The following is a 55590-nucleotide window of genomic DNA, read 5'->3' on the forward strand; positions in this document are numbered from 1 at the left end:
TATATATCGACGCGGTTTCTCCCCGGCTCGCGCCGCGCTTAGCCGGGCTACGGGGGTGTGCGGTCTGCGGGCTGTGTAGCCCGGCTAAGGCGTTTACGCCGCCAGCCGGGAATACTTCCCCCATCTTACGCTTCGTCGTGCTCTTCCCACGCCAGCGCGCGTTTTACCGCTTTCTTCCAGCCGCTGTAGCGATAGTTACGCTCGGTGGTTTCAATCCCCGGACGGAACTCGCGTTCGATGACCGCTTTCTCCTGCAATTCATCCAGGTTTTGCCAGAAACCGACCGCCAGACCGGCCAGATAGGCTGCGCCCAGCGCGGTGACTTCGCGGACTTCCGGGCGTTCCACGCGGGTGCCGAGAATATCGGACTGGAACTGCATCAGGAAGTTGTTGGCGACCGCGCCGCCGTCAACGCGCAGGGCGTGGAGACGGATCCCGGAGTCAGCCTGCATCGCTTCCAGCACGTCGCGGGTCTGATAGGCAATCGACTCCAGGGTGGCGCGAATAATATGGTTGGAGTTCACGCCGCGGGTCAGGCCGAAGATCGCGCCGCGGGCATACGGGTCCCAGTACGGGGCGCCGAGTCCGGTAAAAGCCGGAACCACGTACACGCCATTGGTATCCTTCACTTTGGTGGCGAAATATTCGGAATCGAACGCGTCGCTAATCAGCTTCATCTCATCGCGCAGCCACTGAATAGAGGCGCCAGCCATAAACACCGCGCCTTCCAGCGCATAGTTCACCTCACCGCGCGGGCCGCAGGCGATAGTCGTCAGCAGGCCGTGCGTTGACGTCACCGCTTTCTCGCCGGTATTCATCAGCATAAAGCAGCCGGTACCGTAGGTGTTTTTCGCCATCCCCTCTTTCACGCACAGCTGGCCGAACAGCGCCGCCTGCTGGTCGCCCGCGATGCCGGCGATCGGAATACGCGTCCCGCCCTTACCGCCGATGTTGGTCTGGCCGTACACTTCGGAAGATTTGCGCACTTCCGGCAGCATGGCGCGCGGGATATCCAGCGCGTCGAGCATTTTGTCGTCCCAGTCCAGCTCGTGGATATTAAACAGCATGGTACGCGAGGCGTTAGTGTAGTCGGTTACGTGAACGCGTCCCTGGGTCATTTTCCAGATAAGCCAGGTGTCTACGGTACCGAACAGCAGCTCGCCGCGTTTAGCGCGTTCGCGCGCGCCTTCGACGTGGTCGAGGATCCACTTCACTTTGGTGCCGGAGAAGTAGGGGTCAACCACCAGGCCGGTGGCCTTGCGGATGTACTCTTCCATGCCGTCGCGCTTGAGCTGTTCGCAGATCTCGGCGGTACGGCGGCACTGCCAGACGATGGCGTTATAAATCGGCTTCCCGGTTTCGCGCTCCCACACGATGGCGGTTTCACGCTGGTTGGTGATGCCGATCGCCGCGATTTCATCGGAGCTGATATCGGCTTTTGCCAGCACTTCGACCAGCGTAGAGCTTTGCGATGCCCAGATCTCCATCGGGTCGTGTTCAACCCAGCCTGGACGCGGATAAATTTGTTCGAATTCTCGCTGAGAAACGCTGACGATATTGGCATCGTGATCCATTACCACGGCGCGGGAGCTGGTGGTGCCCTGGTCGAGCGCTACGATATATTTTTTGTCGGTCATAGTATGAGTCCCGTAGTCAGATTACAGCGAAGCTTTGTGTTGCGTCGTAGAGGGGGATGCGGCTTCTTTCTCTTCGACGACGCAGGTGTCGCAAGGCAGGTGGCGGCCAATCAGCTTGCGGTAGCAGAATGCGCCCAGCGCAGCACCGACGATTGGCGCACACAGCGGCACCAGGAAATAAGGAATATCTTTGCCGCCGGTGAAGGCGACGTTGCCCCAGCCTGCCAGCCAGGCGAAGGCTTTCGGTCCGATATCACGCGCCGGGTTCATGGCGAAGCCGGTCAGCGGGCCCATGGATGCGCCGATGACGGCGATCAGCAGACCAATCAGCAGCGGCGCCAGCGGGCCACGCGGCACGCCGTTACCATCGTCGGTCAGCGCCAGAATGACGCCCATCAGGATAGCGGTAATCACCATTTCTACCGCGAAGGCCTGCACAAAATTGATATGCGGATTCGGATAGGTGGAGAAAATGCCTGCCAGCTCGAGACTTTCGACGCTACCGCGCACCATATTGTGGGTATGTTCGAAATCGAAGAAAAGATTGTAATAAAGCCCGTAAACTAAAGCCGCAGCGCAAAAGGCGCCAGCGAATTGCGCAACGATAAATGGAACAACTTTACGACCGTCAAAGCAGGCGAACAGCCACAGCGCGATGGTGACCGCCGGGTTAAGGTGCGCACCGGAAACCCCTGCGGTCAGGTAAATCGCCATGGCGACGCCCAGACCCCAGATGATGCTGATTTCCCACTGACCGAAGCTGGCTCCCGCGACCTTAAGCGCAGCGACGCACCCAACGCCGAAAAAGATCAACAACCCGGTACCGAGGAACTCTGCGATGCACTGGCCTTTTAGTGTTGATGTTTGGCTCATAATCGAATCCTGAAGCGTAGTGATGATTATTGTATGTGTGAAGGTCGCAGGCGACCACGCTGCCATGTAGGCATAGTGTTAATTTATCGTTAACGAACAAAAACGAGAAATATCGAAATTCAAATGTGTGTACCACGTCAAGAAAATGAGCGTTTTCGCGCCATAAACGCGTGTTCGGCCTTTTGCGGGAGCGTTTCACCGCACATTTTTTTACGTGTTGATTAACAATTACGAAAAAGTACCGGGTAAAAGCGGCGAACGGACCAGGTAAAGGCTGAAAAGTGTTGCAAACCGCAATCTACGCGGGTTGTCGCTGGACAGGGGAGGCGGGGCTTCATACAATCGACTACATCACCACTGTAGTGCGCTAATTTTCGTTAAGGCGTCAACGCGTATACGAAACGGACGGTTTCTATCAACGCCTTGCAAGTTCAGGAGAGGTATGACGATGTCATTAGAAGTGTTTGAGAAATTAGAATCTAAAGTTCAGCAGGCGATTGATACCATCACTCTGTTACAGATGGAAATCGAAGAGCTGAAAGAGAAGAACAACACGCTGGCGCAGGAAGTACAGAGCGCGCAGCACAGCCGTGAAGAGCTTGAGCGTGAAAACGGTCAGCTGAAAGAACAGCAGCAGGGCTGGCAGGATCGTCTGCAGGCGCTGCTGGGCCGCATGGAAGAAGTCTGATGCTTCCCGCCCCCTCCCGTTCGGGAGGGGGCAAACTCTCCCCCGCTCTATATACTCACAAGTTATAGCCAATCTTTTTTTATTCTTTAATCATCAGTCCGCTTTCTGGCACGCTTAATCCATCACAACACTACATAAAGAGAGCGGTGCGATGAATAAGTGGGGCGTGGGGTTAACTCTGTTGCTGGCATCCGCCAGCGTTCTGGCAAAAGACATTCAACTATTAAACGTTTCTTACGATCCAACGCGCGAGCTGTACGAACAGTACAACAAAGCCTTTAGCGCGCACTGGAAACAAGAAACCGGCGACAACGTGGTGATTCGTCAGTCCCACGGCGGCTCCGGCAAACAGGCGACCTCGGTGATCAACGGCATTGAAGCCGACGTGGTGACCCTTGCGCTGGCCTATGACGTCGATGCGATTGCCGAGCGTGGCCGAATCGACAAAAACTGGCTGAAGCGTCTGCCGGATAACTCCGCGCCTTATACCTCAACCATCGTGTTCCTCGTACGCAAAGGCAACCCGAAGCAGATTCACGACTGGAACGACCTGATTAAACCGGGCGTGTCGGTGATTACCCCGAACCCGAAAAGCTCCGGCGGCGCGCGCTGGAACTATCTGGCGGCATGGGGCTATGCCCTGCACCAGAACAATGGCGATCAGGCGAAGGCGCAAGAGTTCGTAAAAGCGCTGTTTAAGAACGTCGAAGTACTGGATTCCGGCGCCCGTGGCGCGACCAACACCTTCGTGGAACGTGGGATCGGCGATGTGCTGATTGCCTGGGAAAACGAAGCCCTGCTGGCGACCAACGAACTGGGTAAAGACAAATTTGAGATCGTGACCCCGAGCGAATCGATTCTCGCCGAGCCGACGGTTTCCGTGGTGGATAAAGTGGTCGACAAGAAGGGCACTCGCCAGGTGGCGGAAGCGTATCTGAAGTACCTCTACTCGCCGGAAGGCCAGGAGATTGCGGCGAAGAACTTCTATCGTCCGCGCGATCCTGAGATAGCGAAAAAATACGCGAATGAGTTCCCGAAACTGAAGCTGTTCACCATCGATGACGTGTTTGGCGGCTGGACGAAAGCGCAGAAAGAGCACTTTTCCAACGGCGGCACCTTCGACCAGATAAACCAGCGTTAAATAGCCTCTCCTTATCCCCGCTTGCGCTGCGCTTAGCGGGGATACAACTCTTGTCGCCCGGACAGGCGTAAGCCGCGACCCGGGGCTGAGAAGTCTGGTAGCGCCGCCTCCGGGAAAACACACCGAACCTCTTCCTGTTTTCATTTGGTCATCAAACTGCGTTACTCTTCCGTTTCTGGCTGAGACAGGAAAAAATAATGCGAAGAGTACGATACCTTTTATTAGCGCTGCTGGTGGTCGTTGTGGCGGCGATAGCCGGCGGCTACTACTGGCTTCATTCCGGCAACCCTGATGCGTTGCGCAAAATTGTTCTGCAACAGTGCGTCCCCAATCAACAGCAGCACCAGAATCCCGCGCCCTGTGCGGAAGTGAACCTCAAGGGCGGCTATGTGCTGTTTAAAGACCGCAATGGCCCGCTGCAGTATCTGCTGATGCCGACTTACCGTATTAACGGCACCGAAAGTCCGCTGCTGCTTAATCCCCTGACGCCGAACTTCTTCTGGCAGGCCTGGCAGGGGCGCGAAATCATGAGCCAGCATCGTGGTTCCGCCGTATCGGATGACGCGGTCTCCTTGACCATCAACTCGCGCAGCGGACGCACGCAAAATCATTTCCATATCCATATCTCCTGCCTGCGTCCCGATGTCCGTACCCAGCTGGACAAGGACGCACCCGCTATCAGCAGCCGCTGGTTGCCGCTGCCCGGTGGACTACTGGGCCACGAATATCTGGCGCGTCGGGTCACCGAAACGGAGCTGGCGCAGCGCAGCCCGTTCCTGATGCTGGCCGAAGAGGTGCCGGAAGCGCGTGAACATATGGGCCGTTTTGCGCTGGCGATGGCAAAGCAGAGCGATGGCTCGCTGGTGCTGCTGGCCACCGAGCGTAACCTGCTAACGCTTAATCGCGCATCGGCGGAAGAGATTCAGGATCACAGCTGCGCAATCCTGCAATAGCCCCACCATATCTGGCGTTTACCTGTCTTATCGTCCGTCGTATTCTTGCTGAAAAAATCGACAGGAGACAGGTATGTCGCTCTGGTTGTCCCACCCTCTGTTCCTTCCTTCTATCATCGTCGGCATCACTATTCTCCTCTGGGCGACTTCGCTACTGCCGGAGTTTATGACCGCGCTGCTGTTTTTTGCCGCGGCGATGATCGCCAAAATCGCGCCGCCGGAGGTCATTTTCGGCGGCTTTGCCTCATCGGCGTTCTGGCTGGTGTTCAGCGGATTTGTGCTGGGGATCGCGATACGCAAAACCGGGCTGGCGGACAGGGCGGCCCGGTCGCTCTCGTCGCGGCTGACCGACTCCTGGCCGCTGATGGTCGGCAGCGTGGTGCTGCTCAGCTATGCGCTGGCGTTTGTGATGCCGTCCAATATGGGGCGTATCGCGCTGCTGATGCCGATTGTGGCGGCAATGGCCAGGCGTGCCGGCATTGAAGAGGGGACGCGCCCGTGGTTTGGCCTGGCACTGGCAGTGGGGTTCGGGACCTTCCAGCTGTCTGCCACCATCCTGCCCGCCAACGTCCCGAATCTGGTGATGAGCGGCGCGGCGGAGGGATCGTATGGTATCCATTTGAATTATCTTCCCTATTTACTGCTGCATACGCCTGTGCTCGGCTGGCTCAAAGGGGCTGTGCTGATCGCCCTGATATGCTGGCTGTTTCCCGGAAAACCGTACCCGCCGCGCGACATGACGCCGCTGCCGCCGATGAGCCGCGATGAGAAGCGCCTGGCGTGGCTGCTGGTGGTAGTGCTGACGCTCTGGGTGACGGAGAGCTGGCACGGCGTGGGGCCGGCCTGGACGGGGCTGGCGGCGGCGGTGATAACGCTGCTGCCGCGGGTCGGTTTTATCAGCGGCGAGGAGTTTTCCAGCGGCGTGAATATCCGCACCTGTATTTACGTCGCCGGGATTTTGGGGCTGGCTATCACCGTGACGCAAACCGGTATCGGCGGCGTGGTGGGGAATGCCCTGCTGCAGATTATGCCGCTGGATAAAGAGAGCCCGTTTACCAGCTTTCTCGCGTTGACCGGCATTACCAGCGCGCTGAACTTTATCATGACCGCTAACGGCGTACCGGCGCTGTATACCACCTTCGCGCAGAGCTTCTCCGATGCGACCGGCTTCCCGCTGCTGAGCGTGATTATGATTCAGGTGCTGGGGTACTCCACGCCGCTGCTGCCGTATCAGGCGTCACCGATTGTCGTGGCGATGGGGCTAGGGAAAGTGCCTGCGCGGGCGGGAATGCTGCTGTGTATCGCGCTGGCGGCGGTAAGCTATTTGATTCTGCTGCCGCTGGACTACCTGTGGTATCAGGCGTTGGGGAAACTGTAGGCTGCACCGCTCGGGGATTTTTCCGGAACCTGGCCGGGCAACCGGGCGATAACCCCGGTTGCAAAGCGCGACCGGGGAAAGGCCTTAAAGCGAATTACGCTTTTTTCGCGGCTTCTGCTGCTTTAACGATCACCGCGAAAGCGTCAGCTTTCAGGGATGCGCCGCCAACCAGCGCGCCGTCGATGTCCGGCTGGGTGAACAGCTCTGCTGCGTTGCCCGCGTTAACGGAACCGCCGTACTGGATGATCACTTGTTCAGCCACTTTCGCATCGGCTTTAGCGATGTGGTCGCGAATGAATTTGTGTACAGCCTGAGCCTGAGCCGGGGTAGCGGATTTGCCGGTACCGATCGCCCATACGGGTTCATAAGCGATAACCGCGCCTTCGAACGCCGCCGCGCCCTGGGTTTTCAGAACGGCGTCGATCTGACGCGCGCACACTTCTTCCGTTTTGCCCGCTTCGTTTTCCGCTTCGGTTTCACCGATGCACAGAACCGGGATCAGACCCTGCTCTTTCAGTACCGCGAATTTCCTGGCGATAAACTCGTCGGACTCTTTGTGGTAGGTACGGCGCTCGGAGTGGCCGATGATGATGTATTCAGCGCCGATGTCTTTCAGCATTTCGGCAGAGGTTTCGCCAGTGAACGCGCCGGACAGGTTCAGGTCAACGTTTTGCGCGCCCAGGTGAATGTGGCTGCCCGCAGCGGCTTGTTTAGCCAGGTCGATGTACATCTCAGGCGGAGCAATGGCAACTGCACAGCCGGTTACGCCAGCCAGTTCGGTACGCAGGTTCGCGACCAGTTCGTTTACCATGTGGCGGCTGCCGTTCAGTTTCCAGTTACCCATCACTAAAGGATGTCGCATTTTTATTCTCCACGCTTTAAAGCGAATTAAGGAATATAGCCGCCCCCGCGGGCAGCATGGTCTGTGAAACAGTATAGAGATTCATCACTGGAAAGGCTTTGCTTTTTGTCATTTATTGTTGTTTTCCAGCGTTTCAGATAGCGCCAGCTTAATCGGTTCAACAGCGAAGGTCAGCCCCTTTTCGCCGTTGTCCGCCACTACATAGCGCACAGCACCTTCCGTTTCGGAGAAGTAACGTTTGCCTTTTCCGGCGGTCAGCAGTTTCTGCAGCTTCTGCTGGCTTTGCGTCAGGCTGAGCGTGGGTACGAACGCGCGCATCACGGCGCTCATATACTCCTGGGCTCTCGCTTTCGCCGCTTTCTGCTGCGGCCCCTGAATCGGTAGCCAGGTGATCTGCATCGATTTAATTTTGAGCGTGCCGCGTTCAAGCGCGGTCGACGCGTAAAGGTTCTCATTGATCTTCGTGGCGGCGCGGGTCAGGTTTGCCTGGTCTTTGCTGGCGGCGACGGCGCGAAATTCATTGAGCGATAGCTTCGGGTTATCGTTGTTGAATTTTTCCCGAAACTCGCTGATGGAAATATCAAAGGCCGGCGCGCCGGAGAGAAGATAGGGCGCCGTAGCGCTGGCGTCTGACTCGGCGGACAACGCTTTTTGGCCGACGGATAATGCCGCCAGCCCAATTAAACATAAGGTTGCCCACTTCTTCATGCCCATCTTCCCTTTTTTTATCTGCTGACGATTAAAACGAGAACCGTCACGCTTGTCAAAAAGTCACGCCTTCAGGGTAAACTACGTCGGTGATGATGATAAGGAATAAAACATGACCCTACAGCAGTGGCTATTCTCAATTAAAGGGCGGATTGGACGTCGCGACTTCTGGATCTGGATCGCTATCTGGATAATGACCATGAGCGCGCTGTTCACGCTGGCCGGTAGTAACCTTCTCAATTTACAGACGGCGGCTTTTATTCTGGTGTGCCTGCTGTGGCCGACGGCGGCGGTGACCATTAAACGCCTGCACGATCGGGGTAAATCCGGGCTCTGGGCGCTGCTGATGATTCTGGCGTGGATGCTGCTGGCGGGCAACTGGTCGATGCTGCCTGGGGTCTGGCAGTGGGGCGTCGGGCGGTTTATACCGACGTTGATTATCGTCATGATGCTGATCGACCTGGGCGCGTTTGTCGGTACCCAGGGCGCGAATAAGTTTGGTAAAGAGACGCTGGACGTGCGCTGGAAAGCGGAATCCTGATTACCAGTAGTGTTCGGCGGTCATATGACCCGGCCGGCGACGCAGGTGCTTGCTCATCTGCCGGGTCTCTTTCAGCAGCTGCTGGGTGTCGCGCACCATCTGCGGGTTACCGCACAGCATGACGTGGCTGCTCTCGGCGTTCATCGGCAGGCCGACGGCCTCTTCCAGCGCGCCGGTTTCAATCAGGAACGGGATACGTCCCGTGAGCATGCCCGGCGCGGTTTCCCGGCTCACGACCGACTGGATGCGCAGTTTGCCCGCATAGCGCGCTTCCAGCGCCTGCATCTGCGGCAGATAGCTGAGGTCGGCGGCATAGCGCGCGGCGTGCACCAGTACCAGGTTTTTAAAGCGATCCAGGTCCTTCCCTTCTTCCAGAATTGACAGGTACGGGCCAATCGCCGTGCCGGTGGCGAGCATCCATAGGGTGTCGCAATCCGGCACCTCTTCCAGCACGAAGAAACCGGCGGCTTCGCTGACCACCTGGACTTCATCGCCCGGCTTCAGAGCCGCCAGCCGCGGGCTGAGCTTGCCCTCCGGAACCGTCACCAGATAGAACTCAAGATCGGGGTTGCTGGGGGCGTTGACGTAGGAATAGGCGCGCTGCACGCGTTCTCCGTCTACGTCCAGCCCCAGTTTGGCAAACTGCCCAGCGGTGAAGGGCGCAACCGGCGCGTGAACGGTGAGGCTAAACAGTGCATCAGTCCAGTTCTGTACTTTTACCACTTTGCCCGTAACCCAGTTTGCCATAGCGACTCTCCTCTCAATCCTGTTAACGTATCTTCACCGCGACGAGAGCAGATTTCCAGCCCGAAAAGGCTGGAAAGCTCTATTGATCAAATGTTTTTACAGGATGTGCAGCTGAATATCCGGGTCTTTGCGATCGAGATAATGAATCGATTGAATACGGCGGATGGTGCGGGATTTACCGCGGATCAGCAGGGTTTCGGTGGTGGCCATATTGCCTTTACGGGTGATACCGTCCAGCAGATCGCCCTTGGTGATGCCGGTTGCCGAGAAAACCACGTTGTCGCTGCGCGCCATATCGTCCAGGCGCAGCACTTTGCCTGCTTCAATGCCCATCGCCTGACAGCGTGCCAGCTCGTTTTCGCCGATGCGGCGGTTCTCTTCGCTGTCGCCCTTCACGTGGTGACGCGCCAGCAGACGGCCGTTCATATCGCCGTCCAGCGCGCGGATCACCGCAGCGGAAACGACGCCTTCCGGCGCGCCGCCGATACCGTACATGACGTCAACTTCGCTGTCCGGCATGCAGGTCAGAATAGAGGCGGCAACGTCGCCGTCGGGGATGGCGAACACGCGCACGCCCAGCTTTTGCAGCTCAACAATGACGTCGTCATGGCGCGGCTTGGCTAAGATGGTGACCGTTAATTCACTCAGCGGCTTATTCAGCACGCGGGCGATGTTATGCAGGTTCTCCGCCAGCGGCAGGTTCAGATCGATGGTGCCCTTCGCTCCCGGGCCGACAATCAGCTTTTCCATGTACATATCTGGCGCATTCAGGAAACAGCCCTTATCGCCTACCGCCATGACCGCCAGCGCGTTCGCCTGGCCCATCGCCGTCATGCGGGTGCCTTCAATGGGATCGACGGCGATATCTACCGCATCGCCGTGGCCGGTACCGACGCGCTCGCCAATGTACAGCATCGGCGCTTCGTCGATTTCGCCTTCGCCAATCACGATAGTGCCGTCGATGTTGATCAGGTTGAGCATAATGCGCATGGCGTTGACGGCGGCGCCGTCGGCGGTATTTTTATCACCGCGGCCTAACCATTTGTAGCCTGCCAGCGCGGCGGCTTCGGTGACGCGCGAAAATTCGATGGCCAGTTCTCGTTTCATAATCCACTCATCTGAATAAAAATTATGCGCAGCGTGGCGAGATGACGTTCGCGCTACGCGTTGGAATAGCGTTCGGTTTCCGGCATCCAGCGCTCTATCAGCGCCTGTGCCTGCTGGGGATAGCGTTCGTGAATATGGCGGGCGATGCGCTGAACTTCCGGGATCATAGCCTGATCGCGCAATAAGTCCGCGACTTTAAATTCAGCGTTGCCGGTCTGACGGGTGCCGAGCAGCTCGCCGGGGCCGCGAATTTCAAGGTCTTTTTGGGCGATGACGAAACCGTCATTGCTATCGCGCAGAACCTGCAGGCGCTTCTGGGCGGTTTTTGACAGCGGCGATTTATAGAGCAGCACGCAGTGGGAGGCTACCGCACCGCGCCCGACGCGCCCTCGGAGCTGGTGCAGCTGCGCCAGCCCCAGACGCTCCGGGTTTTCGATGATCATCAGGCTGGAGTTGGGCACGTCCACGCCGACTTCAATCACCGTGGTGGCGACCAGCAGATGCAGCTCGCCCTGCTTGAACGCGCTCATTACCGCCTGCTTCTCGGCGGATTTCATACGCCCGTGCACCAGGCCGATATTCAGCTCCGGCAGCGCGAGCTTCAGCTCTTCCCAGGTGGCTTCCGCCGCCTGAGCTTCCAGCAGATCCGACTCTTCAATCAGCGTACAAACCCAGTAGGCCTGGCGACCTTCGTGAGTGCAGGCGTGACGTACGCGGTCAATAATATCGCTGCGTCGCGTATCCGGAATGGCCACCGTCGTAACCGGCGTTCGGCCCGGCGGCAGTTCATCGATGACCGAGGTGTCGAGGTCGGCATACGCAGTCATCGCCAGGGTGCGCGGAATCGGCGTGGCGGTCATAATCAGCTGGTGCGGGTGAAATCCCTGCTGTTGCCCTTTCTCCCACAGCGCCAGCCGCTGATGGACGCCAAAACGGTGCTGCTCGTCGATAATCACCAACGCGAGGCCGTTAAACTGGACCTGCTCCTGAAAGATGGCGTGGGTGCCGACAATCATCTGTACCTGTCCGCTGGCGATAGCCTCCTGCTGCGCCAGGCGCGCTTTGCCTTTTTGTTTGCCAGCCAGCCAGCCCACCTCAACGCCCAGCGGTTCGAACCAGCTGCGGAAGTTATTGGCGTGCTGTTCAGCCAGCAGCTCGGTCGGCGCCATCAGCGCTACCTGTTTGCCGTGGGCGATGGCGCGCAGGGCGGCAAGCGCGGCGACCAGGGTTTTACCGGAGCCCACGTCCCCCTGCACCAGACGCATCATCGGCACGTCCAGCGCCATATCGCGTTCGATTTCAGCCGTGACGCGCGCCTGCGCGCCGGTCGGCGTAAAGGGGAGGGAGGCCAGCAGCTTATCTTTTAGCGTGTCGTTAGCGCTGAGCGCGAGGGCGTGGTAGCGCTGGGCGCCTGCCCGCAGCGCCAGCATGCTGAGGTTATGCGCCAGCAGCTCTTCCAGGATTAAGCGCCGCTGAGCCGGATGTTTGCCGCTTTCCAGCTCGCTAAGCTGTAACGTGGGCGGCGGGCGATGCAGCGTGCGCAAGGCGTCCGGCAGGCTCATCATCCCCTGCGCCAGCTCAGGCGGCAGTAGCTCGGCGATCGCGCAGGTTTCAAGCAGCTCCAGCGCCTGGTCGGTGAGCTTACGCAGCGTAGCCTGCTTGATGCCTTCAGTGGTGGGATATACCGGGGTCAGCGTTTCCTGTAAATCAGGGGTACTCATGTCGCCCTGAACCCGATATTCCGGATGGATCATCTCCGCCCCGTGCTTACCGCGCTTCGCCTCACCGTAGGCCAGCACGCGGCGCCCGGTTGCCAGGCTATTTTTCATCGCCGCGCTGAAGTTAAAAAAGCGCATGGTGAGGATGCCGGAGCCGTCGCTTATCTGGCAGGTCATCATCCGGCGGCCGCCGAAAGTGATGTTGCAGTTGAGGACTTCGCCTTCAACGGTGGCGTAAACGCCGGGCAGCAGTTCGCCGATGTGATACAGATGGGTGCGGTCTTCGTAGCGTAGCGGCAGGTGCAGAAGCAGATCCTGTACCGTATGCAGGCCGATTTTTGCCAGCTTACTGCTCTGGGCCGCGCCAACGCCCGTCAGGGAATTGAGCGGCACCGCATCCAGCAGACGGCCCTGCATGATTACTTCGCCGCCTGCATGGTGGCCCACCACGCGGCATCGGCTTCGACTTCGCCCTGCTCGTTGACGTGGGGGTAGGGAAGTCCCTTGCGTTTAGCGACCTTCGCCAGCACCGGATAGCCGCCTTCAAACAGCAGGCGCTGCTGGTCTTCTTCCGGCAGCATACTGTTCTCGCGCCGGTACATGCCGGCGTTCTGCCGCTGGCGCTGGGCTTCGTAGAGGATAAGCGCTGAGGCGACGGAAACGTTCAGCGACTGCACCATGCCAATCATCGGAATGATGATGTCCTGGTCCGCCAGGTCTAACGCTTCCTGCGTAATGCCGGTTTTCTCCTGCCCCATCAGGATACAGGTGGGACGGGTATAGTCGATTTCACGGAAATCGACCGCGTTATCAGAGAGATGGGTCGCCAGGATCTGCATGCCCTGGCCTTTTAAATGGGTGACGGCCTCGCCAATAGTACGGTGGGTTTTGACCTGCACCCAGCTATTGCTGCCGGCGGCCGCGGAGGCCATGGTACGCATACGGCTACCGGGCCAGATGGCGTGCACTTCATGCACGCCAACGGCGTCTGCGGTACGAATGACCGCAGAGACGTTATGAGGCTTATGGACCTGCTCCATGCAGACTGTCAGGTCAGGCTGGCGCCTGGCGAGCATCTCGCAGATACGCGCATAACGCTGTAAATTCATGATACTTCCATCCTTCGAATGACTCTTTAATCGCTGCGGATTACGCGGCCCATTCCTGGGCCTTGCCCTTTACGGGGCCGCTGTAAGCAGCGTTCAAATCTGCTCCCGGCAGATTTGTCATTCGCTTGCCGCCTTGACGCAATTTCGAATGATTTTGTGGAAGAGCTAGTTTCGGTTACGGGTGACTTTTATTACATCCGGCATGACGCGAATTTTGCGCATGATATTCGCCAGATGCACGCGGTCGCGCGCGGTAAGGCGAATAAAGGCGCTGTAAACGCGGCCATCTTTCTCTTCCGTATTCAGGCTTTGAATATTGGAAGAAGCGGTGTTGATCGCCGCGGTAAGATTCGCCAGGGCACCCTGATGGTTGAACATATCCACCTTGATTTCGGTGATAAATTCCTGCGCCGTCTCTTTGTCCCACTCGACCGCCATAAATTTCTCCGGCTCTTTCTGATAGCCGCGAATGTTACGACAGGACTCATGGTGAATAACCAGGCCTTTGCCCGGGCTGACGTGCGCGATAATCGGGTCGCCGGGGATCGGACGGCAGCATTTGGCGAAGGTGATCAGCACGCCATCCGCGCCTTTAATCGGCAGATGATTATGGCCGACAGGCGCTGGCTGTACAGGCACGGCGGTGGTTTCACCCTGCTGCAGGTTTTTTGCTACCACGACGCTCATGGCGTTGCCGAGGCCGATTTCGGCCAGCAGATCGTCAAGCGTGGTCAGCTTCATGCGCTCAAGTTCACGCTGAATGTTCTCGGGCGGGATCTCGGCCAGCTTGCGGCTACCGCCGAGGGCGTGATTGAGCAGGCGGCGCCCGAGGCTTACGGAGTCGTCGCGCTTAAGATTTTTCAGCAGCTGGCGAATTTTGGCGCGCGCTTTCGAGCTGACGACAAAGTTCAGCCATGCGGCGTTCGGACGTGCGCCCGGCGCGGTGATGATTTCCACCGTCTGGCCGCTGGAGAGCGACTGCGACAGCGGATACGGCTGGCGGTCGACGCGGGCGCCGACGCAGGCATGGCCGATGTCGGTATGCACCGCGTAGGCGAAATCCACCGGCGTCGCGCCGGCGGGCAGTTCGACAATGCGCCCTTCCGGGGTGAAAACGTAAATTTCATCCGGGAACAGATCGGATTTCACGCTCTCAATAAATTCAAATGAACTACCGGCGCTCTGCTGGAGCTCCAGCAGGCTCTGCATCCAGCGCTGGGCGCGGATTTGCGCCGTGGTGCTGCTCTCGCCGCCGTGCTCTTTATAAGCCCAGTGCGCCGCCACCCCCATTTCCGCCATCTGGTCCATGTCTTCGGTACGAATTTGTACCTCAACCGGGACGCCGTGCGGGCCGATCATCGAGGTGTGCAAAGATTGATAGCCGTTCGCCTTTGGAATGGCAATATAGTCTTTGACGCGACCCGGGCGCGGCTTATAAAGGCTGTGCATCTGGCCAAGCACGCGGTAGCAGGTGTCGGAATCATGGACAATCACGCGGAAAGCGTAGATATCCATAATCGAGTGAAAGCGCTGCTCTTTGAGCACCATCTTGCAGTAGATGGAGTACAAATGCTTTTCGCGACCGCTAACGCGACAGGGAATTCCCGCTTCCTGCAGGCGCCCTTCGATTTCGGAGAGGATCTTTTGAATCATCTCCTTACGGTTGCCGCGCGCCGCTTTAACCACCTCTTTAATGACGCGGTAGCGGTTAGGATACAGCGCCTCAAAGCCCAGCTCTTCGAGCTCGGTTTTGATGTGATGGATACCTAAACGGTGCGCCAGAGGGCTGTAGATTTCCAGCGTTTCGCGGGCGATGCGGCGGCGCTTGTCCGGGCGCAATGAGCCCAGCGTGCGCATATTATGGGTGCGGTCAGCGAGCTTGATAAGGATGACGCGGATATCCTGCACCATCGCCATAATCATTTTGCGAAAGTTTTCAGCCTGGGCCTCTTTCTTGTCGCGAAACTTAAGCTTATCAAGTTTTGACACCCCCTCTACCAGTTCAGCAACGCTTTTACCGAAAAGCTGCTCCATGTCCTGGTAGGTGGCGGGGGTATCTTCTATCACGTCGTGCAGCAGAGCGGCCATCAGCGTTTCATGGTCGAGTTTCATCTCGGCCAGGATACAGGCTACCGCTACCGGGTGCGTGATATAGGGTTCACCGCTTGAACGTGTCTGGCCCTCGTGAGCGTCACGTGCAACGAGATAAGCCTGCCGAAGACGTTTAATTTGCTCTTCGGGCAGGTAGTTTTGAATCAGCTGATTCAGGCTTTCAAACAGATACAAGGGCGACCCGCAGTGTGATTAACGACGACCTTCAGCAATAGCGGTAACGGCTTGTAATTCAGCGGCTTCCTGCTCTTGCTGTTCCTGGCGCTCACGAACGTCGAGGATCTTGTTGTTGATCAGACCTTCTTCGATTTCGCGCAGTGCGATAACGGTAGTTTTATCGTTTTCTTCCGGTACCAGCGGATCCTTTCCGCCTACCTGCATCTGACGAGCGCGACGCGCGGCGACCAGTACCAGGTCAAAACGGTTACCAATTTTCTCTACAGCGTCCTGAACAGTTACGCGTGCCATACTTAAAATGCTCCACAGGTGAAGAAATGACTGGGCATGATACTGAATGTGGGTTCAGTCTGCCAACAGTTTGGTGATTAAAGCGCCATGTCGCTGCTTTTGGCGGCTCATGCGCAGACGTTCGGCGCGAATAATAATTTTCAGATCGCTCAGCGCGGTATCAAAATCATCATTCACAATCAGGTAATCATACTCCGCGTAATGGCTCATTTCTGCAACTGCCTGCGCCATACGTTTTGCGATAACCTCTTCGCTGTCCTGACCGCGGCCGCGCAGGCGACGATCAAGCTCATCTTTTGACGGCGGCAGGATAAAAATGCTGCGCGCGCCGGGCATTCTGTTGCGGATTTGCTGCGCGCCCTGCCAGTCGATATCGAGGAAGACGTCGACGCCGGTCGCCAGTACCTGCTCGATAGCTTCGCGCGAGGTGCCGTAATAGTTGCCAAAGACTTCTGCATGTTCAAGAAAAGCGTCTCTGCCAATCATCGTCCTGAATTCGTCGTGATTCACAAAGAAATAGTGTTCACCGTGCACTTCACCCGGGCGCGGAGCGCGCGTGGTATGCGAAACAGAAACCTGAGAGTCGTACAGCGGTTGGGTTTTTAATAAAGCCTGAATCAGGCTGGATTTACCCGCGCCGCTAGGGGCGGAAACAATATAAAGCGTGCCTTGAGCCATGAGTGTCTTTTGTATGTGGTGGTCGAAATAGAGCTTACATACGAGCCTATTATACACGGCGGCACCGCGTGACGCAGTCCCTGTCACACTTTTTGCGTTCTTTCTTTCATTTTGCTTGCCGTTTCCCTGATTTCTCCGGGCGTTGCAGAAACAACGCAGAAAACCTGGATGCCTGCTCGCAGCGTTAAAAATCCCTCCTCGCGGACGAAAATACGCCTGCGGCACAATTGGTGACGAGAAAACAGGAGGGCATCGCGATGCAAAATGGAGTCTGGGCGCTGGTGCTGTGGATGCTGGTGGGAGACGGGCAGGCAGCCTGCCCCGCATGGCCGCAGGCCAGGGCCGATCGGGAGATTGAACGTCTCAGCCAGCAGATAACGGAATGGAAAAACGCCTACTGGCAGCAGGGGAGCAGTACGGTAAGCGATGAGGTCTATGACCAGCTTGCGGAGCGGCTGGCGTACTGGCGGCGCTGCTTCACCGGCGAGGCTCCCGCTCACGACGCGTCTCCTCCCCTAAAAGGGGAGGCCAGACATCCGGTGGCGCACACCGGCGTGCGTAAACTGGCAAATCAAGCCGACGTGGCGCGCTGGATGCGCGGTCAATCCGGCCTGTGGGTGCAGCCTAAAGTTGATGGCGTCGCGGTCACGCTCGTGTATCGGCAGGGGCGTCTGACCCAGGCGATAAGCCGGGGTAATGGCCTGGCCGGGGAAGACTGGACGGCCAGGGTCTTGCAGATCCCCTCCGTGCCTAAAGTCTCTGACGGCGTACTGGCGAATAGCGTTCTACAGGGTGAGCTGTTCCTGCTCCGCGAGGGGCACGTGCAAAAGCAGATGGGCGGCATGAACGCGCGGGCAAAAGTTGCCGGCATGATGATGCGCCAGCAGGCTGCGGCGGATCTTAATCAGCTGGGTCTCTTTATCTGGGCATGGCCCGATGGGCCGCAGGATATGAAACAGCGGCTGGCGCTGCTGCGGCAGGGCGGCTTTATTTACAGCGCGCTTTTTTCGCACCCTGTCGCGGATGCGCAGCAGGTGGAACAGTGGCGCCAGCGCTGGTTCACTTCACCGCTGCCTTTTGTCAGCGATGGCGTCGTAGTGCGGCGGGAAAAAGCATCTCCCGGGCGCTTCTGGGTTCCGGGTCAGGGCGATTGGGTCATCGCCTGGAAATACCCGCCCGCCTCGCGCGTCATGGAGGTTCGCCGTATCAGCTTTAGCGTCGGGCGCAGCGGTAAAATAGCCGTGGTGGCGCATCTGGAACCGCAGATGCTGGACGATAAGCGCGTGCAGCGAGTGAGCGTCGGTTCGGTATCCCGCTGGTACAATCTGGATATCGGTATTGGCGACCAGCTGCAAATCAGCCTTGCCGGGCAGGGGATACCGCGCATCGATTCGGTCGTCTGGCGCACGGCTCAGCGTAATAAACCCCAGCCACCGGCGGCGCGTTTCAATGCTTTAACCTGCTATTTTGCCACGCCCGAGTGTGCGGAACAGTTTCTTTCGCGGCTGGTCTGGCTCTCATCCCGATCGGTTCTCGATATTGACGGCGTGGGAGAAGCGCTATGGCGGTCCCTGCATGACGCGCGCAGCATGGAGCATCTCTTTTCATGGCTGGCGTTTACGCCGGAGCGGCTGCAAGCCATACCGGGGGTCTCGACGCTGCGCGGGCAGAGGCTGTGGCACCAGTTCAATCTTGCGCGCGAACGGCCTTTTCTGCGCTGGATCCAGGCGATGGGAGTCCCTATACCGAAGACGGCGTTTGCCCGGCTGAAGGAGGATGACTGGCGACGGATGCAGGAGCGAAACGAAGAGCAGTGGCGGCGCCTGCCGGGGATCGGGGCGGAAAGAGCGCGGCAGCTGGTGACGTTCTTACATCACCCGGATGTTGCCGCACTGGCGAAGTGGCTAAGCGGGCAACGCGTTCCGGGATTCTGAAAGCATTAATGTGCGCTATGGTTGTAGTTAAATACCGGCAGGCCCAGCTTCCAGCGCAGCGCCAGCATGCGGGCGGTAAAGCCGAACAGCAGGGTGGAGATCACCACCACATCGTGGTTGCTGACGTAATGCTGAAGCGCGATGTATAAAATCGCGGCGGCGAATGACACTCCGGCGTAAAGCTCTTTCTGGAACACCAGCGGGATACGCTTGCAGAACATATCGCGCAGCACGCCGCCAAAAACGCCGGTGATGACGGCGGCAATGGAGGCGATGACCGGGCCCTGGCCCATATCCAGCGCGATCTGGGCGCCAATAATAGAGAACACGATCAGGCCGAGCGCATCAAGCACCAGAAACAGGCGGCGCAGATGCGGCATCACCGGCGCGGCAATCGTAGTCAGGACCGCAGCAATGGCGACAATAATGACGTACTCGGGGTGCTGCACCCAGCCCAGAGGATAGTGGCCGAGCAGAATATCGCGCACTGAACCGCCTCCGAGGGCCGTCGCGGTGGCAATGATAATGACGCCAAACGTATCCATACGGCGGCGCCCGGCAGCCAGCGCGCCGGTCATGGCTTCCGCCGTAATCCCAATCAGATAAAGAATATGAAGCAGCATAAATCCCCCACGGTGATGGCGGAAGGTTAACGATTTGTGCGCAAGATCACGATTGAGATTTTCTAAAGTGAATGAATTTAACCTGATTAAACTAATGCACGATCGGTTTAAATCGGCTGAATTTAACGGTTCATTTGTCATTTATTCATTTCTAGTGATTATAAAAAGTAATGTGAAAGCCGTCGATGCGTATCGATATTGAAAACGCGATGAATACCTGTTGTTTAACTCTCGACCTTTATCCTTTTATTTTCCTCCTTCAGGGCCTGAGAAAATGACTGCAGCAGCTGGCAATAAAAACTATCTCACCCGCCTGATTGCCGTTGTGCTGACGGGGCTGCTTGCCGGCATCTCAGGCATGGTTCTGGCGCTGATTTTACACGCGATTCAGCACCTGGCCTTTGGCTACAGCCCCGGGCAGATCGTGAGCGCGGAGTCATTTCTACAGGGCGTCACGGATTCATCCTGGCCTCGTCGCCTCTCGGCAATCGTCGCGGGGGGAGCCATCGCAGGATTCGGCTGGTGGCTCCTTGGGCGCTATGGGCAGAAGCGAGTCTCAATAGCGTCAGCGGTGGCAAATCCTTCGGTGGCAATGCCTGCGGGTACTACAACGATTCATGCCCTGTTGCAGATCGTCACCGTGGCGCTGGGCTCTCCGCTTGGCCGCGAAGTCGCTCCGCGGGAAATGGGCGCGCTGGGGGCAGGGATGGTGGCGCGTAAGCTGGGACTGCTGGCGGATGAAACCCGAACGCTGGTTGCCTGCGGCGCCGGTGCGGGCCTGGCGGCGGTGTATAACGTTCCGCTGGCCGGTGCGTTATTCAGCCTTGAGGTAATGCTGCTGTCGTTTAGCTGGGAGAAAACGCTGGCGGCGATTATCACCTCGGCGATTGCCGCGTGGACGGCAACGCTCGGGTTAGGCGAGGAATCGCAATACCATTTTACTTCCGACATCCTGCCGCATTCATTTCTCTGGTGGGCGATTATCGCTGGCCCCATTCTTGGCGCCGGGGCCTGGCTCTTTCGCAAAGCGACCAGCACGGCTCGCTCGCACGTTCGAAGCAACTGGCAGATGCCGGTTTTCTGTCTGCTGGCGTTTTCCCTGCTTGCCGCCCTCAGCCTCTATTTCCCCCAGCTTCCGGGAAACGGTAAAGGGCCTATGCAGCTGGCTCTCAGCGATGAACTGGGCTTCCCCGGGGCGGCGATGCTGCTGGCGCTGAAAATGGTGGTGATTCTGGCGGTGCTGCGCGGCGGCGCGGAGGGCGGGCTGCTGACGCCGGGGCTGGCGGTCGGCGGCCTGACCAGCCTGCTGCTGTGTATGCTCTGGCAACAGCTGCTTCCCGGCGGAGATTACGGCAGTTTTGCTCTCGTCGGCGCGGCGGCGTTTCTCGCTGCATCCATGCAGATGCCGCTCACAGCGGTCGCGCTGGTGATGGAGTTCACCCACATGGATCACAACTATCTGGCCCCCACGCTGCTGTGCGCCGCAGGGGCATTTTTAACCTGCCGGATATTGGATAAGAACTACGCCTTCTGAAACGCAGCGAAAATAAAAGGCCATGATTTACCATGGCCTTTTGTCCGTGCGTGGGTTGGCGAGCGAAAAACCGTTACTCGATGTTCTGAATCTGCTCGCGCATTTGTTCGATCAGCACCTTCAGCTCAATGGCGGAGTTCGTCACTTCGGCATTGATTGATTTAGACGCCAGGGTGTTCGACTCGCGGTTGAACTCCTGCATCATAAAGTCGAGGCGGCGACCGACCGCTTCTTTCTTCTTCAGGATATTCCACGTCTCTTTCACGTGCGCTTCCAGACGATCCAGCTCTTCGGCGACGTCTATACGCTGCGCCATCAGCACCAGCTCCTGCTCGAGGCGGTTGTTTTCCAGCTGCACTTCCGCATCTTCCAGCTTGGCAACCAGACGCTCGCGCTGCCACTGCAAAATTTCCGGCATATGGGCACGTACTTTAGCCACCTCGGCCGTCACGCCGTCGAGACGCTGTTCGATCAGCGCTTTCAGCGCCTGGCCTTCGGTTTCGCGGGCGACGATAAAGTCATCCAGCGCACCGTTTAACGCGCCCAGAATTTCGGCGGCAATGGCGTCCAGATCCTGTTCATGGGCCGACATCACGCCAGGCCAGCGCAGAATATCTACCGGATTGATTTCGCCTTCGTCGCTCTGCATTTTGACCCAGTTGGCGGCGTTAACCAGCTGCTTTGCCAGTTTTTCGTTAAGGATCAGCTCACCCTGCGCGCTCGGGTCCTGCTCAAAACGCAGGGTACATTCGACTTTACCGCGGGTCAGACGGGAGCGAATACGTTCACGCACCACGGGCTCCAGGCTACGGAACTGCTCCGGCAGGCGGAAGTAGGTTTCCAGATATCGTTGGTTTACCGAGCGCAGTTCCCACGCGGCGCTACCCCATTCACCCTTGATTTCACGCCGGGCGTAGGCGGTCATACTGCGGATCATAGACGTTCCTGTTTTTAAAGGAGAGTGGGGTGGATTATAGCTTTCGAGGCCTTATCAGGATAGGAATAAGCGCGCATTATCCGTATAATGCGCAGCCACATTCGTTTCAAGCCGGAGAACATCATGCGTCCAGCAGGCCGTAGCGCTAATCAAGTGCGCCCAGTAACCCTGACCCGTAACTACACAAAACACGCAGAAGGCTCCGTGCTGGTCGAATTTGGTGACACGAAAGTATTGTGCACCGCTTCTATTGATGAAGGCGTGCCGCGCTTTCTGAAAGGCCAGGGCCAGGGGTGGATCACCGCCGAATACGGCATGCTGCCGCGTTCTACCCACACGCGTAACGCGCGTGAAGCCGCAAAAGGTAAGCAGGGCGGACGCACCATGGAAATCCAGCGCCTGATCGCGCGTGCGCTGCGCGCTGCGGTTGACCTGAAAGCGCTGGGTGAGTTCACCATCACTCTGGACTGCGATGTGCTGCAGGCAGACGGCGGCACCCGTACCGCGTCTATCACCGGAGCCTGCGTGGCGCTGGCCGATGCGCTGAATAAGCTGGTCGCGGCCGGTAAGCTGAAAACCAACCCGATGAAAGGAATGGTGGCGGCGGTCTCCGTAGGCATCGTGAATGGCGAAGCGATTTGCGATCTGGAATACGTTGAAGATTCCGCGGCGGAAACCGATATGAACGTGGTGATGACCGAAGATGGCCGCATCATTGAGGTGCAGGGTACGGCGGAAGGCGAGCCGTTCACCCATGAAGAACTCCTCACCCTGCTGGCATTGGCCCGGGGGGGTATCGAATCCATTGTCACGACGCAGAAGGCGGCGTTGCAAAACTAGTTTTTAAGGCGACTGAGAAGTCGCCTTTTTTTTGTCCGTAGAAAAGTAAGATGAGGAGCGAATCCATGAAACCGTATCAGCGCCAGTTTATTGAGTTTGCGCTTAACAAGCAGGTACTTAAGTTTGGCGAGTTTACGCTGAAATCCGGGCGCAAGAGCCCCTATTTCTTCAACGCCGGCCTGTTTAATACCGGGCGCGATCTGGCACTGTTAGGCCGTTTTTACGCCGAAGCGCTGGTGGATTCCGGGATTGATTTTGACCTGCTGTTCGGCCCGGCCTATAAAGGCATCCCTATCGCCACGACCACGGCGGTCGCGCTGGCGGAACACCATGACCGCGATCTGCCTTACTGCTTTAACCGCAAAGAGGCGAAGACTCACGGCGAGGGCGGAAACCTGGTGGGGAGCGCGCTGCAGGGCCGCGTCATGCTGGTGGATGATGTGATTACCGCAGGCACCGCGATTCGGGAATCGATGGAAATTATTCAGGCCAACGGCGCTGAGCTGGCCGGCGTACTGATCTCTCTGGATCGTCAGGAACGCGGACGCGGCGAAATCTCCGCGATTCAGGAAGTTGAGCGCGACTACGGCTGTAAAGTAATTTCCATCGTGACGCTGAAAGACCTGATTAGCTATCTGGAAGAGAAGCCGGAAATGGCTGAACACCTGACTGCCGTTCGCGCCTATCGCGAAGCGTACGGCGTATAAACATCTGCCCGGCAGGCAACGGTCTGTCGGGTCGATTGCTGGCAAAACGGCCAGCCGAGGCGAGAAGAGCGCCTGGGTATCAATGCGGATAATGCCGGGCATTCCTGCGGGAAGAGATGCAGCCCTTCGGGCTGCACAGAGACCGGCGAGAATTATTTCAGCTGGGCGGCGACCAGCGGCCAGCGGGCGTCAAAATCGTCCGTCGGGCGATATTTAAACTCGCTGCGCACAAAGCGCGATAGCATCCCTTCGCAGAATGCCAATAGCTGGCTGGCCAGCAGGGCTTCATCGACGGTATAGCCTTCGCCTTCGCGCATTTTCTTTTCACGCAACACCTGACGCAGCTGAACTTCAATGCGCTCGAACAGCTGATTGATGCGGTCCTGAAGCCGGTCCTGTTCAAACATCAGCGCATGGCCGGTCAGAATTCTTGTCAGCCCAGGATTACGCTCGCCAAACCCAAGAATCAACAGCACAATCAGACGCAGGCGCGCTGAGGTGTCTTTTTCATCTTTTAAAATCAAATTGATGCGCGTAATCAGGCTGTCTTCGATAAATTCAATCAGGCTGTCAAACATGCGGGTCTTGCTCGGGAAGTGCCGATACAGAGCCGCTTCGGATACGCCAACGGACGCCGCCAGTTTCGCTGTGGTAATGCGCTGACTTCCATCGCTGGATTCAAGCATTAGCGCCAGAGATTGAAGTATTTCTTCGCGACGATTCCTTTTCGCAGTTTGTTTTTCTGCCATGTTTTAAAATACCCCTGAAAAAAAGCACTTGTCAGGCAGGCACCCACAAAGCGACCGCAAGCTGTTGCCTGCGGTGATGTTATTGCATTAGTGCGCTTTGCGATGCTGGTTCCACTTCATCCTTCAGGCAGCCCTTTTGCCGGCAGCGCCCCGAAAGAGTTTTGTCTATCGCCGGGCTTATTGACGCCCTGAGTGACCGAAGCCGCCTTCGCCGCGATCGGTGGCGTCAAAATCTTCCACCAGGTTAAATTCTGCCTGCACAACGGGCACAAACACCATTTGCGCGATACGCTCGCCGGGTTCGATGCTGAAGCTCTGCTGGCTGCGGTTCCAGACGGAAACCATCAGCTGGCCCTGATAGTCAGAATCAATCAGACCGACCAGGTTACCCAGTACGACGCCGTGCTTATGGCCCAGTCCGGAGCGCGGGAGAATCACCGCCGCCAGAGAGGGATCGGCAATATGAATCGCCAGACCGGTTGGCACGAGGGTCGTTGCGCCAGGAGCCAGCTCTACGGCGTCATCGAGACAGGCTCGCAGGTCAAGTCCGGCGGAGCCGGAGGTGGCATAGGTCGGCAGCGGAAATTGCTGACCAACACGCGGGTCCAGAATCTTAACGTCGATTTTTTTCATCATAACGGGTAACGATCTCGTCGAGTAATAATTGGCCCAGGAGTTCCTTGCGCTCAAGTGGTAAGCGCTTATCTCCCTCCTGCCAGAAAAGGTGTAATGCATTGCTGTCGCTGTTAAATCCCTGATTTGGCTGAGAAACATCATTGGCGCAAATCAGATCAAGATTTTTGCGGGCTCGCTTTTGCCGTGCGTATTCTTCCACATTATTTGTTTCGGCGGCAAACCCAACGACGTAAGGGCGGTTGGCCTTAAGCGCGGCGACCCCTGCGACGATATCCGGATTTTTAACCATTTTCAGGGTTAATTCATCACCTTGTTTTTTGATTTTTTCTTCGGCGATGGCGACCGCACGGTAGTCAGCGACCGCCGCACAGCCAATAAAAATATGCTGCTGAGGCGCGCTGTTTTGCACCGCGGCTTCCATTTCCAGCGCGGTGGTGACATCAATTCTGTGTACAAACGGCGGCGTAGGCAGCGAAACCGGGCCGCTCACCAGCGTGACGTTCGCCCCGCGGCGCGCGGCGGCGGCGGCAATCGCGAAGCCCATCTTACCAGAACTGTGATTGGTGATATAACGCACCGGATCCAGCGGCTCGCGGGTGGGGCCCGCGGTAATCATGATGTTCAGATGTTGCAAATCTTTGACAGGCGAGAAATGCTGCGCGGCCATATCCACAATGGTCAGCGGGTCCAGCATCCGCCCCGGGCCAACATCGCCGCAGGCCTGGCTGCCGCTGTCCGGGCCCCAGACCAGCAGACCGCGGGCGGCAATGACGTCCAGATTATGCTGAGTGGCGGCGGCGCGATACATCTGCTGATTCATGGCGGGCACGACGGCGACCGGCGAGGGCGTAGCGAGACAAATCGTCGAAACGAGATCGTTGGCCATCCCTGCCGCGACGCGAGCGATTAGGTCGGCGGTGGCGGGGGCGAGAATGACCAGGTCGGCCCATTTCCCCAGCTCAATATGGCCCATCGCCGCTTCGGCGGCCGGGTCGAGCAGGCTGTCGGAAACCGGATAACCGGATACCGCCTGTAGACTTAATGGCGTAATGAAGGCTTTTGCGGCTTCCGTCATGGCGACGCGGACATCCGCGCCGCGGTCACGCAGGCGGCGCACCAGTTCCGGCGTTTTATAGGCAGCAATGCCGCCGCTCACGCCAAGAACGATCTTTTTACCAGCCAGACTCATCATGATTTTTTCCTGTTGCGGTACACCAGAATTCGCGCATCTTATCACAATCCTGACGGCATCGTGTGCCTCGCGGAGATACACTTTGCGAGGCGCTACGCAGGGATAAAACTTGCGTCTCGGCGGCGCAAAAAGGCTGTGCCAGGATAGCGCGCAGTGGGAAGGAGATGCCGCGATGGAAATACAAGAATCCCTCATGCCGAGGGAAAAGATGCAGCGCTACGGTATCGAAGTTTTGTCGGATATTGAGCTGTTGGCGCTATTTTTACGTACCGGTACCCGCACGCAGGACGTGATGACATTTTCGCGGGAGCTGCTACAGCGTTTTGGCTCGCTGTACGGCCTGCTATCGGCGGAGGAGTCGCAGTTTGCAGAGGTGGAAGGCATTGGTCTGGCGAAATATGCGCAGCTAAAAGGGATTGCTGAACTGGCGCGACGCTATTTTAGCCTGCGAATGACGGAAGAACCCTCGCTGGTTACCCCGTCGATGACGCGGGAATTTCTGCAAAGCCAGCTGGCCGACGAAGAGCGTGAGATCTTCATGGTGATCTTTTTAGATAATCAGAACCGGGTATTGAAACATAGCCGCCTTTTTTCTGGTACTCTTAGCCACGTTGAGGTGCATCCGCGAGAAATCGTACGCGAAGCCATCAAAGTGAACGCCGCCGCGGTGATCCTGGCACATAATCATCCATCCGGTAGTCCTGAGCCGAGCAAGGCCGACAGGTTGATTACCGAAAGAGTGATAAAATGTTGTCGATTCATGGATATACGTGTGCTGGATCACCTTGTTATTGGCCGCGGAGCGTACGTATCTTTTGCTGAACGCGGCTGGATTTAGCCCCGATCGCGCGATCCATCGGGATCTTTGTCTGTTCGGGACTTGAGCACATCGCCGAGTCAGCGTATACTACGCCACCTTTGAGAATCTCGGGTTTGGCATTTGGGCCTGGCAATCGAGAGTTCGCTTAGAACTGCGATGACCGGGCTGTAAAGCCTGACGAGGCGCCAATACCCCATACGAAGCTCGAGCTAATTTGATTTTTGGAGAATAGACATGTCCCGAGTCTGCCAAGTTACTGGCAAGCGTCCGGTGACCGGTAACAACCGTTCCCACGCACTGAACGCGACTAAACGCCGTTTCCTGCCGAACCTGCACTCTCACCGTTTCTGGGTTGAGAGCGAGAAGCGTTTTGTCACCCTGCGCGTATCTGCTAAAGGTATGCGTGTTATTGATAAGAAAGGCATCGATACAGTTCTGTCCGAACTGCGTGCCCGTGGCGAAAAGTACTAAGTACTTAGAGGAAATAAGTCATGGCTAAAGGTATTCGTGAGAAAATCAAGCTGGTTTCTTCTGCTGGTACTGGTCACTTCTATACCACCACGAAGAACAAACGTACTAAGCCGGAAAAACTGGAACTGAAAAAGTTCGATCCAGTTGTCCGTCAGCACGTTTTATACAAAGAAGCTAAAATCAAATAATTTTAGATTCCTTGTAAAGAAAAACCCCGCCTCGGCGGGGTTTTTTGTTATCAAGACTACGCTACCGTCTACACCGTTGGCGCTGGCGAACGTTTACCCCCTGCGCCAGGCGGAAGAGCATGCTGAACAATAATTGCCCTGAACCTCGTCGCTGAACGCGGTAAGATAGTGCATCCTGCCGTTTTTGTTCGAGAAAAGAATGCCTGAATTACCTGAAGTAGAAACCAGCCGCCGCGGCATTGAGCCGCACCTGGTGGGAGCCACCATCCTGCACGCCGTTGTGCGCAACGGGCGCCTGCGCTGGCCCGTTTCTGAAGAGATCTATCGTCTGAGCGACGTTCCGGTGCTCAGCGTACGCCGCCGCGCTAAATATCTGCTGCTGGAACTGCCCGACGGCTGGATTATCGTCCACCTTGGGATGTCGGGAAGCCTGCGTATCCTGAGCGAAGAGCTGCCCGCGGAAAAACACGATCACGTGGACCTGGTGATGAGTAACGGCAAGGTGCTGCGCTATACCGACCCGCGTCGTTTTGGCGCCTGGCTGTGGACCAAAGCGCTGGAAGGGCATCCGGTGCTGGCGCATCTGGGGCCGGAGCCGCTGAGCGATGAGTTCAACGCCGATTATCTGCAGGCGAAGTGCGCGAAGAAAAAAACCGCGATTAAGCCCTGGCTAATGGACAATAAGCTGGTGGTCGGGGTGGGCAATATCTACGCCAGCGAATCGCTCTTTTCGGCGGGCATTCACCCCGACAGGCTGGCCTCTTCACTGTCGCGCGAGGAGTGCGAGCAGCTGGTGAAAGTGATTAAGCTGGTCCTGCTGCGCTCCATCGAACAGGGCGGGACGACGCTGAAAGATTTCCTGCAAAGTGACGGTAAACCGGGCTACTTTGCCCAGGAGCTGCAGGTGTATGGCCGCAAGGGCGAGCCGTGCCGCATTTGCGGGACGCCGGTTATCGGCAGTAAACACGCCCAGCGGGCGACGTTTTATTGCCGCCAGTGTCAGAAGTAAAGTGCGGGGGTTGCCGTGAACCCGGCTTGCGCTGCGCTTAGCCGGGCTACAGGGCTGCGCTTGGTCCGGTAGCCCGGACAGATGCGCAGCATCGCCTCCGGGAAGAGCCCCGATGGCGCAGGATTACAGCTTCTTCAGCAGCGCCTGGTGAACGTTTGCCGGCAGAAAGTGAGAGACGTCGCCCTGGTGGCGCGCCACTTCTTTCACCAGCGAAGAGGAGATAAACGACCACTCTTTGCACGGCATCAGAAACACGCTCTCCAGCGTCGGCATCAAATGACGGTTCATATGCGCCAGCTGCATCTCATATTCAAAATCTGCCACCGCCCGCAGGCCGCGAATTAAAATGTTCGCCTGCTGCGCGCGGGCAAAATTGGCCATTAAATCGCTGAAGCCAATAACCTCAACGTTGACCAGATGCGCCGTTGCCTGGGTGGCCAGCGCGATGCGCTCGTCGAGAGTGAACATCGGCTTTTTGCTCGGGCTGGCGGCGATAGCCAGCAGCACCTTATCGAACATGCTGGCCGCGCGGGTGACGATATCGATATGGCCGTTGGTGATAGGGTCGAAGGTTCCCGGATAGATCGCTTTTGTGCTCATAATGACACTTTCTCCGAGTAGCCGCGGCTCATGGCCCACAGCTCGGTGTATTTATTAAACGTGTATTGTGCGTTGACCACCGCCAGCAGCCAACCTTGTTTCCCATCCAGAATGCCCCCGCGCAGCAGCAGCGTTTTCACAAAGGCGCCCAGCGTATGGCCGAAGATAGCGGCCAGCGAGGTCTTTTTGCCTCTCTGATGGCGCTCCTGCGCCCAGGCGGCGGCGTAGGCCAGCTGCTTTTGCTGAAAGCCGGAGAAATCACGGCAGGTCAGATGCAGCAGGTCGCCCGCGAGTTCGATAACCCGCGCGCCCTGGGCGTCGAGAGATTCGTGGACCAGATTATCGTTATAGCGGTAACGGTCGCGTTCGTACAGGCGCATCACGCGGTCGGGGTACCAGCCGCTGTGGCGCATAAAGCGGCCAAGGAAATAGTTGCGCCGGGCGATGCTGTATATCGCGCCGGTTTGCGGCGCGGCCAGCACGCTGCGGATAGACTGCGCAAGCTCCGGAGTGACGCGCTCGTCGGTATCGATCATCAGCACGTAGTCGCCGGTGGCGTAGGCCTGGGCGCGCTGACGCTGAATACCGTAGCCCTGCCAGTCGCGATCGACATGCACCTGAACGCCCTGGCTGCGGGCGAGTTCGACGGTGTTGTCGCTGCTGCCGGAATCCAGCAGCACTATCTCATCGGCCCAACTTACCGACGCCAGACAATCAGGCAGCAGATCCGCCGCGTTTTTGGCAATCATCACGACCGAGAGTCGAGGCGACATTAGTGGCTCCGCTGCGGCAGATAGGGTTGCAATAACTGTAGCAGACGGGAAAGCGCGCCCTGGTTTTGGTGCAGAACTTCCACCGCATGGCGACCGTACCACAGACGGTAATCTTCATCGGTCAGCAGGTTAGACACCTGCGTTACCAGCGAGTCGGCGTCGGTGACGGTAATCAGTCCATCGTCCTGCTGCAGCTTGGCGCAGATATCTTTGAAGTTGAACGTGTGCGGACCCATCAGTACCGGTATCGCATGGGCGGCGGGCTCCAGCGGGTTATGGCCGCCGCGCTCCACCAGGCTACCGCCGACAAACGCGAGGTCGGCAATACCGTACAGCAGCATCAGCTCGCCCATGGTATCGCCAATCACCACCTGGGTACTGTTCGACGGGATTTCGCCGGTGCTGCGCAGGGTGTAGCTCATTCCCGCTTTCTGCACCATCTCGCGGGCGTCGCCGAAGCGCTCCGGATGGCGCGGGACAAGGATCAGCAGCAGGTTGGGAAAACGCTCCAGCAGCTGCTTATGCGCCTGAAGAATAATTTGTTCTTCGCCGTCGTGGGTGCTGGTGGCAATCCATACCTGGCGATGCGGCGCCCACTGGCGGCGCAGGGTGATGGCGCGAGCCGCCAGCTCTGGCGTGACCGAAATATCAAACTTCAGGCTGCCGGTGACCGCCAGCTGATTGCGTTTCAGGCCAAGAGCGATAAAGCGGCTGGCGTCTTCTTCATTCTGCGCGGCGATAAGGGTAATGCGGCTCAGCAGCCGACGCATAAATTTCCCCAGTTTGGCATAGCCTTTCGCCGAGCGTTCGGAGAGGCGGGCGTTGGCGATTACCAGCGGGATTTTACGCTTATGCAGCGTGGCGACCATGTTCGGCCACAGTTCGGTTTCCATGACGATAACCAGCTTCGGCTGAACGGTATTGAAGAAACGGTTCATCGCGCCGGGCAGATCGTAAGGCAGATAGACGTGATGCACGTCTTTGCCGAAAGCGGACATGGCGCGTTCAGAGCCGGTTGGCGTCATGGTGGTGACGGTGATCGGCAGATAGGGGTAACGGTGGCGTAGCGCGCGCACCAGCGGAATCGCCGCCAGCGTTTCACCTACGGAAACGGAATGCAGCAGGATGCCACCCGGTTCTACCTTGTTCTGGCAGAAGCCATAACGTTCCTTCCAGCGTTTACGATAGGCAGGGGCCTTACGGCTGCGTAACAGCAGTCGCAGCCACACCAGCGGCTGAATGAGGTAAAGTAGGGCGGTATAAAGCAATTCCAAGCGATTTATCCGTATTTATGTTTTTGCGGGCAAATTCTAAGCATTTAACCCGCGTAAAGCTATCTCTTTGGCGGAAACTAAGGGATTCAGTATTAAGCCGCGTCGCGATAGCGCTTGATGCGCAGATAGCGGCGTCCAAGACGCCAGCGTAGACGGAACGTACGGGCGTTTTTCCAGATCAGGCGCCAGATACCGCGGTCAAAGAACTCTTTAATGATAATATGCTTTTTTGACTCATCTTTCATGCTATCGAAGGTATGAATAATCCCCAGCCCCTCTTTGGCGATCTGCCAGCGGCAGGCGGAAATATCGCGAACCTTGTCCGGATAACGCTGGTTGATGGCGTCCAGCATCTCAAGAATCTTCATATAGTGGCGCGCTGAACGCATCAGCGTGTCGTCGTTGTCCGGCTTATGCGACACCGATTCCGAGTGAATATAGTAATCGTAGAACTGTTCGCTGGTGTACTGCACGCGTTCTGCTGCCAGCAGCACTTCGGTGGTCCAGGGAATATCCTGATGGCGCAGGCCAGGCTCAAAGTGGAAGCGGTGGCTCGCGATAAACTCCCGGCGGTAGATATTCAGCCAGGTGACATGCAGGAACTTACGAGAATCCAGCGCCTGCTTTAACCAGACGTGGCCGGGCAAAACGCCGGTCGACTGTAGCCGGTCCAGCGGGAAAATAGGATGGATATCTTTTTTCGTCTCGTAGACGTAGCGGCCGTTGCAGGTGGCGACGTCTAGATTGCCCTTTTCCGCCATCTCCAGAAGCGTACGGTACATGCCCGGGTAAAGCTTATCGTCGATATCCGGGAAGGTCAGGTACTTACCCGTCGCCGCGGCGAGGCCGGTATTGCGCGCCACCGACACGCCCTGGTTTTCCTGCTCCAGCACGAGCACGTTTTGCAGGCGGTCTTTCCACTGGTCGATAACCGCAAGGCTGCCGTCCGTCGACCCGTCGTTCACCAGGATCAGTTCATAGCTTTCCAGCTGCTGTTGCTCAAGGCTCTCAAAGAATTGCGCAAGGAATTTTTCGCCGTTATAGACGGCGGCTACGATGCTTAGTAAAGGCGTTTGACTCATAACTCATTCGATCCTGGTTGAATAACGGCGTCAGGCGCTGCGCAGCTGACGATACTGCTGACAAATCGATGCCACGCTGAACTTCTCCAGCGCCGCTGCGTCGATGGCCGGCGGGCTATGGTAAATGCTTTGCATCGTCTGAGCCAGCGCCGGGCTGTTGAGATCCGCCAGGCCACGCGACAGCTCGCCGGTGAGGATCTCGGTCACGCCGCCCGGGCAGCGGGTGCTGGCGACCGGCGTATCCAGCAGCAGCGCCTCAACCACCACGTTGCCAAAGCCTTCGCTATCGGAGCTGAGGACCAGCATCCGCGCGCCTTTAATCCACGGCAGCGGGTTTTTCTGGAAGCCCTTAAACAGGACGCGATCGGCAACCTGTAGCTGCTGCGCCAGCTGGCGCAGGCGCTGTTCTTGTTCCGGTTTTCCCTGCCCCAGCAGCACCAGCGGCGCATCGATACCGCTTTGCGCATAGGCCTCAATCAGGCGGTCGTGGCGTTTACCGGGATGAAAGCGGCCCACGTGGATAATATAGTCGCCGTCGGGGCGCTGGCTGGGTTCTTCAGCCGCGGCGCGCAGAGCGGGGATATCAAACGGGTTATAGATGGTTTTCAGCTGGGCCGGGCGAATGGCGAACTGCTCGACCAGGTCTTGACCTACCGCATCGGAGACGGCGACGACGTTGCGTCCCCGGTAAACGCGCCCGATTTTCTGCTGTTTCAGCCAGCGGTCAAAACCGCTGCGGTGTCCGAGATAGGACGCGGAGAACACGCCGTGCAGGCAAAACCAGACGTTGCGCCCGTTCAGCAGGCGGCTGCGGGAGACAATGCGGTCGGTTTTATGCAGATTCGAGAGCACCAGATCGAAACGGCCCTGCTGTTCTGCTTTCTCGATTGCCGCATCAAGCTGGCGCGCGCGCCGGGACAGCTCCGTCAGCTTGCGCCACGGCTTGCGGCAGCGATCGGCGATGACCTGATAATCCAGCCCTTCCGGCAGCGGATAATCGCAGACGTCGCGCAGGGAAAAAAGTGATACCTGTTCACCCTGGCTAAGAAAATGCGCTGCCAGCGTCAGCACGACTTTTTCCGCGCCGCCGCCGGGCAGGCCGTCGATAACAAACAGTATGCGCATCGTTATTTCACCAAATCCTGATAGAGGGAGAGCAGCTGCGCCGAGAGACGTTCGCTGGTGCAGGTCATGATGCGCTCGCGGGCGCGTTCGCCTTGCGCAGAGCCTAACGCCCGGGCGGGCAGGGCGCTAACCGACTCCTGCAGGGCCGGGATATCCAGCGCATCGCAAACGTAGCCATTGCTGCCCTGAACAATAAACTCCGCGCCGCCGCAGCCGGTAGTCGTAATCACCGGCAGGCCGCAGGCCATCGCTTCGAGAATGACGTTGGGAAACGGATCGTACAGCGTCGGCAGCAGCAGGCCGTCGGCCATCTGATAGAACGGCAGGGTTTCCGACTGCATGCCGAAGAAGCGCACCCGCTCCTCGCAGTTCAGCGTTTTCGCCAGCTGCTGATAGCGGCCCTGCTCTTTATCTTTGCCCACCACCAGCAGGTAGCGGTTGGTCGGGGCGATGGCGCGGATCGCCGCATCCAGCCCCTTGCGCTCAAAGCCGGAGCCGACGTAGATCAGGCAGGTCGCCTGGATCGGCAGATTCCATTTGGCGCGCAGCGCGACAAAGGCTTCTTCCGTCGGCGGCAGAAAACGCTGGTTATCGATAGCGTTATAGATAACGTGGATTTTTTCCGCCGGCAGGCCGAAGTCTTCAATAATCTCGCGTTTAATCATCTCCGCGTTGCAGATAACGCCGCGCAGGTGCGCGTCCTGGTACATGTCGCGCTCGGCCTGCATCACATAGCGATGGTAGCGGTCGGCAAACAGCAGGCGGCTTTTCCAGCCGGGCAAAATGCGCGAGCGCTGCTGCAGCCAGCGGCGGTGCACGCCGTCTCCGGCGCGGTACAGGTCGCAGCCGGGGATACGCTCGTGGCTTTGCACCAGATCGAAGGCTTCGCGCTGCCACAGCTGGCGGGCGGCGTCGGCAAATCCTCGCTCGCGGCTGATCCGCCCCCATTTGCGCGGATTGCAGATGTGGATGTTCCACTCGGGCTTCACCGGCCCCTGCCATTCGCGGGTGATGACGTTCAGTTCAAGATCGCTGTCGTCGAGGGCTTCCAGCGCGCGGGAGACAAAGCGCTCCGCGCCGCCGTCCGGGCGATACTTCTGGCGTACCAGAGCCAGCCTGAATTTACTCATGCCAGTACCTTTTTCGCCGCCGCGATAACCGCGTCGGTGGGGATTAAATCGAGAAAGCGTTCGTTGGTGTTGGTATCAATGTCGTCAGGATCGGGAATCGCTCCGAAATCACCCGCCCAAATCACCTCGCCCTGCGCCTGCCATGGACGCCAGAAGGTGAGCTTGGAGGGGCCGAATAGCGCCACCAGCGGCGTACCGAGCGCGGCGGCCATATGCATCGGCACGGAGTCGACGCCGATAAACAGGCGGGCATGGTCGATGACGGACGCCAGCTGGCGCAGGGTGAGCAGCCCGGCGAGGGAGTGCAGGCGAGCATTGGGGCAGCCCGCCATAATGGTGTCGATCATCTGCTTCTCTCTGGCGTCAGGGCCGGAGGTCAGCACGACCGGGTAGCCTGCTTCAGAAAGCGCGTTTATCAGGGCGCTCATCCGCCCTTCGCGCCAGCACTTAAAGAACCAGCGGGAGGTTGGCTGAATGACGATATAGTTATCCTGAAATCCTGCCGGCAGCAGCGCGCGGCTGGCGCGCCAGTCCTGCTCGCTGTAGCCCATCGTCGCCGGCGCGTCAGCAATATCCAGCCCAAGCGGCGCCAGAATCGACAGATTCTGCTGCACGGTATGCAGCTGGTTATGCCGCTCGGTTGAGGCGAGGGCGGTATGGCAAAAACGCCAGGCCGGGTGGCGACGCTTCGGAAAGTCAAAGCCGATACGGATGGCCGCCCCGGTCAGTTTGGTGATGATCGCGCTGGGCCACTGATCGGCAAGATTGAGCACCATATCGTAGCGCTGCTGGCGGAGCGTGCGAATCAGCCGCCACTCCATCTTCAGCTGATGGCCGGCGCCCTGTTTTTTCCAGCGCCGGTCAATGCCGTAAATGTGGCGGATATCCGTATTCGCTGCGAGCATATCCCGGGTTTCTTCATAAAGCAGCACATCCACGCTGGCGGCGGGATATTGCTGCTTAAGCGCGTGAATAAGCGGCGTTATCAATAACATATCGCCATGATGGCGAAGCTTAATAACCAGGATTCGCGCCGGGTTCACGCGGCCGGAAGTGCGGGTTTCAGGCGTCATTCTCTATTCTTCATTCAGGGGCAGGGCTCCGATTCTAGGGGATCAGATAGATTGAGAGAAGCCTTGTCTTGCTCTACCATGACCCGATACGTATGGCCTGAGGACGTTTTCGTGCACAAACCCGCATTTCTCATCACGATTGATACAGAGGGTGATAACCTCTGGCAAAAACATGACAGCATCACCACCGAGAATGCGCGCTATCTACCGCGTTTTCAGCAGCTTTGCGAAAAGTATGGTTTTAAACCGGTCTGGTTGACCAACTATGAAATGGCCATCGACCCGGTTTATATCGAATTTGCCAAAGATGCGATCGCCCGGGGAACCGCGGAAATCGGTATGCATCTCCACGCGTGGAACAGCCCGCCGACCGATCCGCTCACCGATGACGACTGGCGACATAAACCGTATTTGATCGAGTACAGCGATGCGGCGATGCGGGCAAAAGTCGACTATATGACCCGTCTGCTGGAGGACACCTTCCAGACCAAAATGGTCAGCCATCGCGCCGGGCGCTGGGCGTTTGACGAGCGCTACGCGCGTCTGCTGGTGGAGTATGGCTATCTGGTGGATTGCTCGGTTACCCCGAGGGTGAACTGGAAGACGGCGAAAGGCGCGCCGCAGGGCGACGGCGGTACCGATTACCGTCATTTCCCGCAGCACGCCTATTTTCTTGACGAGAATGATATCCGTCGTGAAGGGCAATCATCGCTGCTGGAAGTGCCGATGAGCATTCAGTACAAGCATTCCGCGTGGATGAATAGCCTGAAGCAGGGCTACGATCGCCTGCGCGGCAAAGTACGCTCGCCGTCGGTACACTGGCTGCGTCCGATGGGCGGCAACGTTGAGACGATGAAAAAAGTGGTCGAACAAACGTTGACTCAGGGTAATGACTACGTCGAATATATGCTCCACTCTTCAGAGTACATGCCCGGCGGCAGCCCAACGTTTAAAAACGAGCAGGATATCGAGCGCTTATATGCCGATCTGGACGCTTTTTTCAGCTGGCTGGCGCCGCAGGTGAAGGGAATGACGTTGGCGGAGTACTACCAACAGAAACTCACACAGCGATAAAAGATCACAACCAGGTACCGTATGCGTATCGTGAAGCAGTTTACGCGGAAGAAAAATGCCTTCTTCCGCGAAATTAAGTTTAATTTAATTAACTATCGTTACAGAAATAAAAGCGCACGCCAGCCCTTTAATTCCGCGAAGATTCAGCATGTTTTATTATTGCGCCTGGATGACAAAGTTGGGGATATGGTCGTAACGACCGGCTGCGCAAAGCTTTTAGCTGACCGGGGCTATAAGGTTTCGGTTCTTACCGGGCCGGTTTGTAAGCAGATGCTTGCCGGTGCGGATTTTCTTGAGCAGGTTTATTTATATCAGCCGCGGATGCCGTTAAACGCACTGCGTGCGGCAGGATTTGACGCGGTCGTTGATTTTGATGACGTGAAAACCTACGAGCGTTTTAAACTGCTGGCTGATTTACGCCCTGGCTGCGTTATCGGTTTTAATAAACAAGAATATAAGCTTTACGATCACTCCATCCCTTTTCTGGACAGCAGCAGCCATATTTCCGCGCGCTATAAAGCCGTCGCCAGGCTATTTGGTATAGAACACCCTCATTACCACTATCATCTGCCCGGCGATGCTTTTGAGCGGGAAAGAGTCAAAACACTGCTGGCTCAGCACAAGGGGAGTCAGCTCTGTATTGCCATAAACCCGTTTACCGCCTCAACGGATAAAGACTTTTGCCGTCATCAGGTTTCTGCTCTGATTGAACGCTTATATACGCTCCCTTATAAAATCAGCGTCGTGATGGTCGGGCATAGCGAGAAAATTCGTCAGCTTAATCTGGAAACGGCGCTGCATCTGCCAGATAGCAATATTAATTCAGCGGTTGAGATTGTTCGCCACTGCGATCTGGTGATTACGGCGGATACCGCCATCGTGCATATTGCTCGCGCGTTCGACAAGCCCATGGTGGCGGTTTACAACAAACGTAAACTCAAAGATACCGGTTTGCCGGGCTATACCATTTGGGCGCCGGGTTATGACAAGGCCAGACAAATTGTCTGCGAAGAGACTAACGTCGCCGACATGACCATTGACGCGGTCTGGCCGGCGATCAAAGCGCAGGTGGATGCCCTGATCGCCGCTCGCCAGCAGGCATAAAAAAGGGCCCGCTGCGGGCCCTTCTCTTAGCGTTTCGCCTTCAGGCTGCCGCTCAGCGCGATGCCCAGCGGCAGCCAAAACAGCGGCCAGCTTTCGCGAGGGTTGCTGATGATAAACATGCCCTGCGAGGCCATAAAAATCAGCGCATAGATAAAAATCGCCAGCCCGTAGCGGCCATCCTGCTGTTTACGCCATGCCTGCCATAACCCTCCGGCAATCACCGCCAGCAGCAGCGCCAGGCCGATTATGCCGCCTTTCAACAGAGCACCAAGATAGACGCTGTGGGTGGTAGTGATATGCTCGCCGCTGTAGTTGGTAAAGTTCAGCTCGTAGTCAAAGCCCCGACCCAGCCACGGCTGGCTGGCCACTTCCTGGAGCGTATGGTGCCAGATACTCAAGCGCAATCCGCTTTGGGTGCCCAGCTCTTCAAAGCGCGCCAGCAGCAGGTCTCCCGTTGGCGTAAAGAAGAAAAGCGCGCCCAGAACCAACGCTAACGCGGCGACAATCAGAAGGTTGCGGCGGGTAAAGACGTGCAGGTGCAGGGTGCAAACAAACGCCACCAGCAGCGCGATAATCGGGCCGCGGCTTTGGGTCAGAAACAGCATCACCAGCATGATAGCCATCGGCACATACAGCAGGTGGCTGCCTTTCTCCTTCAGCAGCATCGCGCAAATAAGGATACCGATACCGCAATAGCCCGCCAGGTCGATCACGTTGGTCGGGCCGGGATTCTCCGGCGAAACCAGGCGTTCCTTGAGGACCAGCGTGAAGTCGATCGCCATCGTCCAGACGGAGAGTACCGTAATCCCGGCCACGACGCTCAGCAGCGCCAGATGTCGGGTCCGGGGATGGCCAAGTAGCGTTGTCAGCAGCAGAAGATAGAAAATTAAATAGGTGCCGTGGGTCAGAGGGGAATCGATATGCTGCGGCGTCTGCCCCCAAATATTGCTCAGCGCATAGTACACGCAGAATACGACCAGCAGGCTATAAACCGGCCACCGCTGGCGGATGCTTTCCGCTATTGCCTGACGATTGTCTTTGTTAAGCAGTGAAAGCAAAAAGAGCAAAATAGATAAATGAAGGAGGTTATTTGTCCGGGTTGATACGCAGAAAATAGCGCTAAAAAACAGAAACAAAGTGAAGAAAACGGTGTAGCCCTGTCTGGCGTAATTACTTATTTTTAAAGTACTCATCAAAAGAAACCTTTTCGAAAATCGTTTCCGGAACCGCGCTTTCTAACGAGAAGTTGACGACCCGAATATGGTTTTGTTGCAGCACGTTGGCAGCGTGCGAAAAGGACGGCATGACCAGGTCATCCACCTTATTTGCCAGCCAGGAGGGGAGTTTATCCTGTTCCGTTTCGTAGAATCGCGGCTGGTTGAAATTACTCATATCCAGCCCGCTTATCAGAATGGTTTTAAATCCCAGCCACATCAGAATTTGCAGTGCCCAGTAGACCACGGTTCCGGCATCGAAAATGCCGTGACGAATGTCGGTGCTAAAGCAAATATCCTGCCTTTGCGGATGAAAGCGTAGCGCGGGGACGCCGCGCCAGGCCTGCTGTATCGCGTTTTTGGCGACTTTGGGCTGATAAATTTTATAACAGGCGTCTTCAATTAATGCCAAACGACAGCGAAGCTCTGCGCCGTGGCGGTCGAGGATTTTGGCGATACCGTGCATGGTGGTGAAGAGCACAATGTCAGCCTGGCTAATCACCGAACGGATCACGTCCGGTTTTTTATCGTAAAACTCCATATCCACGATGGTATAGAGCGAAAATTTAATTTTATCAGAGAGATGCCAGGCGCCGTTCACCCCCATCACCGGAATACTTTTCGGCAGCAGCGTAAAATCGATGCGGCGCGTAGAGGGGCCGGTGGCGGTCAGCAGCACCTCGCCCTGAGCGCTATCCTTCAGTTCGCTGAGATTGACCAGCGGAACCGCTTTCCCTTTGTATTTCAGGGTGCGGATTTCGCCGCTCGCCGCGCGCGTGATATGGGTAAACGGCCAGAGATTTTCGTTATGGCGAAAGGCGCGTCGATGCGTGTAGCGATAGATCTGCTTAAATAATGAACCCATTAAGCCAGTTCCTGAGATTTCAACAGTTGCCGAACCCGGGACGCGGGAATATCGCCCGTGCTGCTGCCGCTTTCCGGGCGCACCACGTGCTGATTTTTACCGTAGCCGCCAATCAGCCCCGGATCGGTCGGGCCGTACAGCGTGAAGTTCGGTTTATCGAGCGCGGCGGTGAGATGGCTCAGCCCCGTGTCGACGGAAACGACCCCGCGCGCGCCGGCCAGCACCTGGGCTACCTGCTCCAGGCTCATGCGCGGCAGGACGTCGACAAAATCGTGCCCTTCCGCCAGGCGTCCGGCCCGCGCCTCTTCATGGGGGGCGCCCCACGGCAGTTTGATGCGTACGCCGCTGTCGGCAAGCAGGGCGATAAGCGCCCGCCAGTTCTCTTCCGGCCAGTGTTTATCATCGCGCGTTGTGGCGTGGAGGAACACCAGATACGGCGCAGCGGACGGGTCAGCCTGACGCAAAAAATGGCGGGCGATCGCGTAGTCGCCCTGGGTTTCCGGCTTCGCGTAGCCGAGGCTTTTCGCGAACAGCTCGCGGGTGCGCTCAACGGCGTGCTGCTGTTTAGCGATATGGTGACGACGGTTGTAAAACAGGCTCGCCAGCGGCTCGCGGGCGGTCTGCCAGTCCATACCGTGCTTCACGCCGCGGGCCAGTCGGGTGACCAGCGCGGCGCTCTTCACCAGCCCCTGGGCATCGATGATAGCGTCGTACTTTTCCGCGCGCACGGCCTCGCGGAACGCCTTGCGCTCGGCTTTGATCGGCGCGGAAAACCACGCCTTACGCCAGCGGCGAATCGCCACCGGGATGACCCGGTCGACGCTCTCATGCCAGGAAGGGATCTGCGCGAAGCCTTCTTCAACCACCCAGTCGAAACGAATGCCGGGAAAGGCCAGCGCGGCGTCGCTCAGCGCGGGCAGCGTGTGCAGCACGTCGCCCATGGACGAGGTTTTTACGATCAGTACCCGCATCCGTCAGGCTTCCTCTTGTTCCGTTTTTTCCAGCAGCAGGTCGTTTAATTCTTCCAGTACGCGCTGCGGCGTAATGTCGATCAAACTCTGATGATAGCCTTCGGCGGCGTCGCCTTTACGCACTTTGTGGTAGCCGCTGATCAGGCGGATCACGCGCGCTTTGTGCGACAGCGGTGGAGTGAAGTCCGGGCTGCTGGGCCCGTAGAGCGCCACCAGCGGACGGTCCAGCGCCGCGGCGACGTGCATCAGGCCGGAATCGTTGCTGACCACCGCTTTACAGGCGGCGATCAGAATAACGGCCTGCTCAAGCTGGGTTTCGCCGGCCAGATTGCGGCACCATGCCTGCTGTTCGGTCGTGAGCGCGGCGAGGATTTCATTGCCCGCTTCGTGGTCTTTCGCGGAGCCAAACAGTACGATCTGAAAGCCTTCGTCGATCAGCTGTTTCGCCAGCTCGGCGTAGTGATAGTGCGGCCAGCGTTTTGCCGGGCCGAACTCTGCGCCGGGGCAGAAGCCGATAATCGGGCGCTCGGCTGAGAGATTAAACGCGCTGCAGGCCTGCGATTTTTCGCCTTCATGCACCTGCAGCTGCGGCCAGAGAAGCGGCTGCGGCAGATCTTTCGCGCAGCGCATCACGCCTTTGTCGTAGGCCAGACCGACGTAGCGTTCGACCATCAGCGGCCAGGCGTCTTTATCCAGCTTACGGGCGTCGTTCAGCAGGCCGTAGCGCATTTCGCCGAGCCAGCCTGTGCGATGCGGTATTCCCGCAAAGAACGGCACGAGGGCCGATTTAAACGAGTTGGGCAGCACGAAAGCGCGATCGTAGCGACGTTCGCGCAGGCTGTGCCCAAGCTTACGCCGTTCACCGATTTCCAGCGCGCCGTGGCCGAGCGGCATCGGGATCGCTTCGTTGACTTCCGGCATGCGCGATAGCAGCGGACGGCACCATGCGGGCGCCATCACGTCGATTATCGCCTGGGGATAGCGCGCCCTGAGCGTACGGTAAAGACTTTGCGACATCATCATGTCGCCCACCCATGACGGGCCAACCACCAATATTTTCATTCATTCCATCCTTCAAGCTGTCTCTGCGTTGGCTGCCTGCGTTCCCTCCGGTCACTGACTTTAGTCAGCTCCCGGAGAATCACTGAGTTGCCGCCTTGATACCGCTCGAATGATTTTATGAATTCGCATGATTGTCGCGATTGAGCCAGGCCATATATTCCGTTACGCCTTCGGCAACGGTCTTAAACGGTTTATCGTAGCCCGCTGCGCGCAGGTTAGTCAGATCCGCCTGAGTAAACGCCTGATAGCGGCCTTTGAGTTTATCCGGGAACGGAATGTACTCGATGCTGCCTTTCTGGTGATAAGCCAGCGTTGCGTCTGCAACGGCCTGGAAAGACTCCGCGCGCCCGGTGCCGAGGTTGAAGATGCCGGAAACGCCGTTTTCCCAGAACCACAGGTTCACCGCCGCGACGTCGCCGACGTAGACGAAGTCGCGCTTGAAGCCGTCGCTGCCTTCGAACAGTTTCGGACTTTCGCCATTATTCAGCTGGGTGTTCAGATGGAAAGCGACGCTGGCCATGCTGCCTTTATGGCCTTCGCGCGGCCCGTAGACGTTGAAATAGCGGAAGCCGACAATCTGCGAGTTCGCTTCCGGCAGGATCTGACGGACGTATTCATCAAACAGAAACTTGGAGTAGCCGTAAACGTTGAGCGGCTGCTCGTATTCGCGGGATTCAATAAAGTCGCTGGTGCGGCCGCCGTAGGTCGCTGCGGAAGAGGCGTACAGGAACGGGATTTCACGCTCCAGACAGTAGTGCAGTACCTCTTTGGAATACTGATAGTTGTTATCCATCATGTACTTGCCGTCCCACTCCGTGGTGGAAGAGCAGGCGCCTTCATGGAAAATAGCGTCGATATCGCCGAACTCTTCGCCCGCCATAATCTGGATCAGAAAGTCTTCTTTATCCATGTAGTCGGCAATGTTCAAATCCACCAGATTGATGAATTTGGTCCCGTCTTTCAGATTATCTACGACCAGAATGTCGGTAATACCCTGGTCATTCAGCGCCTTAACGATATTGCTGCCGATAAAGCCTGCGCCGCCGGTAACGATGATCATAACTGTAACCTTTGAAGTTGGTAGTCCAGAGACAATCCGGACATGAATACTCCTATCATATCACTACATCGGAAAGGCTTCAGCCATTCGCCGATAAGGTAGAGAGGGACTCGTGATTTATGCTGCAAATAATTCATGCAGTAATGCATCATCTCGTATCAGCGTATATCTTTAGGTAATATACCCGTCATACTTCAAGTTACAGGTACGTTGGTTTTCCTCGCTCACCCCAGTCACTTACCAGAGTAAGCTCCTGGGGATTCGCTGCGTCACCGCCTTCCTGAAACTCGAATTATTTAGGGTAATATGTGCCAAATTTTGCCGAATCTGGAGAGTTGCAATGCGTGGGGATTTCTACAAACAGTTAACCAATGACCTGGATACCGCGCGCGCGGAAGGGTTGTTTAAAGAAGAACGGATTATCACTTCGGCGCAGCAGGCGGATATCACCGTCGGCGGCAGCCAGGTCATTAACTTCTGCGCCAATAACTATCTCGGCCTCGCGAACCACCCGGAACTGATTGCCGCCGCGAAAAGCGGGATGGACAGCCACGGCTTCGGCATGGCCTCCGTGCGCTTTATCTGCGGTACCCAGGACAGCCACAAAGCGCTTGAGAAGAAGCTGGCCGATTTTCTCGGTATGGAAGATGCGATTCTGTACTCCTCCTGCTTCGACGCCAACGGCGGCCTGTTTGAAACCCTGCTCGGCGCAGAGGACGCGATTATCTCCGATGCTCTGAACCACGCGTCGATCATCGACGGCGTGCGCCTGTGTAAAGCGAAGCGCTTCCGCTATGCCAACAACGATATGCAGGAGCTGGAAGCCCGTCTGAAAGAGGCGCGTGAAGCCGGCGCGCGCCATGTACTGATCGCCACCGACGGCGTGTTCTCCATGGACGGGGTGATCGCCAACCTGAAGGGCGTCTGCGATCTGGCGGATAAATACGACGCGCTGGTGATGGTCGATGATTCGCACGCCGTGGGTTTTGTGGGTGAAAACGGCCGCGGTTCCCATGAGTACTGCGACGTGATGGGCCGCGTCGACATTATCACCGGTACGCTGGGTAAAGCGCTGGGCGGCGCGTCCGGCGGCTATACCGCCGCGCGTAAAGAAGTCGTCGAGTGGTTGCGCCAGCGCTCGCGTCCGTATCTGTTCTCCAACTCGCTGGCGCCGGCGATTGTCGCCGCATCCATCAAAGTGCTGGAGATGGTGGAAGCGGGCAGCGAGCTGCGCGATCGTCTGTGGGCTAACGCGCGCCTGTTCCGTGAAAAAATGACCGCGGCAGGGTTTACCCTTGCGGGCGCCGATCACGCCATTATCCCGGTGATGCTCGGTGAAGCCACCGTGGCGCAGCAGTTCGCGCGCGAGCTGCAAAAAGAAGGTATTTACGTCACCGGATTCTTCTACCCGGTGGTACCAAAAGGCCAGGCGCGTATCCGTACCCAGATGTCTGCGGCGCATACCCCTGAACAAATTGAACGTGCGGTGGAAGCCTTTACCCGCATCGGTAAACAACTGGGCGTCATTGCCTGAGGGTGTGAGATGAAAGCGTTATCCAAACTGAAGGCGGAAGAAGGCATCTGGATGACCGACGTACCGGAACCGGAAGTCGGCCACAACGATCTGCTGATTAAAATTCGCAAGACCGCGATTTGCGGTACCGACGTGCATATCTACAACTGGGACGAGTGGTCGCAAAAGACCATTCCGGTTCCGATGGTGGTGGGGCATGAATACGTCGGCGAAGTGGTGGGTATCGGTCAGGAAGTTCGCGGCTTTAAGCTGGGCGACCGCGTTTCCGGCGAAGGGCATATCACCTGCGGCCACTGCCGTAACTGCCGCGCCGGGCGTACGCATCTGTGCCGCAATACGACGGGCGTCGGCGTCAACCGTCCGGGCTGTTTTGCCGAATATCTGGTGATCCCGGCGTTTAACGCCTTTAAAATCCCCGACAATATCTCTGACGATCTGGCGTCGATTTTCGATCCGTTTGGCAACGCCGTGCATACCGCGCTTTCATTCGACCTCGTCGGTGAAGATGTGCTGGTTTCCGGCGCCGGCCCGATCGGCGTGATGGCCGCCGCGGTGGCGAAACACGTTGGCGCGCGCAACGTCGTGATTACCGATGTTAACGAATATCGCCTGGAGCTGGCGCGCAAAATGGGCGTCACCCGGGCGGTGAACGTGGCGAAAGAGAACCTTAACGATGTGATGGCCGAGCTGGGCATGACCGAGGGTTTCGACGTGGGTCTGGAGATGTCCGGCGCGCCGCCGGCGTTTCGCACCATGCTCGATACCATGAACCACGGCGGGCGTATTGCCATGCTGGGTATTCCGCCATCGGATATGTCTATCGACTGGACCAAGGTGATCTTCAAGGGGCTGTTTATCAAAGGGATTTATGGTCGCGAAATGTTCGAAACCTGGTACAAGATGGCCGCGCTCATCCAGTCCGGGCTCGATCTGTCGCCGATCATCACCCACCGCTTTGGCATTGATGATTTCCAGCAGGGCTTTGACGCGATGCGCTCCGGCCAGTCTGGCAAAGTCATTCTCAGCTGGGATTAATTCCGCCCCGGTCAGGATGGTAAAAAAGCGCCCACGGGCGCTTTTTTGAGAGTTATCCTACAATTTTGTGATACTTAATCCACTCCGCACTTTTTCTAAATCGCTTTCTCGCCTATTCGTTTATACAGTCAGTTTAACCATGGTTTAACCCTATAAAGATTATGCTTAAACTTTCTGTATGCTTATTGACCTGTAATTCATCTCGCTTATTACGGGAGGTATTACCGCCGCTGCTCAGGGTGGCTGATGAATTTATCGTCATCGATTCAGGCAGTACGGATGCTACGCTGCAGATTTGCCAACAGTTCGGTCTCTCCGTTCACCATCATCCTTATACCGCTCACGGTACGCAGATGAATTATGCGACCTCTCTGGCCCGCCACGACTGGGTGCTGTGTGTGGACAGCGATGAGATCCTTGACGACGAGGTGGTGGCGGCAATTCTGGCGCTCAAGGCCGGCGATGAGCCGGACCCCGCCTGCGCATGGCGTCTGCCGCGCTACTGGTTCGTGCTGGGTGAAGAGGTGCGCACCATTTATCCGGTATCATCGCCGGATTTCCCGGTTCGCTTGTTTAACCGCTCCGTCGCCAGGTTCAACGATCGGCCGGTAGACGATCAGGTGGTTGGCTTTACGCACTCTGCCCGGCTACCGGGATTCGTGCGCCACGATACCTTCTACTCCCTGCATGAAGTGTTTAGTAAGCTCAATAGCTACACCACGCGGCTGGTTAAACACCAGAAAATCAGGCCGTCTCTTGCGCGCGGAGCGATCAGCGCGATTGGCGCTTTCTTTAAGTGGTATCTGTTCAGCGGAGCGTGGCGAAAGGGCAAGGTTGGCGTGGTCACCGGGCTTTACGCGACCTTTTACAGCTTTCTTAAATACTTTAAAGCCTGGTATGCCCATCAGGACAAGCCGGAATCCGCGGCGGATAAGCACACGGACTCCCGGATGATTTAGTTGGTAGGCTTATCCCAGCCCTGCCACTTCAGCTGGTAATACTGCACCAGCGTGCTCTGAGTGATGCTTTCGCTCAGAATGGTAAAGAAGCGGCTGGCGTTGACCGGCTCCGGCGGACGCTTAGATTTGCACTGTTTCACGCCGCGAAACGGATTGCGCGGCGGCTGAACGGACGGCGGCGCGGTGTTCGGCGTTGAGGTATCCACCTGCGGCTCGTTGAGCAGGCTGCTCGGGCGAACCAGAGTGATATCCGGCGGCAGGTTATACACCATCTGCTGCAGCACGCGCACCGTCGTCGGGTGCGGGTGGCCGATAGCAATGGCGGAACCGTTGCGCCGCGCCAAAGCGATAGCGCGGTTGAACTGATAGCGGATATCCGCTTCGTTTTGGGTATCGTCGAGGAAAACCTTACGCTTAATCACCTTTACGCCGGTGCCCTGCGCCGCGCGCATGGCCTGGGTATTGCCGATGGTGACGCTATCGAGGAAGTAGAGATTGTAGCGCTCGAGCGCCTGCATCACCTTCTGCATGCCGAAGAGATTCGACGTCATGGCGCTGCCCATATGGTTATTCAGCCCCACGGCGTACGGAACCTTACCGTAGGCTTCGCGGATAATGCGCTCTATCTCGCTGCTGTTCATATCCGGGCGGAGGGTGTCTTTTTCCAGCGGCTGTTTGCTGAGCGGCGCCATTGGCAGGTGGATGAGCACCTCGTGGCCGAGATTATGCGCTTTGGTCGCCATTTCTCGGGCGTGGGGCGCATTAGGAAGGACGGCAACGGAGATCGTCGCTGGCAGCGCCAGCACCTGGTTTTCCGTTTGTGGACGATAGCCAAAGTCGTCGATAACAATGGAGAGTTTGCCGGCAAATACCGGCGACGCCATAACCAGCGTACCGGTTACCGCGAGTGCAATTCTGCGAAATTGAAGCAAAACTTATCTTCCCAACCACGGCTGTGGATTGACCGCCTGACCCTGGCGGCGAATTTCGAAATAGAGCGACGGACGGCCCTGACCGCCGCTGCTGCCTACGAGAGCGATCGGCTGGCCCGCCCGGACCTGAGTGCCGACGCTGACCAGCGCGCTTTGGTTATAGCCGTAAAGGCTCATGTCGCCTTTGCCGTGTTCAACGACCACCACCAGGCCATAGCCCTGCAGCCAGTCGGCGAGAATAACCCGACCATCGGCAACGGCTTTGACCTCGGTGCCTTCAGACGCAGCGATAACCATCCCCTTCCAACGTAGTTCACCTTGCAGCTGTTCGCCATAGCGATGGAGAATTGAGCCGCGAACCGGCCAGAATGCCTGGCCGCGCGGTGAGCCAAGCCCGCCGGTGCGGGACATCAGCGAGCGTTCGCTTTCGGTAGGTTTGTAGGTGGTGCCTTTACGCGAGGCTTCCTGCTGGCGATCGCGCACATCCTGCGCTTCGCGGGCTTCGCGATCCGCCCGCGCTTTGGCCGCCGCCGCCGCCTGGGCGATACGGCCGCGCAGACGTGATTCGTTAGCCCGCATCTCGCTGAGCTGCTGCTGGCCTTGCTGAATGGAGGATTCCAGGCTGGCGAGGGTCTTTTTACGCTCGTTGCGCGCCTGCTCCAGCTTGCTCTGCTGGGCGCGCTGTTCGTACACCAGGGTTTGCTGCTGGCTCTGTTTCTCTTCCAGCATCGATTTTTGCACCGCCACGTCTTCGCGGGTTTTCTTCAACTGGGCGATGGTTTCCTGGCGCGCCTGGTTCAGATAGCCAAAGTAGGCCTGCAGGCGCTGATTACGCTGCCCCTCTTCGCCGCTGAGGATCATCTGGATGCCGGTATGCGGCCCCTGACGAAACGCGGCGTCGAGCTGCGCGGAAAGGTTACGCTCCTGCGAGGCGCGCTGACGCTCCAGCTTGGCCAGCGCGGCGTTCATTTCGTCGATCTGCTTATTCAGCTGGTTCAGCGTTTCCTGGGTTTCGCGCAGCTTGCGCGCGGCGGCGGAGATGGCCTCCTCCTGCGCTTTTAGCTGGGCGACCAGGGAAGCGCGCTGCTGCTGCTGCTGCTTAATCGCCCGCTGTTTAGCGGCGATATCGGCCTGAATGGATTTAAGCTGGTCGCGATCGTCGGCGTGAGCAGATGCGGTGCACAGCAATACGCCAGCGCTAAGCGCGCTGGCGTAAAAGACGGATCGAACTGCCGTTGCGATCCATGTAGTTGAATACGTCGCCTTTCCCCTCATGGGGAAGGATTATTCCACGATGAACAGCGGCTTGCCAGTCATCTCTTGCGGGATTTCCATTCCCATCAGCGTCAGCATGGTCGGCGCGATGTCGGAAAGTTTGCCGCCGTTGACCGCTTTGACGTTTTTATCGCCAACGTAAATCAGCGGAACCGGCAGGTTGGTGTGCGCGGTGTGCGCCTGGCCGGTGGCCGGATCGCGCATCTGCTCGGCGTTGCCGTGGTCTGCGGTGATCAGCAGCTGTCCGCCAACGGATTCAACGGCTTTGCTCACCTGGTCGATGCAGTCATCCAGCGCTTCGACCGCTTTAACGGCGGCTTCCATTACGCCGGTGTGGCCAACCATATCGCCATTCGGGTAGTTACAGATGATGGTGTCGAACTGACCGCCCTTGATGGCGGCAACCAGTTTTTCGGTCAGCTCAGCGGAGCTCATTTCCGGCTGCAGATCGTAGGTGGCGACCTTCGGTGAATTGATCAGAATGCGCTCTTCGCCTTTGAACGGCTCTTCAACGCCGCCGTTGAAGAAGAAGGTCACGTGAGCGTATTTTTCAGTTTCGGAGATGCGCAGCTGGGTTTTGTCGTTCTTCGCCATCCATTCGCCGAAGGTGTTCACCAGAGATGCCGGCGGATAAGCGCAGGCGACTTTAATGTCCGCGGCGTATTCGGTTAGCATGACGAAATCGAGGTTTACCACTTTCTTACGGGCGAAGCCGTCGAAATCGGCGTTAACGAAGGCGCGGGTAATTTCGCGCGCGCGGTCGGCGCGGAAGTTCATGAAAATCAGCGCATCGCCGTCTTCCATCGCCGCATCGGCCTGGCCTTCAGCGCGAATAACGGTCGCTTTCACGAACTCATCGTTTTCATCGCGCGCATAAGCGGCCTGCAGGCCCGCAACGGCGGTATCGGCCTGGAACTCGCCTTTTGCCAGGGTCATCAGATCGTAAGCCTGCTCAACGCGGTCCCAACGGTTGTCGCGGTCCATGGCGTAGTAGCGGCCAACGATCGAGGCAACGCGGCCTTTGCCCAGCGCGGCAAATTTGTCTTCGAATTTCGCCAGCGTCTTTTCAGCGCTGCGCGGCGGAGTATCGCGGCCGTCGAGGAAGGCGTGCAGATAGATTTTATCCGCGCCGCGTTCGGCTGCCAGCTCAACCATCGCCATGATGTGGTCTTCGTGGCTGTGGACGCCGCCCGGAGACATCAGGCCCATGATATGCACGGCTTTGCCTGCGGCAACGGCTTTATCGACCGCGCCGGTCAGTACCGGGTTGGCGAAGAAGGTACGTTCTTTGATTTCAACGTCCAGGCGGGTGAGATCCTGATACACGATACGGCCCGCGCCGAGGTTGACGTGGCCCACTTCGGAGTTGCCCATTTGACGATCCGGCAGACCGACTTCCAGGCCTGAAGCATCAATCAGGGTATGCGGACGTTTCGCCCACAGTGCGTCCATAACAGGGGTTTTGGCGCTGTAAATAGCGTTATCCTGCTGGTCTTCACGGTAGCCATAGCCATCCAGAATCACCAGTACCATAGGTTTTTTAGAAACCGACATTGCGACAACCTCATGCTCAAAGACAGAAAATTTGCGTAATTTTACTACAGCTGAATCGATCAAATCACCGTAAAAGATCAAAGAAAGAGGGCGGCCAGAGCGCATTGCCGCGGCGAGAGCGGTTTTTTTTCGTGACGGGCCGCAGAAAATACATTACATCGCGCTCACTGGCTGTATTTGCCGCAATGCACAGGTATACTCCTTCCCTGGTTTTTTTATCACTTAGTCGGGAGTTGTAACCCCCCATGCAAGAAATTATGCAATTCATCAGCCGTCACCCCGTCCTGAGCATCGCGTGGGTCGCGCTGCTGGTGGCGGTGCTGTTCACCACCTTTAAAGGGCTGATGTCGAAAGTTAAAGTCATCACCCGCGGTGAAGCGACGCGCCTGATCAACAAAGAAGATGCCGTGGTTGTCGACCTGCGTCAGCGTGACGATTTCCGTAAAGGCCACATTGCGGGTTCTATTAACCTGCTGCCGAGCGATATCAAAGCAAATAACGTCGGCGAGTTGGAAAAGCACAAAGCACAACCCATTATAGTGGTAGACGGCTCAGGTATGCAGGCGCAAGAACCCGCCAGCGCGCTGAACAAAGCCGGTTTTGAAAAGGTCTTCGTACTGAAAGAAGGCATCGCTGGCTGGAGCGGCGAGAACCTTCCGCTGGTACGCGGTAAATAATTTACCCGCGTCTTTATGGCGTAGCGCGGTTTTCCCTGGGGCGGCTATTCGTCAGCGGGAAAACAACGCCTGCGGCGTAAAACTCTCGGGGGTAAAAACAGGAGTGAAGTCATGGCCAATATTGATATCTATACCAAAGCGACCTGCCCGTTCTGCGTACGTGCAAAAGCGCTGCTGAACAGCAAGGGCGTGACGTTCAACGAGTTGCCTATCGATGGCGATGCTGCGAAGCGTGAAGAGATGATTCAGCGCAGCGGTCGAACGACGGTTCCGCAGATTTTTATTGATGCGCAGCACATTGGCGGCTGTGACGACTTGTACGCGCTTGATTCACGTGGTGGACTCGATCCCCTCCTGCGCTAATTTTTGCGCTCATCCCCATTGGACGGGCGTACTTAAGGACAACACGAAAGGGTTTTACTATGTCAGAACAAAACAGCACCGAAATGACTTTCCAGATTCAGCGCATCTACACCAAAGATATTTCTTTTGAAGCGCCGAACGCGCCGCAAGTTTTCCAGAAAGATTGGCAGCCGGAAGTTAAACTTGATCTGGATACCGCTTCCAGCCAGCTGGCTGAAGGCGTGTATGAAGTGGTGCTGCGCGTGACCGTAACCGCCTCTCTGGGCGAAGAAACCGCATTCCTGTGCGAAGTACAGCAGGGCGGTATTTTCTCCATCGAAGGCATCGACGGCACCCAGATGGCGCACTGCCTCGGCGCATACTGCCCGAACATTCTGTTCCCGTACGCGCGTGAGTGCATCACCAGCCTGGTTTCTCGCGGTACCTTCCCGCAACTGAACCTTGCGCCAGTGAACTTCGATGCGCTGTTTATGAACTATCTGCAGCAGCAGGCTGGCGAAGGTGCTGAACAACATCAGGATGCCTGATGAACGCGCTTAACGCTGCAATGACTGTGATCGGTGCCGGCTCTTACGGCACCGCTCTTGCCATCACCCTGGCAAGAAATGGCCACCACGTTGTGCTGTGGGGCCATGACCCGAAACATATTGCGACGCTGCAGCACGACCGCTGCAACGCCGCATTTCTTCCTGACGTTCCTTTCCCCGACACGCTGCATCTGGAAAGCGATCTGGCGACCGCGCTGGCGGCCAGCCGCGATATCCTCGTCGTCGTGCCGAGCCACGTTTTCGGCCAGGTGCTGCGGCAGATTAAACCGCTGATGCGCCCCGACGCTCGCCTGGTGTGGGCGACGAAAGGTCTGGAAGCGGAAACCGGGCGCCTGCTGCAGGACGTGGCCCGTGAAGCGCTGGGCGACGCTATCCCCCTGGCGGTGATTTCCGGCCCGACCTTCGCGAAAGAGCTGGCGGCAGGCCTGCCGACGGCGATCTCGCTGGCGTCGACGGATCCGCAGTTCGCTGACGATTTGCAAAGCCTGCTGCACTGCGGCAAGAGCTTCCGCGTCTATATCAACCCGGACTTTATCGGCGTGCAGCTCGGCGGGGCGGTGAAAAACGTCATCGCTATCGGCGCCGGCATGTCTGACGGCATTGGCTTTGGCGCCAACGCGCGTACCGCGCTGATTACCCGCGGGCTGGTTGAGATGTCGCGCCTCGGGGAGGCCCTGGGCGCCGATCCGGAGACCTTTATGGGGATGGCGGGCTTAGGCGATCTGGTGCTCACCTGCACCGATAACCAGTCGCGTAACCGCCGCTTCGGCATGATGCTCGGTCAGGGCATGGATGTGCAAAGCGCGCAGGAGAAGATTGGCCAGGTGGTTGAAGGCTATCGCAATACCAAAGAGGTTCGCGTTCTGGCGCAGCGTTTAGGCGTCGAAATGCCAATAACCGAGGAAATTTATCAGGTATTGTATTGCGGAAAAATTGCGCGCGAGGCAGCATTGACCTTATTAGGTCGTGCACGCAAGGACGAGCGTAGCAACTAACTGCGATGGAACCTGGATCACCTGAATGACCCGGCCAGCAAAGAACTGGCCGGTCATTATTATATCGTCTGGAGTCAGCAATGCCGTGTGAAGAACTGGATATCGTCTGGAATAATATTAAAGCCGAAGCTCGGGCTTTAGCTGACTGTGAGCCAATGCTCGCCAGTTTTTACCACGCCACGCTACTCAAGCACGAAAATCTCGGCAGCGCCCTGAGCTATATGCTGGCGAATAAACTGGCTTCTCCGATCATGCCCGCCATCGCGATTCGTGAAGTGGTGGAAGAGGCCTACGCCGCCGACCCGGAAATGATCGCCTCCGCCGCCTGCGATATTCAGGCGGTGCGAACGCGCGACCCGGCGGTGGATAAATACTCCACCCCGCTGCTCTATCTGAAAGGATTCCACGCGCTGCAGGCCTATCGCATCGGCCACTGGCTGTGGAATCAGGGGCGTCGGGCGCTGGCGATCTTCCTGCAAAATCAGGTTTCCGTATCGTTCCAGGTGGATATCCACCCGGCGGCGAAGATTGGTCGCGGGATCATGCTGGACCACGCCACTGGCATCGTCGTCGGCGAAACGGCGGTGATTGAAGACGACGTCTCGATTCTGCAATCCGTGACCCTGGGCGGTACCGGTAAAACCAGCGGCGATCGTCATCCGAAAATTCGCGAAGGGGTGATGATTGGCGCCGGGGCGAAAATCCTCGGCAATATCGAAGTCGGGCGCGGGGCAAAAATCGGCGCGGGTTCGGTGGTGCTACAGCCGGTGCCGCCGCATACTACCGCCGCAGGCGTTCCCGCCCGCATCGTGGGCAAGCCGGAGAGCGATAAGCCCGCGATGGATATGGATCAGCACTTTAACGGCATACACCATACCTTCGAGTACGGCGACGGTATTTGATTGATTTCCCGGAGGCGATGCTGCGCATCTGTCCGGGCTACAAAACCGAGCGCTGTCTGGTATCCCGGAGGCGCTACGCGCCACCTCCGGGAGAAAGCGAGCTCAGCTGCGCAGCACCGCGCCGGGATAGCCCAGCTGGCGCCAGGCTTCATAGACCACCACCGACACCGCATTTGACAGGTTCATGCTGCGGCTGTCCGGCATCATCGGAATACGGATTTTTTGTTCTGCCGGCAGAGCATCAAGAATGCTGCCCGGCAGTCCGCGGGTTTCCGGGCCAAACAGCAGAAAATCGCCGTCCTGATAGCTTACCGCGCTGTGCGCCGGCGTGCCTTTGGTCGTCAGGGCGAACAGGCGCTGCGGCTTTGCGCTTTCAATAAAGGCGGCGTAATCACCATGGCGCTGGACGGCAGCAAACTCGTGGTAATCCAGACCTGCGCGGCGAAGACGCTTATCGTCCCAGGCAAAACCCATGGGTTCGATAATATGCAGATTGAAGCCGGTGTTGGCGCACAGGCGGATGATATTCCCGGTATTTGGCGGGATTTCTGGTTCGAATAAGACGATGTTAAGCATGCTGCCCCCTTAATTGCGGGGGGCAGAATAGCAGATATTCGGCTAACCCTCACCCCGCTCCTCTCCCGAAAAGGGGGCGGGAGAAAACCGGCGCCGGCCTGTGAGCCGGATGGCCTGATGAGGACGTTAACCCGCCTGCCGGACGGTTCCCTCTCCCTGTGGGAGCGGGTCAGGGATAACCGCCGCGTTTCCTGCTTTGATCGCATCAAAGGTCCGCAGCGCATCGGCGTTCTGGACTAAAGATTCACGGCTGATTTCGCCGATGGTTTTCGCGCCGGTCAGCGTCATCGCCACCTTCATCTCTTTCTCGATCAGGTTCAGCAGATTGGCGACGCCCTGTTTGCCGTGGGTGGCCAGCGCATACAGATAAGCCCGGCCCAGCAGCACGCTATCGGCGCCGAGGGCAATCATCCGCACCACATCAAGGCCGTTGCGAATACCGCTGTCGGCAAGAATTGTGATATCCCCTTTAACCGCGTCGGCAATCGCGGGCAGAGCGCGAGCGGAAGAGAGCACGCCGTCGAGCTGGCGGCCGCCGTGGTTGGAAACCACGATCCCGTCAGCGCCGAAGCGCACCGCATCGCGGGCGTCTTCCGGATCGAGGATCCCCTTGATCACCATCGGGCCGTCCCAAAAGTCGCGGATCCACTCAAGGTCTTTCCAGGAAATCGAAGGATCGAAGTTATTCGCCAGCCAGCCGATATAATCCTCCAGACCGGTCGGCTTGCCGAGATAGGCGGAGATGTTGCCCAAATCGTGCGGACGGCCGTTTAACCCGACGTCCCATGCCCACTGCGGATGGGTCACCGCCTGCCAGTAGCGGCGCATTGCCGCGTTCGGGCCGCTCATCCCGGAGTGAGCATCGCGATAGCGCGCGCCGGGGGTCGGCATATCGACGGTAAAGACCAGCGTTGAACAGCCCGCCGCCTTCGCCCGCTCCAGCGCATTGCGCATAAAACCGCGGTCGCGCAGGACGTACAGCTGGAACCACATCGGGCGCTTAATGGTCGGGGCGACCTCTTCAATCGGGCAGACGGAAACGGTAGAGAGGGTAAACGGAATACCTTTTTCATCCGCCGCGCCGGCGGCCTGCACTTCACCGCGGCGGGCGTACATCCCGCACAGCCCAACCGGCGCCAGCGCCGTTGGCATCGCCAGCTTCTCGTTGAATAAGGTGGTTTCCAGGCTCAGGTCCGACATATTGCGCAGAATGCGCTGGCGGAGCGCGACGTCGGACAGGTCCTCAACGTTGCGGCGCAGGGTGTGCTCGGCGTAAGCGCCGCCGTCGATATAGTGGAACAGGAACGGTGGCAGGATACGCTGTGCGGCGGCGCGGTAGTCGCTGGCGGCGGAAATAATCATCACAAGTTCTCCCTGGAATTTTCGTTATGGTCACCGGGCAGGCGGGTAATTCGCGCCTGGCGGGCCTGGTCTTCATCAAAGCGTTTGATGGTGGCGTGAACAAAGCCCAAA

Annotated in this window: 57 protein-coding genes (1 of these 57 only partly in view); 23 read left to right on the plus strand and 34 right to left on the minus strand. The window is 57.7% G+C overall.

The annotated features are described in order from the left end of the window. Positions 1–125: 125 nt before the first annotated feature. Together glpK and ABLU67_RS21585 are read right to left on the minus strand one after the other, a co-directional pair. Positions 126–1637, minus strand: coding sequence for a glycerol kinase GlpK (gene glpK, locus ABLU67_RS21580; RefSeq protein ID WP_004126722.1), 1512 nt, complete (start codon positions 1635–1637; stop codon positions 126–128). A gap of 21 nt (positions 1638–1658) precedes the next feature. Next, positions 1659–2510 carry an MIP/aquaporin family protein gene (locus ABLU67_RS21585; RefSeq protein ID WP_004855525.1) on the minus strand — a complete coding sequence of 284 codons (852 nt, stop codon included), beginning with the start codon at positions 2508–2510 and terminating at the stop codon, positions 1659–1661. A gap of 442 nt (positions 2511–2952) precedes the next feature. Here ABLU67_RS21585 and zapB point away from each other — a divergent pair, with 442 nt between their 5' ends. The 4 genes from zapB to ABLU67_RS21605 all read left to right on the plus strand — a co-directional run bounded on the left by zapB (position 2953) and on the right by ABLU67_RS21605 (position 6670). Further along, complete coding sequence (gene zapB / locus ABLU67_RS21590) at positions 2953–3198, plus strand: septal ring assembly protein ZapB (RefSeq protein ID WP_009652751.1); 246 nt, start codon at positions 2953–2955, stop codon at positions 3196–3198. Between the two features lie 151 nt (positions 3199–3349). Next, positions 3350–4339 carry a sulfate ABC transporter substrate-binding protein gene (locus tag ABLU67_RS21595; protein ID WP_004126718.1) on the plus strand — a complete coding sequence of 330 codons (990 nt, stop codon included), beginning with the start codon at positions 3350–3352 and terminating at the stop codon, positions 4337–4339. 197 nt (positions 4340–4536) lie between these two features. Continuing rightward, the gene (locus ABLU67_RS21600; RefSeq protein WP_047722814.1) at positions 4537–5292 is read left to right on the plus strand and encodes a CDP-diacylglycerol diphosphatase; all 756 of its coding nucleotides are present in this window, start codon (positions 4537–4539) and stop codon (positions 5290–5292) included. Positions 5293–5365: 73 nt separating this feature from the next. After that, positions 5366–6670, plus strand: coding sequence for an SLC13 family permease (locus tag ABLU67_RS21605; protein ID WP_102803691.1), 1305 nt, complete (start codon positions 5366–5368; stop codon positions 6668–6670). Between the two features lie 94 nt (positions 6671–6764). Here the strand turns inward: ABLU67_RS21605 and tpiA are convergent, their stop codons facing one another. Next, the gene (gene tpiA, locus ABLU67_RS21610; RefSeq protein ID WP_004855521.1) at positions 6765–7532 is read right to left on the minus strand and encodes a triose-phosphate isomerase; all 768 of its coding nucleotides are present in this window, start codon (positions 7530–7532) and stop codon (positions 6765–6767) included. 108 nt (positions 7533–7640) lie between these two features. Beyond that, complete coding sequence (locus ABLU67_RS21615; protein WP_004855520.1) at positions 7641–8240, minus strand: DUF1454 family protein; 600 nt, start codon at positions 8238–8240, stop codon at positions 7641–7643. A 112-nt stretch (positions 8241–8352) separates the two neighbouring features. Between ABLU67_RS21615 and ABLU67_RS21620 the strand changes: the two genes are divergently transcribed. After that, positions 8353–8781, plus strand: a complete 429-nt coding sequence (locus tag ABLU67_RS21620; RefSeq protein ID WP_004126694.1) for a DUF805 domain-containing protein — start codon at positions 8353–8355, stop codon at positions 8779–8781. Here the strand turns inward: ABLU67_RS21620 and fpr are convergent, their stop codons facing one another. From fpr to gmk, 7 genes are all read right to left on the minus strand, one after another. Further along, positions 8782–9528, minus strand: coding sequence for a ferredoxin--NADP(+) reductase (fpr, locus tag ABLU67_RS21625; protein ID WP_014227260.1), 747 nt, complete (start codon positions 9526–9528; stop codon positions 8782–8784). A gap of 96 nt (positions 9529–9624) precedes the next feature. After that, positions 9625–10635: a class II fructose-bisphosphatase gene (gene glpX / locus ABLU67_RS21630; RefSeq protein WP_148851595.1), complete on the minus strand. Its 1011-nt coding sequence runs from the start codon at positions 10633–10635 to the stop codon at positions 9625–9627. 53 nt (positions 10636–10688) lie between these two features. Next, on the minus strand, positions 10689–12770 hold the full coding sequence (gene recG / locus ABLU67_RS21635; protein WP_025107825.1) for an ATP-dependent DNA helicase RecG: 2082 nt from the start codon (positions 12768–12770) through the stop codon (positions 10689–10691). A gap of 2 nt (positions 12771–12772) precedes the next feature. Next, the gene (gene trmH, locus ABLU67_RS21640; protein ID WP_004855515.1) at positions 12773–13462 is read right to left on the minus strand and encodes a tRNA (guanosine(18)-2'-O)-methyltransferase TrmH; all 690 of its coding nucleotides are present in this window, start codon (positions 13460–13462) and stop codon (positions 12773–12775) included. A gap of 165 nt (positions 13463–13627) precedes the next feature. Next, positions 13628–15748 carry a bifunctional GTP diphosphokinase/guanosine-3',5'-bis pyrophosphate 3'-pyrophosphohydrolase gene (gene spoT / locus ABLU67_RS21645; RefSeq protein ID WP_004855514.1) on the minus strand — a complete coding sequence of 707 codons (2121 nt, stop codon included), beginning with the start codon at positions 15746–15748 and terminating at the stop codon, positions 13628–13630. Positions 15749–15766: 18 nt separating this feature from the next. After that, complete coding sequence (rpoZ, locus tag ABLU67_RS21650; protein ID WP_004106927.1) at positions 15767–16042, minus strand: DNA-directed RNA polymerase subunit omega; 276 nt, start codon at positions 16040–16042, stop codon at positions 15767–15769. Between the two features lie 54 nt (positions 16043–16096). Beyond that, the gene (gene gmk / locus ABLU67_RS21655; protein ID WP_004126677.1) at positions 16097–16720 is read right to left on the minus strand and encodes a guanylate kinase; all 624 of its coding nucleotides are present in this window, start codon (positions 16718–16720) and stop codon (positions 16097–16099) included. A gap of 257 nt (positions 16721–16977) precedes the next feature. On the opposite strand from gmk, the gene ligB reads away from it, so the two are divergent. Next, a complete protein-coding gene (gene ligB, locus ABLU67_RS21660; protein WP_348852531.1) occupies positions 16978–18654 on the plus strand; it encodes an NAD-dependent DNA ligase LigB in 1677 nt (558 codons plus the stop codon). Between the two features lie 5 nt (positions 18655–18659). On the opposite strand, the gene ABLU67_RS21665 is transcribed toward ligB, so the two are convergent. Further along, complete coding sequence (locus tag ABLU67_RS21665) at positions 18660–19277, minus strand: trimeric intracellular cation channel family protein (protein ID WP_014227255.1); 618 nt, start codon at positions 19275–19277, stop codon at positions 18660–18662. 274 nt (positions 19278–19551) lie between these two features. Here ABLU67_RS21665 and ABLU67_RS21670 point away from each other — a divergent pair, with 274 nt between their 5' ends. Then, on the plus strand, positions 19552–20811 hold the full coding sequence (locus ABLU67_RS21670; protein WP_224225674.1) for a chloride channel protein: 1260 nt from the start codon (positions 19552–19554) through the stop codon (positions 20809–20811). Positions 20812–20884: 73 nt separating this feature from the next. Here ABLU67_RS21670 and ABLU67_RS21675 read toward each other — a convergent pair whose 3' ends face one another. Next, the gene (locus ABLU67_RS21675; RefSeq protein WP_004126669.1) at positions 20885–21748 is read right to left on the minus strand and encodes a YicC/YloC family endoribonuclease; all 864 of its coding nucleotides are present in this window, start codon (positions 21746–21748) and stop codon (positions 20885–20887) included. A 123-nt stretch (positions 21749–21871) separates the two neighbouring features. On the opposite strand from ABLU67_RS21675, the gene rph reads away from it, so the two are divergent. Both rph and pyrE read left to right on the plus strand, forming a co-directional pair. Then, positions 21872–22588: a ribonuclease PH gene (gene rph, locus ABLU67_RS21680; protein ID WP_004106921.1), complete on the plus strand. Its 717-nt coding sequence runs from the start codon at positions 21872–21874 to the stop codon at positions 22586–22588. A gap of 65 nt (positions 22589–22653) precedes the next feature. Next, positions 22654–23295, plus strand: coding sequence for an orotate phosphoribosyltransferase (pyrE, locus tag ABLU67_RS21685; protein WP_004855508.1), 642 nt, complete (start codon positions 22654–22656; stop codon positions 23293–23295). Positions 23296–23447: 152 nt separating this feature from the next. Here pyrE and slmA read toward each other — a convergent pair whose 3' ends face one another. From slmA to coaBC, 3 genes are all read right to left on the minus strand, one after another. Continuing rightward, positions 23448–24044 carry a nucleoid occlusion factor SlmA gene (gene slmA / locus ABLU67_RS21690; protein ID WP_004855507.1) on the minus strand — a complete coding sequence of 199 codons (597 nt, stop codon included), beginning with the start codon at positions 24042–24044 and terminating at the stop codon, positions 23448–23450. A gap of 177 nt (positions 24045–24221) precedes the next feature. After that, entirely contained in the window at positions 24222–24680 is a 459-nt protein-coding gene (gene dut, locus ABLU67_RS21695; RefSeq protein ID WP_004855506.1) for a dUTP diphosphatase, read from the minus strand. After that, positions 24658–25869 carry a bifunctional phosphopantothenoylcysteine decarboxylase/phosphopantothenate--cysteine ligase CoaBC gene (coaBC, locus tag ABLU67_RS21700; RefSeq protein ID WP_014227252.1) on the minus strand — a complete coding sequence of 404 codons (1212 nt, stop codon included), beginning with the start codon at positions 25867–25869 and terminating at the stop codon, positions 24658–24660. Before coaBC ends, dut begins: the two co-directional genes overlap by 23 nt. Positions 25870–26044: 175 nt before the next feature. Between coaBC and radC the strand changes: the two genes are divergently transcribed. The 4 genes from radC to mutM all read left to right on the plus strand — a co-directional run bounded on the left by radC (position 26045) and on the right by mutM (position 28360). Then, entirely contained in the window at positions 26045–26710 is a 666-nt protein-coding gene (radC, locus tag ABLU67_RS21705; RefSeq protein WP_004126657.1) for a DNA repair protein RadC, read from the plus strand. 216 nt (positions 26711–26926) lie between these two features. Next, positions 26927–27163: a 50S ribosomal protein L28 gene (gene rpmB / locus ABLU67_RS21710; protein WP_002436699.1), complete on the plus strand. Its 237-nt coding sequence runs from the start codon at positions 26927–26929 to the stop codon at positions 27161–27163. 20 nt (positions 27164–27183) lie between these two features. Next, positions 27184–27351: a 50S ribosomal protein L33 gene (rpmG, locus tag ABLU67_RS21715; RefSeq protein WP_003024094.1), complete on the plus strand. Its 168-nt coding sequence runs from the start codon at positions 27184–27186 to the stop codon at positions 27349–27351. A 199-nt stretch (positions 27352–27550) separates the two neighbouring features. After that, complete coding sequence (gene mutM / locus ABLU67_RS21720) at positions 27551–28360, plus strand: bifunctional DNA-formamidopyrimidine glycosylase/DNA-(apurinic or apyrimidinic site) lyase (protein ID WP_014227251.1); 810 nt, start codon at positions 27551–27553, stop codon at positions 28358–28360. 123 nt (positions 28361–28483) lie between these two features. On the opposite strand, the gene coaD is transcribed toward mutM, so the two are convergent. From coaD to rfaQ, 7 genes are all read right to left on the minus strand, one after another. After that, a complete protein-coding gene (gene coaD / locus ABLU67_RS21725; protein WP_004106901.1) occupies positions 28484–28960 on the minus strand; it encodes a pantetheine-phosphate adenylyltransferase in 477 nt (158 codons plus the stop codon). Beyond that, positions 28957–29733, minus strand: a complete 777-nt coding sequence (locus ABLU67_RS21730) for a glycosyltransferase family 2 protein (RefSeq protein WP_224292966.1) — start codon at positions 29731–29733, stop codon at positions 28957–28959. Before ABLU67_RS21730 ends, coaD begins: the two co-directional genes overlap by 4 nt. Then, positions 29733–31007 carry a lipid IV(A) 3-deoxy-D-manno-octulosonic acid transferase gene (gene waaA / locus ABLU67_RS21735; protein ID WP_014227249.1) on the minus strand — a complete coding sequence of 425 codons (1275 nt, stop codon included), beginning with the start codon at positions 31005–31007 and terminating at the stop codon, positions 29733–29735. The genes ABLU67_RS21730 and waaA overlap by 1 nt, the downstream gene beginning before the upstream one ends. A gap of 92 nt (positions 31008–31099) precedes the next feature. Then, positions 31100–32089: a glycosyltransferase gene (locus ABLU67_RS21740; protein WP_348852532.1), complete on the minus strand. Its 990-nt coding sequence runs from the start codon at positions 32087–32089 to the stop codon at positions 31100–31102. 30 nt (positions 32090–32119) lie between these two features. Next, positions 32120–33214: a glycosyltransferase gene (locus tag ABLU67_RS21745; protein WP_048262739.1), complete on the minus strand. Its 1095-nt coding sequence runs from the start codon at positions 33212–33214 to the stop codon at positions 32120–32122. A gap of 2 nt (positions 33215–33216) precedes the next feature. Then, positions 33217–34344 carry a glycosyltransferase family 4 protein gene (locus ABLU67_RS21750; RefSeq protein WP_032751699.1) on the minus strand — a complete coding sequence of 376 codons (1128 nt, stop codon included), beginning with the start codon at positions 34342–34344 and terminating at the stop codon, positions 33217–33219. Next, positions 34341–35417 (minus strand): putative lipopolysaccharide heptosyltransferase III, encoded by a 1077-nt coding sequence (gene rfaQ / locus ABLU67_RS21755; RefSeq protein WP_025107815.1) that lies wholly within the window; start codon positions 35415–35417, stop codon positions 34341–34343. The genes ABLU67_RS21750 and rfaQ overlap by 4 nt, the downstream gene beginning before the upstream one ends. A gap of 111 nt (positions 35418–35528) precedes the next feature. Here rfaQ and ABLU67_RS21760 point away from each other — a divergent pair, with 111 nt between their 5' ends. Further along, positions 35529–36491 carry a polysaccharide deacetylase family protein gene (locus ABLU67_RS21760; RefSeq protein WP_004855488.1) on the plus strand — a complete coding sequence of 321 codons (963 nt, stop codon included), beginning with the start codon at positions 35529–35531 and terminating at the stop codon, positions 36489–36491. Positions 36492–36512: 21 nt separating this feature from the next. Continuing rightward, positions 36513–37595 carry a glycosyltransferase family 9 protein gene (locus ABLU67_RS21765; protein WP_224322179.1) on the plus strand — a complete coding sequence of 361 codons (1083 nt, stop codon included), beginning with the start codon at positions 36513–36515 and terminating at the stop codon, positions 37593–37595. A gap of 26 nt (positions 37596–37621) precedes the next feature. Here ABLU67_RS21765 and ABLU67_RS21770 read toward each other — a convergent pair whose 3' ends face one another. The 5 genes from ABLU67_RS21770 to rfaD form a co-directional block, all read right to left on the minus strand. Further along, positions 37622–38788, minus strand: a complete 1167-nt coding sequence (locus ABLU67_RS21770) for an O-antigen ligase family protein (RefSeq protein WP_014839788.1) — start codon at positions 38786–38788, stop codon at positions 37622–37624. Beyond that, positions 38766–39674, minus strand: coding sequence for a sugar glycosyltransferase (locus tag ABLU67_RS21775; RefSeq protein ID WP_014839787.1), 909 nt, complete (start codon positions 39672–39674; stop codon positions 38766–38768). The genes ABLU67_RS21770 and ABLU67_RS21775 overlap by 23 nt, the downstream gene beginning before the upstream one ends. Beyond that, on the minus strand, positions 39674–40645 hold the full coding sequence (gene rfaC / locus ABLU67_RS21780; RefSeq protein ID WP_025107811.1) for a lipopolysaccharide heptosyltransferase RfaC: 972 nt from the start codon (positions 40643–40645) through the stop codon (positions 39674–39676). Before rfaC ends, ABLU67_RS21775 begins: the two co-directional genes overlap by 1 nt. Before the next feature lie 3 nt (positions 40646–40648). After that, positions 40649–41707: an ADP-heptose--LPS heptosyltransferase RfaF gene (rfaF, locus tag ABLU67_RS21785; RefSeq protein ID WP_014227240.1), complete on the minus strand. Its 1059-nt coding sequence runs from the start codon at positions 41705–41707 to the stop codon at positions 40649–40651. A 115-nt stretch (positions 41708–41822) separates the two neighbouring features. Further along, complete coding sequence (gene rfaD, locus ABLU67_RS21790) at positions 41823–42767, minus strand: ADP-glyceromanno-heptose 6-epimerase (protein ID WP_014227239.1); 945 nt, start codon at positions 42765–42767, stop codon at positions 41823–41825. Positions 42768–43107: 340 nt separating this feature from the next. Between rfaD and kbl the strand changes: the two genes are divergently transcribed. The 3 genes from kbl (at position 43108) to ABLU67_RS21805 (ending at position 46295) form a co-directional block, all read left to right on the plus strand. Beyond that, positions 43108–44301 carry a glycine C-acetyltransferase gene (gene kbl, locus ABLU67_RS21795; RefSeq protein WP_014227238.1) on the plus strand — a complete coding sequence of 398 codons (1194 nt, stop codon included), beginning with the start codon at positions 43108–43110 and terminating at the stop codon, positions 44299–44301. A gap of 9 nt (positions 44302–44310) precedes the next feature. After that, positions 44311–45336: an L-threonine 3-dehydrogenase gene (gene tdh, locus ABLU67_RS21800; protein WP_004855475.1), complete on the plus strand. Its 1026-nt coding sequence runs from the start codon at positions 44311–44313 to the stop codon at positions 45334–45336. 161 nt (positions 45337–45497) lie between these two features. After that, complete coding sequence (locus ABLU67_RS21805; protein ID WP_148851582.1) at positions 45498–46295, plus strand: glycosyltransferase family 2 protein; 798 nt, start codon at positions 45498–45500, stop codon at positions 46293–46295. Here ABLU67_RS21805 and ABLU67_RS21810 read toward each other — a convergent pair. Genes ABLU67_RS21810 through gpmM form a run of 3 tightly spaced genes read right to left on the minus strand, consistent with a single transcriptional unit; the run spans position 46292 to position 50056 of the window. After that, the gene (locus ABLU67_RS21810) at positions 46292–47227 is read right to left on the minus strand and encodes a divergent polysaccharide deacetylase family protein (protein ID WP_025107809.1); all 936 of its coding nucleotides are present in this window, start codon (positions 47225–47227) and stop codon (positions 46292–46294) included. The genes ABLU67_RS21805 and ABLU67_RS21810 overlap by 4 nt on opposite strands. Positions 47228–47230: 3 nt before the next feature. After that, complete coding sequence (gene envC / locus ABLU67_RS21815; RefSeq protein ID WP_348852533.1) at positions 47231–48502, minus strand: murein hydrolase activator EnvC; 1272 nt, start codon at positions 48500–48502, stop codon at positions 47231–47233. Between the two features lie 9 nt (positions 48503–48511). Next, positions 48512–50056 carry a 2,3-bisphosphoglycerate-independent phosphoglycerate mutase gene (gene gpmM, locus ABLU67_RS21820; protein WP_014227235.1) on the minus strand — a complete coding sequence of 515 codons (1545 nt, stop codon included), beginning with the start codon at positions 50054–50056 and terminating at the stop codon, positions 48512–48514. A gap of 245 nt (positions 50057–50301) precedes the next feature. Here gpmM and ABLU67_RS21825 point away from each other — a divergent pair, with 245 nt between their 5' ends. From ABLU67_RS21825 to cysE, 5 genes are all read left to right on the plus strand, one after another. Continuing rightward, positions 50302–50733 (plus strand): rhodanese-like domain-containing protein, encoded by a 432-nt coding sequence (locus ABLU67_RS21825; protein WP_004126582.1) that lies wholly within the window; start codon positions 50302–50304, stop codon positions 50731–50733. Positions 50734–50844: 111 nt separating this feature from the next. Continuing rightward, entirely contained in the window at positions 50845–51096 is a 252-nt protein-coding gene (grxC, locus tag ABLU67_RS21830) for a glutaredoxin 3 (RefSeq protein WP_004106850.1), read from the plus strand. 59 nt (positions 51097–51155) lie between these two features. Then, the gene (gene secB / locus ABLU67_RS21835) at positions 51156–51623 is read left to right on the plus strand and encodes a protein-export chaperone SecB (RefSeq protein WP_004106849.1); all 468 of its coding nucleotides are present in this window, start codon (positions 51156–51158) and stop codon (positions 51621–51623) included. Continuing rightward, positions 51623–52639 carry an NAD(P)H-dependent glycerol-3-phosphate dehydrogenase gene (gene gpsA / locus ABLU67_RS21840; protein WP_004855462.1) on the plus strand — a complete coding sequence of 339 codons (1017 nt, stop codon included), beginning with the start codon at positions 51623–51625 and terminating at the stop codon, positions 52637–52639. Before secB ends, gpsA begins: the two co-directional genes overlap by 1 nt. An 80-nt stretch (positions 52640–52719) precedes the next feature. Next, positions 52720–53541, plus strand: coding sequence for a serine O-acetyltransferase (cysE, locus tag ABLU67_RS21845; RefSeq protein WP_004106845.1), 822 nt, complete (start codon positions 52720–52722; stop codon positions 53539–53541). 102 nt (positions 53542–53643) lie between these two features. Here the strand turns inward: cysE and trmL are convergent, their stop codons facing one another. The 3 genes from trmL to lldR form a co-directional block, all read right to left on the minus strand. Next, positions 53644–54117 carry a tRNA (uridine(34)/cytosine(34)/5-carboxymethylaminomethyluridine(34)-2'-O)-methyltransferase TrmL gene (gene trmL, locus ABLU67_RS21850; protein ID WP_014227233.1) on the minus strand — a complete coding sequence of 158 codons (474 nt, stop codon included), beginning with the start codon at positions 54115–54117 and terminating at the stop codon, positions 53644–53646. Positions 54118–54243: 126 nt separating this feature from the next. Then, positions 54244–55479, minus strand: coding sequence for an FMN-dependent L-lactate dehydrogenase LldD (gene lldD, locus ABLU67_RS21855; protein ID WP_025106767.1), 1236 nt, complete (start codon positions 55477–55479; stop codon positions 54244–54246). Next, positions 55479–55590, minus strand: the final stretch of a protein-coding gene (gene lldR / locus ABLU67_RS21860; protein ID WP_014227231.1) for a transcriptional regulator LldR. Its footprint extends 662 nt past the window's final position; only the last 112 of its 774 coding nucleotides appear in the window; its start codon lies beyond the right edge, outside the window — the gene reads right to left on this strand; its stop codon occupies positions 55479–55481. The genes lldD and lldR overlap by 1 nt, the downstream gene beginning before the upstream one ends.

The organism is Klebsiella sp. GN_Kp190, assembly GCF_040061795.1.
Taxonomy (GTDB): Bacteria; Pseudomonadota; Gammaproteobacteria; order Enterobacterales; family Enterobacteriaceae; genus Klebsiella; species Klebsiella michiganensis.

Bases quoted from the DNA above. Each gene is read 5' to 3' on its own strand.
- coaD (WP_004106901.1), bottom strand. From the start codon at position 28,960: ATGAGCACAAAAGCGATCTATCCGGGAACCTTCGACCCTATCACCAAC.
- ABLU67_RS21775 (WP_014839787.1), bottom strand. From the start codon at position 39,674: ATGGGTTCATTATTTAAGCAGATCTATCGCTACACGCATCGACGCGCC.
- gpmM (WP_014227235.1), bottom strand. From the start codon at position 50,056: ATGTCGGTTTCTAAAAAACCTATGGTACTGGTGATTCTGGATGGCTAT.
- tpiA (WP_004855521.1), bottom strand. From the start codon at position 7,532: ATGCGACATCCTTTAGTGATGGGTAACTGGAAACTGAACGGCAGCCGC.
- ABLU67_RS21585 (WP_004855525.1), bottom strand. From the start codon at position 2,510: ATGAGCCAAACATCAACACTAAAAGGCCAGTGCATCGCAGAGTTCCTC.
- ABLU67_RS21750 (WP_032751699.1), bottom strand. From the start codon at position 34,344: ATGAGTAAATTCAGGCTGGCTCTGGTACGCCAGAAGTATCGCCCGGAC.
- gpsA (WP_004855462.1), top strand. From the start codon at position 51,623: ATGAACGCGCTTAACGCTGCAATGACTGTGATCGGTGCCGGCTCTTAC.
- recG (WP_025107825.1), bottom strand. From the start codon at position 12,770: ATGCAGGGCCGTCTGCTGGATGCGGTGCCGCTCAATTCCCTGACGGGC.
- glpK (WP_004126722.1), bottom strand. From the start codon at position 1,637: ATGACCGACAAAAAATATATCGTAGCGCTCGACCAGGGCACCACCAGC.
- rpoZ (WP_004106927.1), bottom strand. From the start codon at position 16,042: ATGGCACGCGTAACTGTTCAGGACGCTGTAGAGAAAATTGGTAACCGT.
- mutM (WP_014227251.1), top strand. From the start codon at position 27,551: ATGCCTGAATTACCTGAAGTAGAAACCAGCCGCCGCGGCATTGAGCCG.
- glpX (WP_148851595.1), bottom strand. From the start codon at position 10,635: ATGAAACGAGAACTGGCCATCGAATTTTCGCGCGTCACCGAAGCCGCC.
- rpmB (WP_002436699.1), top strand. From the start codon at position 26,927: ATGTCCCGAGTCTGCCAAGTTACTGGCAAGCGTCCGGTGACCGGTAAC.
- ABLU67_RS21665 (WP_014227255.1), bottom strand. From the start codon at position 19,277: ATGCTGCTTCATATTCTTTATCTGATTGGGATTACGGCGGAAGCCATG.
- slmA (WP_004855507.1), bottom strand. From the start codon at position 24,044: ATGGCAGAAAAACAAACTGCGAAAAGGAATCGTCGCGAAGAAATACTT.
- ligB (WP_348852531.1), top strand. From the start codon at position 16,978: ATGCAAAATGGAGTCTGGGCGCTGGTGCTGTGGATGCTGGTGGGAGAC.
- gmk (WP_004126677.1), bottom strand. From the start codon at position 16,720: ATGGCTCAAGGCACGCTTTATATTGTTTCCGCCCCTAGCGGCGCGGGT.
- rfaQ (WP_025107815.1), bottom strand. From the start codon at position 35,417: ATGACGCCTGAAACCCGCACTTCCGGCCGCGTGAACCCGGCGCGAATC.
- radC (WP_004126657.1), top strand. From the start codon at position 26,045: ATGGAAATACAAGAATCCCTCATGCCGAGGGAAAAGATGCAGCGCTAC.
- ABLU67_RS21600 (WP_047722814.1), top strand. From the start codon at position 4,537: ATGCGAAGAGTACGATACCTTTTATTAGCGCTGCTGGTGGTCGTTGTG.
- pyrE (WP_004855508.1), top strand. From the start codon at position 22,654: ATGAAACCGTATCAGCGCCAGTTTATTGAGTTTGCGCTTAACAAGCAG.
- ABLU67_RS21745 (WP_048262739.1), bottom strand. From the start codon at position 33,214: ATGCGCATACTGTTTGTTATCGACGGCCTGCCCGGCGGCGGCGCGGAA.
- fpr (WP_014227260.1), bottom strand. From the start codon at position 9,528: ATGGCAAACTGGGTTACGGGCAAAGTGGTAAAAGTACAGAACTGGACT.
- trmL (WP_014227233.1), bottom strand. From the start codon at position 54,117: ATGCTTAACATCGTCTTATTCGAACCAGAAATCCCGCCAAATACCGGG.
- ABLU67_RS21825 (WP_004126582.1), top strand. From the start codon at position 50,302: ATGCAAGAAATTATGCAATTCATCAGCCGTCACCCCGTCCTGAGCATC.
- rph (WP_004106921.1), top strand. From the start codon at position 21,872: ATGCGTCCAGCAGGCCGTAGCGCTAATCAAGTGCGCCCAGTAACCCTG.
- tdh (WP_004855475.1), top strand. From the start codon at position 44,311: ATGAAAGCGTTATCCAAACTGAAGGCGGAAGAAGGCATCTGGATGACC.
- rfaF (WP_014227240.1), bottom strand. From the start codon at position 41,707: ATGAAAATATTGGTGGTTGGCCCGTCATGGGTGGGCGACATGATGATG.
- zapB (WP_009652751.1), top strand. From the start codon at position 2,953: ATGACGATGTCATTAGAAGTGTTTGAGAAATTAGAATCTAAAGTTCAG.
- ABLU67_RS21805 (WP_148851582.1), top strand. From the start codon at position 45,498: ATGCTTAAACTTTCTGTATGCTTATTGACCTGTAATTCATCTCGCTTA.
- coaBC (WP_014227252.1), bottom strand. From the start codon at position 25,869: ATGAGTCTGGCTGGTAAAAAGATCGTTCTTGGCGTGAGCGGCGGCATT.
- ABLU67_RS21670 (WP_224225674.1), top strand. From the start codon at position 19,552: ATGACTGCAGCAGCTGGCAATAAAAACTATCTCACCCGCCTGATTGCC.
- rfaC (WP_025107811.1), bottom strand. From the start codon at position 40,645: ATGCGGGTACTGATCGTAAAAACCTCGTCCATGGGCGACGTGCTGCAC.
- trmH (WP_004855515.1), bottom strand. From the start codon at position 13,462: ATGAATTTACAGCGTTATGCGCGTATCTGCGAGATGCTCGCCAGGCGC.
- rpmG (WP_003024094.1), top strand. From the start codon at position 27,184: ATGGCTAAAGGTATTCGTGAGAAAATCAAGCTGGTTTCTTCTGCTGGT.
- ABLU67_RS21615 (WP_004855520.1), bottom strand. From the start codon at position 8,240: ATGAAGAAGTGGGCAACCTTATGTTTAATTGGGCTGGCGGCATTATCC.
- secB (WP_004106849.1), top strand. From the start codon at position 51,156: ATGTCAGAACAAAACAGCACCGAAATGACTTTCCAGATTCAGCGCATC.
- kbl (WP_014227238.1), top strand. From the start codon at position 43,108: ATGCGTGGGGATTTCTACAAACAGTTAACCAATGACCTGGATACCGCG.
- dut (WP_004855506.1), bottom strand. From the start codon at position 24,680: ATGATGAAAAAAATCGACGTTAAGATTCTGGACCCGCGTGTTGGTCAG.
- ABLU67_RS21595 (WP_004126718.1), top strand. From the start codon at position 3,350: ATGAATAAGTGGGGCGTGGGGTTAACTCTGTTGCTGGCATCCGCCAGC.
- envC (WP_348852533.1), bottom strand. From the start codon at position 48,502: ATGAGGGGAAAGGCGACGTATTCAACTACATGGATCGCAACGGCAGTT.
- ABLU67_RS21605 (WP_102803691.1), top strand. From the start codon at position 5,366: ATGTCGCTCTGGTTGTCCCACCCTCTGTTCCTTCCTTCTATCATCGTC.
- ABLU67_RS21730 (WP_224292966.1), bottom strand. From the start codon at position 29,733: ATGTCGCCTCGACTCTCGGTCGTGATGATTGCCAAAAACGCGGCGGAT.
- lldD (WP_025106767.1), bottom strand. From the start codon at position 55,479: ATGATTATTTCCGCCGCCAGCGACTACCGCGCCGCCGCACAGCGTATC.
- ABLU67_RS21675 (WP_004126669.1), bottom strand. From the start codon at position 21,748: ATGATCCGCAGTATGACCGCCTACGCCCGGCGTGAAATCAAGGGTGAA.
- cysE (WP_004106845.1), top strand. From the start codon at position 52,720: ATGCCGTGTGAAGAACTGGATATCGTCTGGAATAATATTAAAGCCGAA.
- ABLU67_RS21740 (WP_348852532.1), bottom strand. From the start codon at position 32,089: ATGAGTCAAACGCCTTTACTAAGCATCGTAGCCGCCGTCTATAACGGC.
- grxC (WP_004106850.1), top strand. From the start codon at position 50,845: ATGGCCAATATTGATATCTATACCAAAGCGACCTGCCCGTTCTGCGTA.
- ABLU67_RS21765 (WP_224322179.1), top strand. From the start codon at position 36,513: ATGCGTATCGTGAAGCAGTTTACGCGGAAGAAAAATGCCTTCTTCCGC.
- ABLU67_RS21620 (WP_004126694.1), top strand. From the start codon at position 8,353: ATGACCCTACAGCAGTGGCTATTCTCAATTAAAGGGCGGATTGGACGT.
- rfaD (WP_014227239.1), bottom strand. From the start codon at position 42,767: ATGATCATCGTTACCGGCGGCGCAGGCTTTATCGGCAGCAATATCGTT.
- ABLU67_RS21770 (WP_014839788.1), bottom strand. From the start codon at position 38,788: ATGAGTACTTTAAAAATAAGTAATTACGCCAGACAGGGCTACACCGTT.